This window comes from Rothia sp. HMSC071B01 (assembly GCF_001808945.1).
Lineage (GTDB): Bacteria > Actinomycetota > Actinomycetes > Actinomycetales > Micrococcaceae > Rothia.
This window is the reverse complement of the sequence record NZ_KV795071.1, coordinates 256,537-314,207: the sequence shown is the minus strand read 5'-3', so window position 1 is coordinate 314,207 and position 57,671 is coordinate 256,537. Positions and strand designations below refer to the sequence as shown.

Here is a 57,671-nt window from a genome sequence, read left to right as displayed (position 1 = left end):
CTCTATCAGTTAAAATAGATTGAACAACCGCGCCTATCGCGCATCGGTCGCACTATCGAATCGTGTTCTACGAACCGAATAGTCGAGCCAATGTGTAGTATTGAAAACCGCGTAGCCAACCTCGCAGAGGGAAGCCGCGCGAATCATAGACGCAGATTCTAGACCTCAACCCTAGAATCTCACCCCGAGAATCGGGTCTACACCGGAACGATATCGACCGCATTTGATAGGGCGCGGTGAAGCACTTAAAAGGGTTTAACGAAAAGGAGGGACCGTGCTAGAGCAGCAGGTAGCCGAAAATGCAGGCGAGGCCGCAACCACGCACGCACCCCAGGGCTTCGACCAGCCCCTGGATGGCTTCGACACCCTCTTCCCCGTAGCACCGCCTCCGCGCGGTGAACAGGGCGTACTCTTCACCGACCCTGTCTCTGTCGTCGAGGAAAACCTCGGCTACCGCGGCGCCGTCGCCTGCAAGGCAGCCGGCATCACCTACCGCCAGCTCGACTACTGGGCACGCACCGACCTGGTCGTACCCACCGTGCGTGGCGCCTCCGGATCCGGTACCCAGCGCCTCTACAGCTTCCGCGACGTGCTCGTGCTCAAGATTGTGAAGCGACTGCTCGACACCGGCGTGTCCCTGCAGCAGATTCGCACCTCCATCGAGCATCTGCGTACCCGCGGCATTGACGACCTCGCGAACATTACCCTCATGAGTGACGGCACCACCGTCTACGAATGCACCTCCCCGAGCGAGGTCATTGACCTGGTTCAGGCAGGTCAGGGCGTCTTCGGCATCGCTATCGGTCGCGTCTGGCGCGAAATCGAAATGAACCTCAACGGTCAGCCCGGCGAAGAAATGCACGAAAACTTCGAAGGCGACGAACTTGCCGCCCGCCGTGCCCGCCGCGCACAGGCATAAAACACAAAACGTGAATCAGCCCGCGCTCACTACCTATCGGGTAGCGAGCGCGGGCTGAAGCTTTAAATGCGAGGGAATATTCAATGCTCACTTGAGAAAAAACTCAAGATACACCCCTGTCAGAGCCAGAAGAAAAGCGAAGATTCGCTAAAATAAAGGGGCATTACACCTCACTCATAAAAGGGACCTGCATGCCCCGCATCGTCAGTATCAGCAGCCTCAAGGGTGGCGTTGGCAAAACGTCCATCACTTTGGGGCTCGCCTCCGCGGCATTACACAGCGGACTCTCCACACTCGTTATTGACCTCGACCCCCACGGCGACGCCAGCACCGGCCTGGCAGTGGATGAAACCATCCCCGACGTCGCCTCCCTGATCGCTAGTTCCAATGAGCGTGCCTTCGCGGAGGAAGCCGGTAGCTCCTCCTGGAACGCGCTCGTCGGCAAACCCACCCTGCTGACCAATAACCCCGTGACCACCGGTAGCGTGAAGGTGGCGCGAGGCTCGGCGCGCTCCACCCTCGTGGACCGTCAGGAAGCCGCGCCGTTCATCCGCCGCTTCAAGCGCATGGTGGAGGCGGCTGCGGACGCCTACGACGTCATCCTGATTGACTGCCCGCCGTTCCTCGGAACCCTGTCTTCAATGGGCTGGGCAGTGAGCGAGCGCATCCTTTCGGTCGCAGAGCCTTCCCTTTTCTCCGTGGCGGGCACCGAACGAACCCTGCGCGCCATCGTGCGCTTTCAGCAGGAAAGCGGCATCAGCATTGACGGTGCGGGAGTAGTTATCAACAAGATGCGCCCCAACGACAGCGAACACCGCTACCGACGCGACGAAATGCGCTCCCTTTTCGGCGATCTTGTCGCAGAGCCGGTGCTCGCTGAAAGCCCCGTGCTGCAACGCGCCCAGGGTGCGGCGTACCCGATTCATTTTTGGCCCGACGAAGAATCGGTTGATCCCGCCATTGACTTCACCCGTCTGCTGGCTGGGCTTATGGCAGACATCTAATCGCTGACCTCTTAGCGCAGACATATACGCGTCACTAATCCGCGGGCTCGAATAGTTCTCAACGCTTGAGTGCGTCTTCTCAAAGAACCGCTGTGTTCTCAGCGCTGTGGTTCTTTGGGACGGCGCACCTTTCGCATATCCGTCAACATTGACACCAGATAGTGGGAATAGCCGGTAGCCTCCACGCGTTATAGTGGCAGTAACAGAAATAACCCCGCTATCGAGGGGCATGCTGGGAACGAGCCCAGCCTCAACACCAACAACGAGAGGACCACATGAGCATCGAGAACGTAGAACGCATTGACGGCGTAGCACAATACGACCTCATCGTCATCGGCTCCGGATCCGGCAACACCCTCATCGGCCCCGAATGGGACGACAAGAAGGTCGCCCTCATCGACGGCGGCATCTTCGGCGGCACCTGCCTGAACGTTGGCTGCATCCCCACCAAGATGTACGTCTACCCGGCGACTATCGCGCAGAAGACCCGCGAGGTCAAGCACCTGGGTGTCGACGCACATGTAGACGCCGTGCACTGGGCACAGATTCGTGACCGCATCTTTGCCTCTCGCATTGACCAGATTGTTGAAGGCGGCCGCGAATGGCGTGCCGGTCTGCCCAACGTCGACTTCTACGACCAGTACGCGCGCTTCGTCGGCTCCCACACCGTCGAGCTGACCGACGGCACCCGACTGCAGAGCCGCCAGATTGTCGTTGCGGCAGGTTCGCGCGCCGTGCTGCCTCCCGTACCCGGTATCGACTCCTCCAAGGTCTACACCAACGACAACGTCATGCGCATGGATGAGCTGCCCGCCCGCATGGTCGTCATTGGCGGCGGTGTGATTGCGGCAGAATTCTCCCACGTTTTCTCCGCATTCGGCACCGAAGTAACCCAGCTGAACCGCTCCTCCCGCCTGCTGCGCGGTGTGGACGAAGAGGTTGTGGCACGTTTCGAAGAAGCCGCAAGCAAGCAGTGGAACATTGTCAAGAATGCGTCCCTCTCCGAAATCCGTGAGAACGCCGACGGCAGCGTGACCGTTGTAGCAAAGCACACCACTGAGAACGGTGAAGAACTGCTCGAAATCCCGGCAGACGCTGTGCTCGTAGCGACCGGGCGCCGCCCCAACACCGACACTCTCAACGCGAAGAACTACTTCGACGTGCAGGACGGCGGCCAGCTCAGCGTCGATAAGTACCAGCGTGTGCTCTACAACGGCGCACCCGTATCCGGCGTCTACGCCCTCGGCGACGTGTCCAGCCGCTACCAGCTCAAGCACGTGGCAAACCACGAGGCCCGCGTTGTGCAGCACAACCTCAGCCACCCCGAGGACCTGCGTGCCAGCGACCACCGCTACGTACCGGCTGCCGTCTTCAGCAACCCGCAGATTGCTGTGGTCGGCATGACCGAAGAGCAGGCGCGCCAGGCGGCTGAACGTGAAGGCTTTGAGATTACCGTCAAGGCACAGAACTTTGGCGACACCGCCTACGGCTGGGCAATGGAAGACAAGATTGGCCTGTGCAAGCTCATTGCCCGTAAGGACAACGGTGAGCTGCTCGGTGCACACCTGGTCGGTGAAGAGTCCTCCGTGCTCATCCAGCCGCTCCTGCAGGCAATGAGCTTCGGCATGGATGCGCGCACCCTCGCACGCGGCCAGTACTGGATTCACCCGGCACTGACCGAAATCGTTGAGAACGCGCTGCTCGGTCTGGAATTCGACGAGCCCGCAAACTAAGAACCCGCCATCTAACGACGGCTAGATAACGTCCGAAAATCGAGGTTTCTAGCGAACAAACAGAGAGGAGGGGATCGTACCTAAGCGGTACGACCCCCTCCTCTCGTTATTGGTGGCCAGAGCCGGTTATGCCTTGTCGCTGTCAGACTTCTGCGGGTTCTGCTCTGCAACAGTCTTCTTCTCAGTCTGCGCGGGCTTCTCAGCGGGAGCATTAGCGGAAGACTTCTCAGCCTTTTTTACCTCTTCAGCCTCCTCTTCCTGAGGCTTCTGCATCATCTCGGCGGTCTGTTCACGCAGCTCCTCAAACTTCTCAGCCGCCTGCTCACGCAGCTCGGCAAGACGCTCCGCCTGGTGGTCCGCGTACTCGTGCAGACGCTCTGCCGCCTGCTCACGCAGTTCAGCGAACTTCTCAGACTGCTCCGCCGCGTACTCCTGCAGGCGAGCCAAAGAATCCGACGTGCTATCGGAAACCTTGCCGTACATCTCATCCACGTAGGAGGAGAAGTCCTGCAGAATCTTCGCGCGGCGCAACTTCTGCGAAGGAGTCAGATAGCCGTCCGCCTCGGTCAGATCGCGGTTCATAATGCGGAACTCGCGAATACCCTCAGCGCGGGAAACCAACTGGTTCGCCTCGTCCACGAGCTTCTGAACTGCAGCACGAACCGCCGGGTGAACAGCAGCCTCCGGGATGGAGAGCGAACGCGGCAGACCCAAGTGCTCCAACTGCTCGGGCAGGGTATCCGGATCCAGGGTCACCAGAGCCGCAACGAACGGCTTCTCATCGCCTACCAGCATCGCCTGAGAAACCAGGGGAGAGGTACGAAGATGAGTCTCCGCAATACCCGGAATCACGTTCTTACCGCCGGCGGTGACAATGATTTCCTTCTTGCGGCCCACAATCTTCAGGTAGCCGCGCTCATCGAAATGAGCCAGGTCACCGGTACGGAACCAGCCGTCCTCAGTGAACGCCTGAGCGTCCTCTTCGGGGTTCTTGTAGTAGCTGCTAATCACGCCCACGCCACGAACCAGAAGCTCGCCGTCCTCAGCAATATAGCCTTCGGAACCGGGGATGAGCGGGCCAATCATGCCAATCTGGTACGGGTTGATGCGGCCAGCCGCAATCGGGGCGCAGGTCTCGGTCAGGCCGTAACCCTCAACCACCTGCACACCCACCGCGTGGAAGAAGTGCGCCAGGCGCTCGCCGAGGGGACCGCCGCCGGAGACCGCGTAGCGCAGCTCGCCGCCCAGAGCCGCACGCAGCTTCGAGTAGACCAGCTTGTCGTAGAGAGCGTACTGCGCCGCCAGCTTCAGCGGGACACGGCCCTCAACCTTCGCCTGTGACCAGCGCACCGCAATATCGGTGGAACGCTCAAAGAGCGACTTATTGAACTTGCCGCCCTTAGCCGCCTTCGCCATGGCGCCCTCGTACACCTTCTCAAAGACGCGGGGCACCACCAGCAGCATGGTCGGCTTGAAGCTATCCAAGTCAGCAGCCAGGTTCTTAATATTGGGGGAGTGACCGATGACCAGACCGGCATCCAGTGCCAGCACCTGAATCAGACGCGCCAGAACGTGCGCCAGCGGCAAGAAAAGAATGGAGGAGTTGCGGGAGTTCGCAATCTCGGGTTCGACCATTTTGGTGTTGACACTCAGGTTTAGGAAGTGGCCGTGAGTCAGCGCGCAACCCTTGGGGCGGCCGGTCGTGCCGGAGGTATACACAATGGTCGCGATGTCATCACAGCCGGCAGCGGAACGTACCTGCTCCAGCTGCTCATCGCTCACCTCGGACGCGCGAGCGCTGAGGGCATCAAGGTCGCCGTTCTCAATGACCCAGCGGTGCTTGAGCTGGCACGGTTCAGAAGTGGAAGCGGCGTATTCTTCAGCCTCAGCCACACGATTCAGGAGCTTCTCATCCTCGACGAAGATGGCGACAGCCTCAGAATGGGACAGCGCCCATGCAGCCTGGGCGGCAGCGTTCGTCTCATATACCGGCACGGAGACAGCACCGGCATACCAGATGGCGAAGTCAATGACGGTCCACTCGAAGCGGGTGCGGCTCATAATGCCCACACGGTCACCCGGGCGGATACCCGCAGCAATCATGCCCTTAGCCAGGTCGGTCACCATCTGGTGGAACTGCTGGGCTCGAACCGGCTGCCAGTTACCCGGCGACATCTGACGGCGGTACAGCACCGGGTTGGAGCTATCGGCTCGGTGGCGCTCAACAATGCTTGTCAGGTTCAGCGAGGGGTCGACAAGAACCTCAGCGGGAGTGGAGAAGACTTTCATAATGCGCCTTTCAAATCAGGGCGTAAGCTCGGGCGGTCCGGTGCCGCGGGCTGTCCTCGATTTCTCGAGGTGCCGTGATGGCTTTCTGAGTGTTCTGTCCACCGCGGCGGGTGATGCATTCGCCGGTGTGCAGCGGGCGGAACTGTCAGAATTTAGTGGTTTAGTGATGCGACAAAAGCTTGAACAGTAGAGAGAAGATACTCGGCGTCGTAGTCGAGCGTTGCCACATGGTAGCTGCGGGTCAGCCACCTAAATTCTACAGGAACTGAACAATGTTCGAGAAAATATTTATGGGAGCTATCCGACACAGTATGATCGCCCAGTGAACGCAAATACAGAACCGGCGACTTCAACTGCGGGATCAGAGCACGAGTCTCAGCACCCAAAAGATGTAGCTGATGCACTGCTGCCGTTGGAACGATAGAATACGCGCCCTCGCTCACACCCGGAACCGCAATATCAGACCCGATCGCCTTGAGCACCGGCAGAACCTTCGACACCTTACCGGCGTGACGCATCATCGGGTTCACATCCACCATGTAGGGGTTGATGAGTACCGTACCCGCCACCGGCAGGCGCGCCGACAGATGGGTCGCCACCGTGCCGCCCATCGACATACCAACGACCACCACACGCAGACCCTGATCGGCTAGGCGACGGTACCCCTGCTCGGCAGAAGCTAGCCACTGCTCATAGGTGCTATCGCGCAAATCTTTCCAATGAGTACCGTGACCGGTCAGCAACGGCATCTCCACCGCATACCCGAGCTCCATAAAATGCTGAGCCAACGGGCGCATGCTATGCGGTGAACCCGTAAAACCGTGCACCAGCAAAATACCCACAGAATGCTGCGCCGGGTCAGGACTAAAAGAAACGGGGGAGTGATCGAACGCTTCCTGGTCGCCCTCGAGGCGACGCGCCAGGGAGTCCTTAACATTTTGGGTTGCTAGAAGCCGGCGCTCGCGAGCCTTGCGGTGCATCCGCTTGAGCGGCTCCAACGAGTTATCAAAAATGCTCATGGTCCTCCTTAGCCAACCTGCGCGAATATGAACGCAGGTGCAGGCTCTATAGCGTACCCCGACCGGCTACCGCGGGCACAGCGCCGATGCTGGTATATCGCCTCCAGCGCACCCAATACACCGGTGCGCAGAAAAATCGTTCTCTTTTCTTTAATTATCGCGCGTTCTCTCGCGCCTCTCCAGACACGCTAGAATTGAGCCGGGAACATTCAGAGAGGAGACCCCATGCCTAACGCCGCCCTCTATTCAACGCTCAAGATTCTTGGCTCCCCCCTGCTGCAGGGACTGTACCACCATGACGTGGTGGGCCTTGAGAATCTGCCCGAGGGTCCCTACATTGTCGCAAGCAACCACCTGGCGTTCTGTGACTCCATTTTCATTCCTCTCGCTATGCCTCGCACCGTGAACTTCCTCGCCAAGAGCGACTACTTCACCACCCCCGGCGTGAAGGGCCGTGCCATGGCGGCGTTCTTCCGCGGCGTCGGCCAGCTTCCCATGGACCGCTCCGGCGGCCAGAAGAGCCAGGAATCCCTCAATGCCGGCGCGCAGGTCCTCAAGGACGGCGGCATCATCGGCATCTATCCCGAAGGCACCCGTAGCCCCGACGGACGCGGCTACCGCCCCAAGGTCGGTGTCGCCCGCCTCGCAGTTGAAGCAGGCGTGCCCGTAGTGCCCGTCGGACAGATCGGTACCGACCTGATTCAGCCCTCCGGCTCGAACCGTATCCGTCTGCGCCATGACGGCAAGCCCATCCAGGTGCGTACCATTATCGGCAAGCCCCTCACCTTCGAGGAATACACCGACGGCTCAGACCTGAGCCACCGCGTTCAGCGTGAAATCGCCGACCGTATTGGCTCCGAGATCCGTGCCCTCAGCGGCCAGGAATACGTGGACGTGTACGCCGACCGCGTCAAGAAGCTCATGGCTGATAAAAACATGAGCGCTGATGAGGCGGTCGCACACCTGCAACGCTAAACGTTGAGACAACACCCTGAGACAGCACCCCGGGTGCACACATACGACAGATACACACATGCGCCAGAGGGCGGGATGCGGTACGTGCCGCATCCCGCCCTTTCGTATGCCGTTCTGTCAGGGCGCTTTTCACCCCTCGTATCGCCGACACCGGGTGGCGCCATCTAAACATGTGAGATGTACCTGACTGCAGGGTTAGGTGTTGAAGCAAGCAAGAGTACAATTAGGTCTATTCAGCCTGAAGAATCGCAAGCCAGCACGCCGCACACGGCGCGCCGAGCACCCGAAACGGCGGCTGAATCAGAAAACGCACAAGACCATCCCAATGGAGTGAAGATGAGCAATCAAAACCTCAGCACCTCGCAGGCCCCCGACCACGGCCTGGACACCTGGCGTCAGCTGCACATTGACCAGCAGCCTACCTGGAGCGAGCACGAAGATTTTGAGAGCACCATCGCCGAGCTGAACTCGGTACCGCCGCTCGTTTTCGCCGGTGAGGTCGACGCCATGCGCCAGGCACTCGGTGAGGTTGCTGAAGGCCGCGCATTCCTCCTGCAGGGCGGCGACTGTGCAGAAACCTTCGCGGGTGCAACCGCCGACAAGATCTCCGGCCGCGTCAAGACCATCCTGCAGATGTCTGCAGTGCTCACCTACGGCGCCTCCATGCCCGTGGTGAAGATGGGTCGCATGGCGGGTCAGTTCTCCAAGCCGCGCTCCGCAGACATGGAAACCCGCGGCGACATCACCCTGCCCTCCTTCCGCGGCGAGACCGTCAACGGCTTCGACTTCACCCCCGAAGCACGCGTGCACGACCCCAAGCGCATGTTGCGCGGCTACCACACCAGCGCCTCCACCCTGAACCTGGTGCGCGCCTTCACCAAGGGCGGCTTCGCAGACCTGCGCGCCGTACACCAGTGGAACCGGGGCTTCACCTCCAACCCCGCCCACGAGCGTTACGAGAAGACCGCTAATGAAATCGGTCGCGCCCTCAAGTTCATGGAGGCCTGCGGCGTGAACTTCGAGGCCCTCAAGACCACCGACATGTACGTTGGCCACGAGGCCCTGGTTCTGGACTACGAGCGCGCCCTGACCCGCATCGATTCGCGCACCCAGCTGCCCTACGACACCTCCGCACACTTCCTGTGGATTGGTGAGCGCACCCGCGGCATCGATGACGCCCACGTGGACTTCCTCTCCAAGGTCCGCAACCCCATCGGCGTGAAGCTCGGCCCGACCACCACTACTGAGGACGCACTCGCGCTGATTGACAAGCTCGACCCGAACCGCGAGCCCGGCCGCCTGACCTTCATCACCCGCATGGGCGCAAAGAACATCCGCGAGAAGCTGCCCTCCATCGTCGAGGGCGTGCAGGCTGAAGGCGCGAAGGTCGTCTGGGTCACCGACCCGATGCACGGCAACACCATCTCCGTGCCCTCCGGCTACAAGACCCGCCGCTTCGACGACGTGCTCGACGAGGTTCGCGGCTTCTTCGAGGTGCACGAGGCTCTGGGCACCTTCCCCGGCGGTATTCACGTGGAGATGACCGGCGACGACGTAACCGAGTGCCTGGGCGGCTCCGACGCCATCGACGAGGCAGCACTGGCTGACCGCTACGAGTCCCTGTGCGACCCGCGCCTGAACCACTCGCAGTCCCTGGAAATCGCGTTCCTGGTCTCCGAGTACCTCAAGAACCGCGCATAAAACGCTCACGCTTTTCGCCGCGATAGGTGGCGGAGAGTAGCAGACGCGACAATGCCCGGGTCTTCACTCACACTGAGTGAAGACCCGGGCACGTGCGTTTAAGTAGCGCGCGGTACAAACGGGGAAAAGACGCTCAGGAAGGCGCGCTGCTAGAAGGTCAGGAACGCCTCAATATTACGCCACCACGCCGACTGCACCAGCGAAGTAGCAAGCCACCAGCCGGTAAAGCTCGCGCCCATACCCATCAGAATCAACGCCAGAGCCCAACCGCCCACCGCCATACCAGAGGGCGGAGTCCTAAACTGCTTAGCCGGAAGGCGAGGATCCTTCTGCGAAGACTGCTCGGAATCCTGGGAAGAAACGGTCTCCTCAGCCGGTGAAGCCTCAGTGGCGCTCGCCGACCCCTTAGACTTCGGGCGACGCGCACCCGAGGGGCTCAACGAACGTTCCGCCTGAATCGGGGCGTACTCGCCGTTAGCTGAGATGAACTCTTGCTCCGTCTGCGGGCCAATGCCAACGGACTGAGTCAGCGGGCCCTTCGCCGCGGCGGTACGGCGGCCCATGAACGAACCCAGACCATGCTTGCCGGATTTGCCCTTTGAGCCTTCCTTCTCCTGATCAGTGTCAGAATCGTCATTATCGGAGGCAGAACTCACCAGAGGCGGAATACCCTGGCGGTTCAGCACCGAGTCCTCAGCGTCAACGTCGGCAAGGTGCACACCCTGACCAGCCGCCGAAGCGTCGTACACGAGGCTGTCGGGGGAGTAGACATCGTAGACCAGCAGATCGCGGGCATCGCTAAAAGCACTAATCGGGGTGTTACGCACCATCTGCGCGGCGCCGCTACGCTCCGCAATATCGGCGACGGCCTCCCAAAGAGGAAGCTCCGGCTCCGGGCACGAGGGGGCACGCCAGGCGCGCTCAGCCTCACCCAGCGACTCAGAAATCTCCAGCAGAGCCGTAAACAGCTCGGTCGCATCCTCCGGGCGGGCGTGAGGCTGCTTGCGGGTACACCACGAAATCAGCCCCGCAATATCGCGGTCCGCACCCGGCGCCACATCGGTCAGCGCGGGCATCTCAATGTTGGCGTTGTGGTAGAGCACCTGCTGGTCATTCTCCAGACCCACAAAGGGCAGACGACCCGAAAGCATGCGGTACATCATCACACCGAGCGCAAAAATATCAGCCTGCGCGCCGACCTTCACCTTTGGATCCAGGACCTCCGGCGCAACGTAGGCGGGGGTGCCCATGGGTGCGCCCGCATCCACCTGATCGTCACGGCGGGAAAGACCAAAGTCCGTGAGCTTCACCTGACCGTTAGCGTCGAGAAGAATATTGCCCGGCTTAATATCGCCGTGCAGGTAGCGGTTCGCGTGCACCTCCGAGAGCGCCTCCACCACCGGAATGAGAATATCCAGAGCCTCACCCAGGGACAGGGCATTACGCACACGCAACAGCTGGCTCAGGGTGCAACCGTGCACATACTCCAAGACGATGTACATGACCATCTCGCCCGAAAAATATTCGGTACCCGAAGAAATCACACCCACCGTATGCCCGCCGCCGCCCACCTGGCGCATCGAACGCTCTTCACGGTGGAACTTCTGGCGGTTCGCCGCATCCTTCGCCAGGGTGGGGGAGAGGACCTTGAGCGCGACCGGGTTATTCGACCACAGGTCCAGCGCATAATAGACCTCGCTCATGCCGCCGCGGCCAATGAGCGAACCCACCTGGTAATGACCCTCAATAATGGCGCCACTGAGCCACTGCGAAGAACCGATAGCGGTATCCGGGGCAGCGGGGCGAGTGGCGGGAGGAATAGAAGTCTTTGAAGAAGAGGAAGCTTGGGGGTTCACGGGAGAAGTCCGGCGTGGGCTGGGAGTATTCATACGTTCCCTCATTTTAGCCCGCCCACCTGGACAGAAGCGATGCCAAAGGGAGCCGAGCAGGTGAACACTCAGCGAATTCTTAAGAAGTGCCGGTGGACCCGACTCCAACGCAAGAACAACGGGCAGGGCACAAGAACGAAAGATATATGGCAAGGCTCCAAAGCCTGCGGCGGGTCAAAAGTGGTAAATACGTGCCAGCTCTGGCACTCTTAAAAGGTGACTAACGAAAATATTGCTCAGACCTTCGCCCTCGTCGGCGATTGGGTAACTATCCCCGAAATTGCGCAGGCACTCGACCTGAAGGTGACCCGCGTTCACAACCTGATTTCTGACGGTACGCTCATCGCTCTGCGCGACCCGGAAACCAACGTGCGCAAGGTACCCGCACTGTTCATGAACGGTTCGCGAGTACTCGAATCCCTCAAGGGCACCCTCGCTGTCCTGAAGGATTCCGGCTTTAGCGATGAAGAAGCTATCGTGTGGCTGTACACCAATGATGATTCCCTGCCCGGTCGTCCCATCGACGCACTGATTGACGGTCGTAAGACTGAAATCCGTCGCCGTGCACAGGCACTGGCTTGGTAATCTGGCTTGGTGATATCGGCTCGGCACGATAGCTCAATACGTTGAGGCGGCATACTTCGGTATGCCGCCTCAACCTATTTAACGTTCTAACTGCGTTGAATCTCTACGCCTTGCGACGTAGCGCATCTACGCCTTACGACGCAGCGCGCGGCCCACAATATCGGTCAGCGCCGCATGCGCCAGCTCGTCCAGGTTCATCGCCTCCAGCGCCTCAAACACAGCCTGAGACTTCTGCTCAATCAGCTGCTCATGCTTGGCGAAAGCACCCGAAGAAACCATCAGCTCGCGGATGCGCTCCACCTGCTCATCGCTCAGCTCGGAATCACCCAAGCTATTGTGCAAAAGCGCCGCGTCCTTCTCATCGAGAGCAGCGGAGGTGAGCGCCACCAGCACGGTACGCTTACCCTCACGCAGGTCATCGCCGGCGGGCTTACCGGTCACCTCGGGCTGGCCGAAGACGCCCAGCTCGTCATCACGCAGCTGGAAGCCCTCGCCCAGCGGCAGGCCGAACGCGCGGTAACCGACAAGTACCGGGTGCTGCTCGCTCACGGCACCGGTGCCGTTCTCCAGCGCGGTAGCCTGCAGAGCCAGCGCACCACCAATCGTGAAGGGGTGCTCGCACGAGTACTTGGCGGACTTGAAACGAATCACGTTCAGGGCACGCTGCAGAGCCGCCTGAGCGTCCTCGGTTTCGAGAACCTCGGAGTAGACGTCCAGGTACTGACCCGCCAGAACCTCGGTGCGCATCCGGTCAAAAATAGTGCGCGCAGGGGCGCCATAGATTGCTCCCTCACCCAGGGACGCAAAAACCTCGGCAGACCACGCCAGGGTCAGATCGCCAGCAAGAATGCCGCCGGTCAGACCGTAGTTGAAAGCATCACCGCGCCAACTATTCTGCTCGTGCGCCGCCTCGAAACGCTTGTGCACGGAGGGAGCGCCGCGGCGGGTATCGGAGCGGTCGATAATATCGTCGTGAATCAGTGCGGAGGTCTGGAACAGCTCTACCGCCATGCCGGCCTTCACAATGGACCAGGATGCGCGGTTCTCGGTTACAGGTGCGCCGCCCGCACCACGCCAACCCCAGTAGCTCAGCAGGGCACGCAGGCGCTTGCCGCCGGTGGAGAGGGACTCAATAGCCTCAAGTAGAGGTAGAGTTTCGGCAGAAATGCCCTCGAGTAGCTCGCGCTGGCGGGCAAAAAACTCCGCCATGAGGGTGTCAAAAGCGTGCAGGTAGGCTCGCTGTTCTTCGGCAATGCGCTCAGCGAGGTGTACAGAATCCGCCTGGATATTCGGTGCCGCTACGGTGAGGCTCTCGGTCGCCTGGGGAGTGGGTGCTCCGGAAGGAGAAGGGGGAGTCATACTATCCTCGCTGATGGTCGCTGTGTACGGTCCTGATGCGGTGCGGTGTGCACTTCTTCTAGCTTAGTGGAGAAAAGCCCAAGAGAACGCATTTGCGAACACGTTTACGGTAAGTTGCCTCTATTTTTCGTAGAAATGTGCTATATTTTCGGTAGGTAGGCGTAGAAGCTATGAGAGGAGGCGACATGGGGCAGACGCGAACCGGCAAGAACAGCGGCGCAAGGAACGGCCGCGTCATTATGCACCTGGACATGGACGCCTTCTTCGTCAACGTCGAACTCCTCGAAAACCCCGCTCTGCGTGGCGAGCCCATTATCGTGGCGCCCCTGGGCCCCCGCTCGGTCGTCTGTTCAGCCTCCTACGAGGCGCGCGCCCACGGAGTACGCTCCGGCATGCCGCTCAGCCGCGCCCAAAACCTCAGCCCCAACGCCACCGTCCTGCCGCTGCGCGGCGACTACCGGCACTACTCCCGCGCCGTCATGGCAATCCTGAACGACCTGAGCCCCTACGTGGAACAGGTCAGCGTGGACGAAGCCTTCGTGGATCTGACCGGCGCCTACCTGCACGGCCAAGACCCCGTCGCCCTGGCACAGCGCGCTCGCGACCGCATCGCACAGGAGCTCTCCCTGCCCTCCTCGGCGGGGGTTGCTCCCAATAAGCTACTCGCCAAAATGGCATCCACCGGTAGCAAGCCGAACGGGCTGTGGGTTATTCCGCCCGAGCGCGTTCAAGAATTTCTTGACCCGAGAAAAGTCTCCGACCTGTGGGGAGTGGGCGCGAAAAGTACCGAGCAGCTCTCCCGATACGGTATTCACACCATCGCCCAGATGAGGTCCATGAGCCTGGACTGGCTCAAAGAACGCTTCGGCACTGCCCAGGGTGAGCACCTCTGGGCCATGGCGCGCGGTATTGACGAACGGCCCGTGGTTACCGAACGCGAAGAGAAAAGCATGGGTGGCGAGCACACCTTCGAGACGGATACGACCGATGCCCAGGAGGTTAGTGCTGCTATTCGGGAGCTGAGCCTCAAGCTGGGAAAGCGCTTGCGTGCCGCCGGGAAACTCGCCGGAGGGCTCAGCCTCAAAATCCGCTACAGCACCTTCGAAACGCACACCCGCGCTATTGCCCTGAACGTGCCCGTAGACTCCGGCATGCAGATTGCCTCCCTGGCGTTGGAAGCCCTGCGAGCCGATGAAATTCTGGTGGGGCAGGCGGCGCCCCGCGCCCTGCGACTCATCGGAGTGCGCGCCGAAAAGCTCGCCCGCGCAGAAGACGGAGTGCAACAAACTCTCTTCGACTCCATCGAGAGCGGGGCAAACTCACGCTCCGCACAAACTGGCTCTGCAAAAACTGCCTCCGCACAAACCGTCTCCGTACAATGGGGCGGCGGGGGAGCTGGTAATAGTCCGCAGAACGGTACTCGCACAGGGTCTGGTATTCACTTGGGATCTGGCGCGCGCCTCGTGAAAAGCGGCAGATGGTCCGAGGTGGAGCATGTCATGGACGCCATTCACCGCAAGTACAGCCGCGAAAGCCTCAAACCCGCCTCCGGGGTGGCTGGGCCGGAACAGAAAGCCGAGGAAAAGGCTGGACAAAAAGCCAAGTAAAAGACTGGGCAAAAGGCTGAGGAAGGGAACTATGCTGAGGGAAAGCTCCGCCGAAAGGATGGCACCCTCCACAGAAGACCTTAAGGCGCTTCTGCCTGAAAAGAATGCGCCAACCCCACCCGGCGCGGTACCATGGGAAGCATACGACGGGAAGAAGCGCTCACCGCGCCAGCTGATGCACTAGCTAACCTGGCTGATACCGACGTCATCTTGAGCAGAGACACCTCAAAGGAGAAAACGATGGCACTGTCCGAGCGTGAACAGAAGGTTCTGGACCAGCTTGAAGAACTCATGAGCAATGAGGATCCGCACTTTGCCTCCTCCATGTCTTCAACCGGCAATACTGCGCCGGTTTTTAGTGCTCGCCATTTGGCTCTCGGTATTCTCTTCGTTTTCATCGGCCTGGGCATCATTATTGGCGCGGTCGCATCTAACATGATTTGGCTGGGCGTATTCGGCTTCCTCTTCGCGGCCGGTGGCGTGTACTTCGCAACCACCAGCAAGAAGACCCCGGTGGATTCCTTCCTCGGCGGTAAGGCAGAAGGCGCAGCCCGTGTGCGTCAGCGCGAGCAGAAGGATCAGTCTTCCTTCATGAACCGCCTGGAGAACCGCTGGGACGAACGCAATAACGGCCAGTTCTAGTACTGCTTTGGTGCAATAGTTTTTCTCACGGCTAGTATTTCTCGTGGCTGAGCATCCGTACTCTCTAGGGTCTTAAGACTTCATCAAGACTTCACAGGCGGAAGGTAAGAATTCTTACCTTCCGCTTTTTCTATGCCCGAACCAGTGAGAGAAGGATGTTTTAGAGGCGGACGGATGGGGCACACTGACTGCTGCAACTGGCCCCGTCATTGACTCTGTACTTGAGTCAGGGCATAGCAAACATGATGAAGGCGGCCCGCTGAGCGGAAACGCCCGAAGCTGTGTAGAAGCTGTGCGGCAGCGTTAAAAATGCAGAAGAGAGCATAAAAACACTAAAAGATACTCTGCCGGGTGGGGTAGGTGGTGGAAAGTGGGGTAAAGTGGAGGGGAAAGCTGAAAGTCAGTCCTATCGCCGTGCCCTCAAACAGACGGCGGAGGCGTCGGCCCGGCACACCCCGCCACCGGCACCTACAGGATGTGTGGAGCAACCACGCTCCCGCAGGCTTCAGCACAACGGCACACATCAGGGGCACACATCGGGGAGGTGAAGTGAATGTTCTTAGGTACCTACTCACCACGAATGGACGCCAAAGGACGCATCATCCTTCCCGCCAAATTCCGTGAGGAACTCTCAGCAGGCCTCGTTCTGACCCGCGGTCAAGAACGATGCCTGTACGTTTTCCCCGCCGCAGAATTTGAACGCATCCACGAACGGATGCGCACCGCGCCCCTGCCCGGACGAGCCGCCCGAGACTTCCTGCGAGTCTTCCTCTCAGGAGCCTCAGACGAACTGCCCGACAAGCAGGGACGCATCACCATCCCGCCGATACTGCGCCAATACGCAGGACTGACCGACAACCTCGTCGTCATCGGATCCGGTACCCGCGCAGAAATCTGGGATGCAGCCGCCTGGGAGGAATACCTCGCCCGCACCGAAGCTGAATTCGCTGCCCTCGACGAGGACCCGTTCAGCCCGCTACTCTAGTCGGCACCCCGCCGGTGCGATGGCTACCGCCAGGCATCTCTCTACCACTACCGCACCACTCTTCCGTAAGCTTTCCCGCAGGACAAACTCTCACAGGAGCACCCATGAGCGTAGACCACGCCCCCGAAACCGGTACGACCGCATCCGGCGCTGCCGCCAAGGTCACCGGCGCATCCATTGAGAACCTCTCCCAGCGTGAAGCCAGCGAACGCCACGTGCCCGTCATGCTGGACCGCTGCATTAACCTGCTGGCACCCGGCATTGAACGCGCCGTTGAGGAGCGCGGCACCGCCTACGTTATTGATGGCACCCTCGGTATGGGTGGCCACTCCGAGGCGCTGCTCGAACGCTTCGAAAACCTTGTACTCATCGGTATTGACCGCGACCTGCAGGCGCACGCCATCGCCGGTGAGCGTCTGGCACGCTTCGGTGAGCGTTTCGTGCCCGTCCACGCCGTCTACGATGAGATTGACCGCGCCATGGAAGCTGCCGGCGTGCAGGGCATCGACGGCATCCTGATGGACCTGGGCGTCTCCTCCATGCAGCTGGACGAACGCACCCGCGGCTTCGCCTACTCCTACGACGCGCCCCTGGACATGCGCATGAACTCCGAAGATGAGCTCACCGCCCGTATTGTTGTCAACGAATACAGCGAAGACCAGCTGCGCCGCATTATCCGCAACTGGGGCGAAGAGAAGTTCGCATCGCGTATCGCCCGCGCCATCTGCACCGCCCGCGCCAACGCGCCCCTGGAAACCACCGGTGAGCTCGTACGCATTATTCAGAAGGCTGTGCCCGTCGCCGCGCAGCGCACCGGCGGCCACCCCGCCAAGCGCACCTTCCAGGCGTTGCGCATCGAAGTGAACCACGAGCTTGAAGCCCTCGAACGCGCCGTGCCGGCAGCCCTGGAGGCGCTCAACCTCGGCGGCCGATTTGTCGCCATGAGCTACCACAGCCTCGAAGACAAAATCGTCAAGAGGGCACTGACCGCGGAGGCAACCTCCAAGGCACCCAAGGGCTTCCCGGTAGAGCTTGAAGAACACAAGCCCACCGTAAAAATCATTACCCGCGGCGCCGAACCGCCTACCGACGAGGAAATCGAACAGAACTCCCGCGCCGCCAGCGCCAAGCTGCGCGCCGCCGAGAAGATCCGCATCCCCGCCAAGTAGAAGACAGAAAGCGAAGAAGAGTGAGCACCCAGCACGCATCCCCGCGCCCCACCCGCACCCAGGGCGCCCCGCGGAGTCGACGCGCCGGTTCCTCGCGCCCTGCCGCCGGCACCCCCAGCGCCGTTGGCTCTACCCGCGCATCCTCTACAGGTGGCTCCACCGGGGCGAGCCGCGCCTCCACCCGAGCTCACTCCGGTCGTACCCGCACCGCGCGTCTGGAGCCGGTCACCGCAGCCCAGCCGGTGGTTCGTCCCGCCAGCACCGCTGCATCTCACGGTGGTAAGCGCACCTCAACGAACGCGAGCCGTGTCCCCTCGAGCGTCCGTGCGGCAGCACGCACCGAAGAAGCACGCGAAACGAAGCCCAAGCAGCGTAACCCGCTGTCCACTGTGCGCCGCCGAGCCCGTAAGCTCAGCCCGCCCACCATGCTCGCTGTTTTTGCGGCAATTCCGCTGACCCTGATTTTTATTCTGCTGCTTAACGTGCTGATTGTGACCCGACAGTACGACATGGTGGATTTGCGCGCGCAGGAACAGCGCCTCGTGCAGGAGAACCAGGCGCTGCAGCAGGAGATTGGTTTCAAGGAAGCCCCGCAGGATTTGGCGATACGCGCCAGTACCCTGGGCATGTTTGTGAGCTCTTCGCAGGCGACCCTGAACCTGCAGACTTCCACGATTGAGGGCACCCCCGCCCCGGCTGCAAGCCCCACCGGTATTGAAGGATCCAAGCAGGAGAACCTGATTTCGCCGCCGGCAGCGGGTTCGGAAGAAAGCTACGCCAAGGGCATTGTGGATGCTGACAAGTCTGTTCAGCAGCGACACAGCCAGGCGAGCGCTACGGCAAAGGCATCTGCAAGCGCCTCGGCAAGCCCCGCGCAGCAGGCTAACCCCGCCCAGCAGGCCAACCCCGCTCAGCAGGCCAACCCCGCACCGGCGAATAGCGCCCCTGCTAGCCCGGCTGCTTCCGCCGCCCCGAGCGCCGCTCAGCAGTCCAGCCCTGCCGCTAGCCCCGCGGCAAGCCAGCCCGCACGATAAACAACATTGACCACAGGATGCGTAGCATCACCGATAGACTAGACCAGCGAAAGGACCACCGCATGAGCTCCGACGCGCGTAAGAACGCGAACGAATCGGCATCCGGTCAGCCGGACCTGACCCGCCGTGGCTTTGTCGCCGGCGCCGCTGCCACCTGTGCTCTGGGCGTCATTGGTGCGAATCTGTTTATCCGCCAGGGCTTTGATCCCGGTGCGGTGGCGAATGCGTCCCGTCAGAAGCGTTTGCGCTCCCAGGTGCTGCCTGCTGTGCGCGGCCAGATTCTGGATATCAACGGCAATGTCATGGCGCGTACTGTGCAGCGTTATAACCTGACCGCTGATCAGAGTGCCGTGGCGACCTTCAAGCGTTACAACGAGGACCGCACCCAGAAGATTGAGGTCACCCCCAACCAGCTGGTGTACGAGATGGTCGATATTCTCAAGACCGTTGACCCGGGCATTACCGACGAGTTCATCAAGTCCAAGCTGGACGGCACCTCCAAGTACTCGGTGATTAAGGCAAATATCACCCCGGAAATTTTCAATAAGATTGATGCCCTGGGTGCGCCCTTCATCTACGGTGAGGCGTTCTCTCAGCGCCTGTACCCCAACGGTAGTGTGGGCGGTTCCGTGGTCGGTAAGTACAACATTGTTGAAGAGGCAGACGGCAACGGTACGGGCGGTACGGTGTCCCGTAACTACTCCGTGGGCATTGAGCGTGTCTTTGAGAAGGAGCTTGCCGGTACCCCCGGTGAGCGCACCTACGAGATTAGCGCTGATGGCGTGCGTATCCCCGTAGCGAAGGAAGAGCAGCGCCTGGCGGTGGACGGTAAGAATATTCGCCTAACCATTAACCGTGATGTGCAGTATTTTGCGCAGCAGGTGGTGCGTGCCCGCGCCGAGGAGCTGAAAGCTGAATGGTGTACCGCCATTGTTATGGATGTGCGTGACGGCTCCATTTTGGCTCTTGCTGATTCCTCCACGATGGACCCGGGCGCGGCAACCATTGAGGACGCGGCGGACATGACCCCGCGCGCTATTTCGCAGAGCGTGGAGCCCGGTTCGACCGAGAAGATGCTAACTGCTTCGGCGCTGATTGAGCAGGGCCTGACCACCCCGACGAGCGTGTATGACGTGCCCGCGACCCTCACGATTGACGGCCAGACTTTCAAGGATGCGTTTGAGCACGGGGCGCAGCGGCGTACTTTCTCGGGCATTATTCATGACTCGATGAACACCGGTACGGTGCTGGTCGGTCAGAAGCTCAGCAAGGAAGAGCGCTACAACTGGTTGAAGAAGTACGGCGTCGGCGAGTTTACCGGCATTGAGTTGACCGGTGAGGAGCAGGGTATAATCGCTGATTGGCGTGATTGGGATGGCCGTCAGCAGTACACTGTGCTGTTCGGTCAGGGTGTTGCGCAGACTCCGCTGCAGACCGCCATGATTTTCCAGGCGCTGGGCAATAAGGGCGTTCGTCTGAAGCCGCGCATTGTGGACGCGATCATTGACGCCGACGGTACCGAACATAAGCGTGCCGTGGAGCCTGGCGAACGCATGGTCAGCGAGCAGACTGCCGCCTCCTGCCTGACTCTCATGGAGAATGTGGTGGAGCAAGGCCACGCCCGTCCGGCGAAGGTGACCGGCTACCGCGTGGGCGGTAAGACCGGTACTGCGGAAACTCCGAGTGAGAAGGGCGGCTACGACGGCAACACGACGTCCTTTATTGGTGTGGCGCCGATTGAGAACCCGCAGTTCTTGGTGGCGGTGACCATGCAGCGTCCTGAGGGTAGCGTGGGTGCGAACGGTACGACGGCTGAGTTCTCCAAGATTATGGAGAAGACCCTGCACACCTATAATGTGCCGCGTTCTACCGGTGAACCGGAGTTGATTCCGCTTTTTGCTGAGGATAGCCCCAATAAGACGAGCTAAAGGCGAGCGGGGGAGAGGTTCCCGGTAGCTGATTCGTGATGAAGAAGCCCCGGGACTGAACACCTGTCGAAGCCTAAAGACCGTAGAATATTGAATGACCCTGTGTGCCTTGAGCGCATTGACCATACAGAGCTCACCGCTTCGGACAGCGGAGAGGAAAGAAGGACGATGGATACCGCATCTCACGCACCCGGCCAGAACCTGCTGGGCGGCGACGCTCAGACTCTGCGCCCGAATGCTGTGCGCCCGGTGAGTTTGGCGCACCTTCGCGAATATCTGCAGGGATTGGGTGCTCAGGTGAGTGCCCAGCCGGCTAGTGGCGTTCAGGGTTCTGAATCCGGTGATTCTGTTGAGGTCACCGGTATCAGCATGGACTCCCGAGGCGTTCGCCCACAGGACCTGTACGTGGCTCTGCCCGGTGCGAAGGTGCACGGTGCGCAGTTTGCTGAGGCTGCGTTGAAGCTGGGTGCTTCCGCTATTTTGACGGATGCTGCCGGTGCGCAGCTGCTGGGTGAGGCGCCGGTGCCTGTCCTGGTGACTGAGAACCTGCGCGAGTATGTTGGTCCGTTGGCTGCGCTGATTTATGGTTCGGCTTCGTTCCCCGCCACCCACCGTTACGCGGTGACCGGTACGAACGGTAAGACCACCTCCACCTACATGCTGGAGTCGGTGTTCCGCACCGGCCTGGGTGTGAAGACCGGTCTGATTGGCACTATTCAGATTCTGATTGATGGTGTGTCGGTTCCTTCGAAGATGACCACCCCGGAGTCTCCTCACGTGCATTCTCTGCTGACGATTATGGGTCAGCATCAGGTGCGTTGCGCGGCGATGGAGGTGTCTTCGCACGCGATTGATTACCACCGTGTGGACGGCGTGAAGTACGCGGTTGCTGGCTTCACGAACCTGACCCAAGACCACCTGGACCTGCACGGCACCATGGAGCATTACTTTGAGTCGAAGGCGCAGCTGTTCACTCCTGAGCGTGCTGAGCTTGCGGTGATTACTGCTGATGACGAGTGGGGCGAGAAGATGTTCTCCGCTGCTTGCGAGCAGATGGGTGCGCAGCAGGTTTACCGTCTGGTGACTGCTCGCGGTGCCGGTCTGGCTGAGGTGCCCGCAGAGTTTGGTGCCCGCGACTGGGCTGTGGTGAAGGTTCAGCGTGAGGGCCTGGGCCACCGCTTCCACGTGGCTAATGGTGCCGGTGAGAGCGTTGAATGCTACACCGGTCTACCCGCTGACTTTAACGTTTCGAATGCCGCGCTGGCGGCGCTCATGGCGTACCTGGACACTGACTCCGCTGAGCGTGAGCGCCTGCTGCCCGAGCTGGCGTCCGGTTCGGCTCTGACTCCGGTGGTTCCGGGTCGTATGCAGCTGATTTCTTTGGCTCCGCACGCGATTGTGGACTTTGCACACAACCCGGACGGTCTGACCCGCGCCCTGGAGGCAATGGACCGCCCCGGCGACGGTAAGGTCATGATTGTTTTCGGCGCGACCGGTGAGCGTGACCAGCTGAAGCGCCCGATTATGGGTGCGATTGCGGCACAGTACGCAGATATTGTGGTTGTGACTGATGACGACCCGCACGGTGAGGCGCCTGAGCCGATTCGTGCCGCCGTTGAGGAGGGCGCGCAGAAGGCTGAGAACCGCCGAGCCACCCAGATCCTGAATATTTCTCCGCGTGCCGCCGCTATTGATGCGGCAATTGCCCTGGCGGGCGAGCACGACGCCATCCTGATTGCTGGCCGCGGCCACGAAACCGAACAGGATGTTGACGGCGTGGATATCGCCCTGGACGACCGCGTTGAAACCGCCCGTGCCCTGCGTGCGCACGGTTTCGAGATTCTGCCTGATTACCAGCGCATGCTCGATGAAAGTGACTCTAAGACCGCTGAAGGTATGGTGAAGAATGATTAAGCTCAGCGCCGCCCAGATTATTGAGGCAACCGGCGGCACCGCTATCGGCCTGGAGGGCCGTGAGGAGCAGGTGTACGCAGACTTCGCCACCACCGACTCCCGCGAGGTGCAGACCGGTACCCTGTTCATGGCGAAGCCCGGCGCGGTCACTGACGGCCACAGGTTCATCCCCATGGCGTTTGAGAGGGGCGCGACCCTGGCGCTGGTCGAGCGTGAAGTACTCGACGAGCAGGGCGTGCCCTACCCGAGCATCCAGGTGCCCGATGTGGTGCTGGCGATGGGCGATTTGGCGCGCTATTCCATTGAGCAGATGCGCGCTCAGGGTGAGCTGACCGTTATCGGTATTACCGGTTCTGCCGGTAAGACCACCACCAAGGACCTTCTTGCCGCCATTTTCACCCCGGAGGGCCCGACCGTTGCCCCGGTCGGCTCCTACAACAGTGAGGTGGGCGTGCCCCTGACCGTTTTCCGTGCGGATGAGTCTACCCGCTACCTGGTCATTGAGATGGGTGCCGACCATGTGGGCAACATTGAGTACCTGGCGAATATTGCGCACCCTGATCACGGCGCAATCCTGAAGGTTGGTACCGCGCACGCTGGCGAGTTCGGCGGCGTGGACAATATTGAGCGTACTAAGGGTGAGCTGGCTGAGGGCGTTCAGCCGACCGGTTCCCTGGCTCTGAACGCTGACGATGAGCGCGTGCTGCGCATGGCTTCGCGTTCGGTTGCACCCATTACCTACTTTGGCGTGGGCGAGAAGACCGACGCGAACGGCCAGCCCTACGAACGCTACGTGGCGGCGCTGAACCTGCGCACCACCGACGCAGGCTGCCCCGAGTTCACTCTGCGCCTGCCCGACGGTAGCGAGTACGAGATCTCCTCGCAGCTGATCGGTGAGCACCACGTGCACAACCTGCTGGCTGCTGCGACAATCGCCTACAACAGCGGTATTTCGGGTGAGAAGATTGCTCGCGCGCTCAACAAGGCGGCGGCGGCTTCGAAGTGGCGTATGGCGCGCACCGACCGCGCTGACGGCGTGACCGTCATTAACGACGCCTACAACGCGAACCCCGAGTCGATGGCTGCGGCACTGCGCACCCTGGCGCAGCTGGGTCGCACCGTCGACCCGGCGACCGGTCAGCCGCACCGCACCTGGGCTGTTCTGGGTGCCATGCTGGAGCTCGGTGACGCCTCCGTGGAGGAGCACGACCGCATCGGTCGCCTCGTGGTGCGCATGAACATTTCCAAGCTGATTGCTGTGGGCGACGAGACGAAGCCCACCTACAATGCGGCTCACCTGGAAGGCTCCTGGGGTAATGAGGCGACCTGGGTGAAGACCCCGGAAGAGGCAGAGCAGATTCTGCGCGCCGAGGTTCGCCCCGGCGACATTGTGCTCTTCAAGTCCTCAAACGGCGCGAAGCTGGGCATTCTGGGTGACCAGGTTGCTTTCGCCGAGTACACCTTCGGCGCTGAAGAAGAGCAGGCACCGACCTGGCTTTCTGCCGGTGACTTTGTTGAAACCACCGATTTGAGCGACCACCTTGCCGCTCACCTGGACGGTGCCGCTAACGGCGACCGTACTTCGACCGAACAGACCACGAACGAAGGGTAGCGCTTTATGATTACCGTGCTGATTGCTGGAATCTTCGGATTCCTCATCTCCCTCACCGCGCTGCCGGTGTTCATCAAGAAGATGAAGTCCCTGAAGCTTGGCCAGCTCATCCGTGAGGAAGGCCCGGCGGCCCACCAGTACAAGGCGGGTACCCCCACCATGGCGGGTCTGATTTTCATCCCCGCGGCGATTCTCGCCTACTTCTTGACCCTTGCGGTGAGCGCCCTGTTCTTCGGTACCGCGCCGGTGCCGACCGCTACCGCGTGGCTGACCATCGCCTTCACCCTGGGCATGCTCGGTGTGGGCGCGGCGGACGACATCATGAAGTTCCGCAATAAGGGCAACGAGGGTCTGACCGAGAAGCAGAAGACCATTGGTCTTCTGGGCGTGACCCTGCCCTTTGCGTACCTGGCGTTCCAGTTCCCGAATGAGTCGGGTGCTCGTCCGGCGTCGACCGCTATCTCTTTCGTACGTGACCTGCCCATTGACCTGTTCGCGGCGGGCGCGGTCTTCGGCTCCATCCTGCTGGTTGGTTGGATTACCCTCATCTCCCTGTCCGGTACGAACGCGGTGAACTTCACCGATGGTCTGGACGGCCTGGCTGGTGGCATCATGATGACCATCTTCTCCGGCTACCTGACCATCAGCATCTGGCAGTACGTGCACGCCTGCTCCGCTGGCGCTGGCACCGCCTGCTACGATGTGCGCGACCCCGGTTCGCTGGCGCTGATTGCCGCATCCCTGGTGGGTTCGCTGGCTGGCTTCCTCTGGTGGAATGTGTCGAAGGCGCAGATTTTTATGGGCGACTCCGGCTCCCTGGCACTTGGTGGCGCAATGGTTGCTTTCGCGCTGTTCACCCGCACCGAACTGCTTCTGCTGGTCATCGCTCTGATCCCCGTGCTGGAAGTATTCTCTGTGATTGTGCAGAAGTTCGTGTTCAAGACCAGCCGTAAGCGTTCGGTCGCAGCAGGGGAGAAGCCCCTGCACGCGCACCGCTACTTCCGTATGACCCCCTTCCACCACCACATGGAGAAGGTCGGCGTCAACGGCAAGTACTCAATTGATAAGCGAGGCATTGCCCCCGGTACCGTCAGCAGCGGCGAAGTGAACTCCGTGTTCCGCCTCTGGGTTGTTAATGCCCTCTGCGTGCTCGTCGCCCTGGCGCTGTTCTTCGGTGACTGGTTCTCGCAGACTTCTGGAGTGATTCACTAATGTCAACTATTGAACAGCCGGATACAGCTCGCATTGAAGCGAACGCCGCCGCTATTGCGGTGAACCCGGTGTACGAGAACGAGCGCCTCGCGGAGCTGACTCACTGGGGTGCGCCCTGGGCTAACCTGCGCGTGGTCGTGGTGGGCATGGGCACCAGCGGCGACGCTGTGACCGATGTGCTCGCCCAGCTGGGTGCGAAGATTGTTGTCATCGACGGGGCTGATACCCCGGAGAAGCGTGAACGCATCGATCTGTACACTAACGCCTACGGTAACGTTGAGGGCCTGTTTGGTCCCGAGCACATGCGTGCACTGCCCCCGGTGGACGGTCAGGAACCCGAGCTTGTGGTGACCTCCCCGGGTGTGCGTCCCGACCACCCGGTCATGCTGGACGCTTATGAGCGTCGCATCCAGATTTGGGGCGATGTGGAGCTGGCGTGGCGCCTGAATGAGCGCAGCGACCGCCCGACCCCCAAGTGGCTGTGCCTGACCGGTACGAACGGTAAGACCACCACCGTGGGCATGGTTGATTCCATCCTGAAGGCTGCCGGTAAGAAGTCTATTCAGGTGGGTAACGTGGGTATGCCCATCGTGTACGCCATTGCCGACGATGAGCCCTATGAGTTCTTCGCGGTGGAGCTGTCCAGCTTCCAGCTGCACTGGACCCATTCGATGTCCCCGTACGCTTCGGTGGTTCTGAACATTGCTGAGGACCACGTGGACTGGCACGGTTCGTTCGAGCGTTACAAGGCTGATAAGGCTCGCGTGTACGAGCACACTCAGGTTGCCTGCATCTTCAACACCGACCATGTGGACACCCTGCGCATGGTTGAGAACGCGGACGTTATTGAGGGCGCTCGCGCGATTGGCTTCAGCTCCACTGAGATGCCCGCCGTGTCGATGCTCGGCCTGGCTGAGGACATTATGGTGGACCGCGCCTTCTTGAAGAACCGTTACAACGAGGCGTATGAGCTGGCGGTTCTGGAGGATTTGGCTCCGGCTCCCGGTAAGATGCCTGCGAAGCACACCGTGGAGAACGCTCTGGCGGCTGCGGCGCTGTGCCGTGCGGCTGATATTGACCCGAAGGCTGTGGGCGCGGGCCTGCGTTCCTTCAAGACCGGTGCGCACCGCAACCAGCTGGTGGGTTATGCGAACGACATCATGTGGGTGAACGATTCGAAGGCTACGAATCCTCACGCCGCGAATGCGTCGATGAGCGGTTACCCCTCGCTGGTGTGGATTGCCGGTGGTCTGTCGAAGGGCGTTGAGTACGATGAGCTGATTGCTGCTCACGCTCAGCGCCTGAAGGCTGTACTGATTATCGGTACTGATACTGCGGCGTTGAAGTCGGCGTTGGCTAACCACGCTCCGCAGGTTCCGACCTACAATATGACCGCCGCTGTGGCTGATTCTTCGGACGGCATTGCCGTGATGAACGCGGCCGTTGCGAAGGCTGCTGAGCTGGCGCATCCGGGCGATACCGTGCTGATGGCTCCCGCGTCTGCGTCGATGGACCAGTTCAAGAATTATGCGGTGCGCGGTGATGCGTTTGCGAACGCTGTTGCCGCCCAGCTGGCAGACTCTTAGGACGCTACCTGCAGGGGGCGTCTCGGGTGACCGGGGTGCTTTTTGCGGGTTCTTCTTGGGGGTGGGATGGTAATGGTGTCCCACCCCTGAACCTTTTTCGTGTAGTCGCCACGACGAATCCGTGGCAGTTGAGGCCTATAGGAGGGCATGTGAGTACCAGCGCATCTTCGGAGCGTTCGGCTTCTTCGGCGCGTTCGACCGCGAGTGGTCGTTGGGCGTCTTTGCGAGCCGGTTGGGAGGATTTCTCTGCGCCGTTCCGTGCTCGTGCCGATAGGCTGTACCGTCGTGGTTTGAAGGCTGACCTGTGGGATGTGCCGGTGATGCTGCTGATCACCACCTTGGGTCTGGCTATTTTTGGCTGCATTATGGTGCTGTCGGCCTCGAGCGTCACCATGATTTCTCAGGGCCAGTCGCCGTTCTCGCAGGTTTCGTCGCAGGTCATGTTCTTGGTTCTTGGCGTGATTGCGATGGCGGGTATTACGCGCATCCCGGTGGGTGTCTACCACAAGAAGTTTGTGGTGAACGCGATGCTGATTGCCGCGTTGGTCATGCAGCTTGCTGTGGTGGTCGTTGGCGTTGAGGTGAACGGTAACCGTAACTGGTTGAAATTCCCCGGCGGCGTGCAGATTCAGCCGTCGGAGTTTTCGAAGCTGGCGATTATTATGTGGCTGGCATGGGTGTACAGCCGCCACGGCGATATTTCTCGCAGTATTTGGCGTACTCTGTTCCCCTCGATTTATGGTGTGGGTGCCCTGGTGCTGCTGATTATGCTCGGCGGTGATATGGGTACCGCCATGGTGTACGGCTTCATCTTTGTGGGCATGATGTGGCTGGCGGGCGCTTCTCGTAGCTCGCTGCTGAAGATTGGCGGCGCGTTTGCGGCGTTGGCGCTGGTGGGCGTTCTCAGTAGCGCGAACCGTGTGGCTCGTATTTTCGGTGTTTGGGGCTCGTGCACGAACGCTAACTGTGACCAGGCGAATTCTGGTGAGGTGGCGCTGACGACCGGCGGCTTCTTGGGTGTTGGCCTGGGTCAGTCGCGTCAGAAGTACAACTACTTGGCTGAGGCGCATAACGACTATATTTTCGCCATTATTGGTGAGGAGCTGGGCCTGCTGGGTACGCTGGCGGTTCTGCTGCTGTATGCGGGCCTGGTGTATTGTGCGGTGCGTATTATGCTGCGCACTACTGACCCGCTGGTGCGTTTGGCTACGGGCGGCATCATGATTTGGCTGACTTCTCAGGCGATTATCAATATGGGCATGGTGTCCCGTATTTTGCCGGTGATTGGTGTGCCTCTGCCGTTTGTCTCCTATGGTGGTTCGTCGCTGTTGTCTTCGTTGTTTGCGGCGGGTTTGTTGTTGGCGTTTGCGCGGCAGACTCCGTTGCGTGGCGCGACGGCACCGTCGAATATTGAGACTCAGAGCGTGCGTGAGGTTCGTCGTGCGAATGCTGATTGGCAGCGTCGTACGCCGTTGCAGATTGTGCTGAATCAGGAGGAGGCAGCTCGTGCGGCTGCCGGTGGTCACCTGATGAAGGAACATAATCCTTTGAAGGTTGTTTTCGGTCCGGAGAGTACGTTGCGCCGCTGGTTGGGTTTTGCGCCGGATCAGCAGCGTGAGTTGTCTCGTATAGCTCGTGAGCAGCGGAAGGAGCAGGAGCGCCAGGCTCGGGAGCAGGCTCGTCGCGAGGAGGAACAGGCTCGCCGGGAGGCGGCGCAGGCTCGAGAAGAGGCTCGTCGTGCTCGTGAGGAGGCACGTCTGGCTCGTGAGGAAGCTGCCCGTGTGAAGGCGGAGCAGAAGGCTGAAGCTCAGAAACAGAAGGCCTCGCAGAAACCTGCCCCGCAGAAGCCTGCACCGAAGAAGGCAGCTCCGCAGAAGGCTCCCGCTCAGCCTCGTACCGGTCAGCAGACTCGTATTGCCCAGAAGAGTACTGCCTCTACTCGAGCGGCACAGGGTAAGCCTGCTCAGCCCCGTACCGCTCAGCAGCCTACTGCTCAGAAACCTGCTGCTCAGAAGCGAGTGCAGCAGGCTCGTGGTGCTCAGCCCCGTAGCGCACAGCACCGTCCGTCGGGTTCGCTACCTGCGGGTCTGCAGCCGCTGCATCCTGAGGACCGTCAGCGTCGTGCCCAGCGACAGGGCAATCCTCGACAGGGTAATCCTCGACAGGGCGCTCAACGTCAGGTAGCGCCGCGACAGGGCACCCAGGCAAAGGGTATTCAGGCCAAGGGCGCTCCGAAGAACAGCGCTCAGCAGGCGCAGCGTCCGGCTCAGGGCGCGGCTCGGAACTCGGATCAGCGCGGCACCCGTAAGCAGGGCTAAACCCCGCGGAACCCGCTCCGTGAAGCCTGCATATCGGGGGCTGACATTCGGGGGAGTGAGCTGCGGTTCGTGCCTCTACCCGTGATGAATATGTGCTGAATATAAGATAAAGCCCTCGCTGTTGAGTTGTAGCTCAATGGCGGGGGCGCTCTTTTGAACAGGTGCGATAGCGTAAAATGATGCTGTACCGATGTGTTGGGAGAAAGACCTATGACGAAGAAGGCGCCCTCTATAGTCTTCGCCGGTGGTGGCACCGCCGGTCATATTAATCCGATGCTCGCGATTGCGCGTGCGATTCGTGACCTTGAGCCGAACGCTAAGATCCTGATGCTGGGCACCGCCGACAAGATGGAAGCCGAGCTGGTTCCGGCAGCTGGTTTCGATATTGAGTTCATCCCTCGTGCGGCGTTCCCTCGTAGCATTAACCGTGCCGCTTTCGCTTTCCCCGCTAAGTTCTTTGGTGGCCTGTCTAAGACCCGCCGCATCCTCAAGGATGTAGATGCGGATGTGGTCGTTGGCGTGGGTGGCTATGTGTGCCCGCCGGCGTATTTGTCTGCGTTGAGCGCTAAGATTCCCGTGGTGATTCATGAGGCGAATGCGAAGCCCGGTTTGGCGAACCGCCTGGGTGGTACGTTCGCGAAGTTCACCGGCGTGGCGTTCCCCAATACTCCGTTCCCGCGCGCAACCCTGGTGGGTATGCCGATGAAGGATGAGATTGCCTACCTGAACCGCGAGGCGCACCGTTCGAAGGCTCGCCGTAACCTGGGCCTGGACCCGCAGAAGCCGACCGTGATTGTGACCGGTGGTTCGCTGGGTGCGCAGAGCCTGAATAATGCGGTGGCGGCGTGCCGTGACCACTTTGCGGAGTGGGACTTCCAGATTCTGCATATTACCGGTAAAGGTAAGACTGTTCTGGATGAGAATGGTGAGCCGCTGAGCGCGCCGAATTATCGTCAGATTGAGTTCAGCAACGGCATGCAGGATGTGTACGCTGCCGCTGATCTTCTGCTGGTGCGTTCGGGTGCGGCGACCGTCAGTGAGGTTGCTGCGGTGGGTGTTCCCGCGATTTTTGTGCCGCTTCCTATTGGTAATGGTGAGCAGGCTCTGAATGCTCGTTCTCTGGTGGAGGCGTCTGCGGCTCTGCTGGTGAAGGATGCAGAGGTCACCGGTGAGTGGTTCGCCCGTGAGATTCCGGCTCTTATGGCGAACCCGGAGGAGCTGGAGCGCATGGGCGCTGCGGCGTATGAACTTGGTATCCGTGACGCGGCGCGCGTTATGGCTGAAGCAGTATTGAAGGCAGCTGAGAAGTAATGACTGAATTGATGAATCTTGAGATGGTGTTGCCGGCACCGCTGAACCCGCCGTTCCCTGAGCGTGCGAAGATGAGCGAGTTGGGCCGTGTGCACTTCATCGGTATTGGTGGCGCGGGTATGAGCGCTATTGCCGCTCTGATGCTGCAGGCTGGTGTGACGGTGAGTGGTTCTGATCGTGCGGAGTCGGCTGCTGTTGAGTCTTTGCGTGCTGCGGGTGCTCGTGTGGGTGTTCCTCAGCAGGCTGAGAACATTGTGGACGTTGATACCGTGGTGATTTCTACTGCGATTCGTGAGGATAATCCGGAGCTTGTTGCCGCTCGTGCGCAGGGTCTGCGTGTGCTGCATCGTTCTGAGGCGCTTGCCGCTGTGATGGGTGAGTCTCAGGTGGTTGCTGTTGCCGGTACTCACGGTAAGAGCACGACCAGCTCCATGATTTCTGTGATGTTTGATCAGCTGGGTGCGCAGCCGTCGTTCGCGGTGGGTACTGTAATTGCTGGTCGCGGCATGAACGCTCACCTGGGTGCTCAGGGCCCGGAGTCGATTTTTGTGGCTGAGGCTGATGAATCGGACGGCTCGTTTGTGCGTTACCGCCCGGCTATTGCTGTGGTGACGAACGTTGAGCCGGACCACCTGGATTTCTATGAGACCGATGAGCGTGTCTTTGAGGCGTTCAACCGTTTTGTGGGTTCGCTGTCTCCTAACGGTGTTGTGGTGACCTGCGCTGATGATGCGGGTGCGGCTGATTTGGCGGCTCGTTCTCGTGCGGCGGGTGTGCCCGTGGTGACCTACGGTGAGTCTGAGGATGCTGACCTGCGCATTAGCGAGATTACCAGTGCGGGTTCTTCCTCTTCTTCGCATCTGTCCTGGTCTTTTGAGTGCCGCGGTGTGCGTTATGAAGGCGAGCAGGATCTTGCTCTGAAGGTGCCCGGTATTCATAACCAGCTGAACGCTTCGGCTGCTTTTGCCTCGGCGTTGATTTCTGGTTACGAGGCTGCTGATATTGCTCGTGCACTGGCTGAGTTTGTGGGCGCTGACCGCCGCTTCACTCTGCGTGGTGAGGTTGCTGGCGTGAAGGTCTTTGATGATTATGCGCACCACCCGACCGAGGTCTTCCGTGCCCTGGAGACCGGCCGTACCGTGGCTGATGGCCACAACCTGTACGTGATTTTCCAGCCGCATCTGTTCTCTCGTACTCGCGAGTTCGCGAAGGAGTTCGCGCAGGCTCTGTCGATGGCTGACCGTGCTCATGTTCTGGATATTTACCCGGCTCGTGAGCTGCCGATTGAGGGTGTGACCAGTGAGCTGATTACCGGTGCTGGTTTCTCTGAGGTTCGTTACGCTACCGCTGAGGACGCTATTGAGGATATTGTGACGTGCGCTCAGGATGGCGATATTGTGATGACCGTTGGCGCTGGCGATGTGACCGCTTTGGGTGCGCGTCTGCTGGAGTCCCTGGAAATCCGTCACGGTGGCGAGTCGAAGAAGTCGGAGGCTTAGGCTGTGCCGATGAGTTCTGGTCTCTCTTCGGAGGGGCATTCCTCCTCGCGCGCGCCGAAGGCTCCGCGTTCGCGTGCTCGTTTGCGCGCCCAGCAGGTAGCTGAGAATGCGCAGGTTGAGGCTAAGAAATCTAAGCCTGTGCAGGCTGAATCTGCGCAGTCTCAGCTGACTCAGCCGCAGGCCACCCAGCCTCAGGTTGTGAAGAGCGCAGAAGCTACTGGGACTGCAAAGCCCTCGGAAGCTATGAAGTCTGCGGACGCCGTGAAGCCTGTCGAGGCTGCATCCTCGGAGGCTTCTGCCCAGTCTGCCGCTACTCAGCCTTCGAGCTCTGTTCGCCACATGCCGCGTAAGCCGGTGGTGCATAAGTCGCACAGCCAGAACGGTGCTGATTCTTCGGCGTCCAAGAGCGCTGCGGCGGTTCATTCTTCGGCGCAGTCTTTGAAGGATTCGGTGCGTTCTGCGCTGATGACCGGTCGTACCGTGTCTGAGGTTGAGCACGCGCCTGAGCTGTTTGATGTTGAGGCGTTTGAGGATTCTTCGTCGAAGACTTCATCCGCCAAGGGCGCCTCTGCTCAGACTGTATCCTCGCAGTCGGTGAAGAGCGCAGAAAAGGAAGTAGCCGATCAGAAGGCTGCTCAGAAGAGTTCTGACAAGAAGTCTTCTGCCGATTCTGCTGAATCTCGCGAAGAGTCTGCCGCTCAGAACGCTGAAGAAAGCGCCGATAAGGCGGGGGAGAAGGCCGTTGAAGAGCCTCGCCCCGCGAGCCGTTTTGGTCGTTGGCGTGCCGAGCGTGAGCAGCAGCGTGCAGCGGAAATTGAGAAGGAGCGCGAGCGTGCGAGCCGTCAGGCTCACCGTGAGCGTCTGCGTCAGGATCCGGGTCTGGACGGTCTGCGTGCTGAGGAGCGCCCCCGTAAGGAGCGTGCGCCTCTGACTCGTGCCCGTAAGCTGCTGTACACCGTCTCGGCACTGGCTATTATCGCGGTGCTGTATGTGGTGCTGGTCTTCTTCTCGCCCCTGTTGGCGACTCAGAAGATTACGGTGCGCGGCGCGTCCCTGCTGGAAACCACCCAGGTGGAGCAGAAGCTTGAGCCTCTGCGCGGTGTTCCGCTCACTCGCATCGATGAGAAGAAGGTGCGTGAGCTGCTCGGGCAGGATAATGTGATTCGTAGCGTGCAGGTGGAGAGCCGTCCGCCGCATGAGCTGGTGGTGACTCTGAAGGAGCGTACCGCGGTTGCGGTTGTGAAGCAGGGCGATACGTACCATACTGTTGATAGCGATGGTGTGAGCCTTCTGGAGTCGGCAACTCAGCCCGATACGTCGGTGCCGCTGGTTCGTTTCAGCGGTGATGACCCGCAGACTTCGGCTGAGTTCCACACTATTTCTACCGCGCTTTCGGCAATGCCCTCTGAACTTCTAGCTCAGGTTAAGGAAGCCAGCGCTACGTCAACCTCAAGTATCACTCTAACCTTGAGGGATAATACTACGGTGCAGTGGGGAACCGCTGAAGAGAGCGAGTTGAAGGCTAAGGTCCTGCTCTCCCTGCGCCAGGCTATTGCCAAGCGTGCTCAGGAGGAGAAATCTTCCGAGGCACAGACGCAGAAGGTGACCGTCTATGACGTGTCTGCCCCGCGCGTACCGGTGACCCGTTAGGGGAACCATTCAGGCGCTTTATCCTCCCTTTTTGTGTGAAATCCGCAAAAAGAGGGGGTAATTGCGCTGTGTGACTAGGAACCGACAAAAACAGTTTGGTATCCTAGCAGATAAAGTCATTCTTTAGAGGAAACCTTCAGGCTTAGATTAAGCTGCGGGTCTTCCGAAGCTGGAACACGGAACAATCGAGGAATACATGGACGCTGGAACTCCCCAGAACTACTTGGCAGTCATCAAGGTCGTTGGTATCGGCGGCGGTGGCGTCAACGCAGTCAACCGCATGATTGAGGTTGGTCTGCGCGGCGTTGAGTTCATTGCTATCAACACTGACGCTCAGGCTCTGCTGATGTCCGATGCAGACGTTAAGCTGGACGTTGGTCGTGAGCTGACCCGCGGTCTTGGCGCGGGCGCAAACCCCGAGGTTGGCCGTCAGGCAGCCGAGGATCACGCGCAGGAAATTGAGGAAGTCCTCAAGGGCGCAGACATGGTCTTTGTGACCGCAGGTGAGGGCGGTGGCACCGGTACCGGTGGCGCACCCGTCGTGGCACGTATTGCCCGCTCCCTCGGCGCTCTGACCATTGGTGTGGTGACCCGCCCCTTCACCTTCGAAGGCCGTCGCCGCTCCAACCAGGCTGAGACCGGTATCGCTGCTCTGCGCGATGAAGTTGATACCCTGATCGTTATTCCGAACGACCGACTGCTGTCGATTTCGGATCGCAACGTCTCCATGCTGGACGCATTCAAGTCCGCTGACCAGGTTCTGCTCTCCGGTGTGCAGGGCATTACCGACCTGATCACCACCCCCGGCCTGATCAACCTTGACTTCGCTGACGTTAAGTCCGTCATGCAGGGTGCAGGTTCGGCTCTGATGGGTATCGGCTCGGCATCCGGTGAGGACCGTGCTGTGAAGGCAGCTGAGCTGGCTATCGCATCGCCGCTGCTGGAAGCATCCATCGACGGTGCACACGGCGTTCTGCTGTCCATTCAGGGTGGCTCCGACCTGGGTCTGTTCGAGATCAACGAGGCTGCACGCCTGGTTCAGGAAGTTGCTCACCCCGACGCAAACATCATCTTCGGTGCTGTTATTGACGACGCACTGGGCGATGAGGCTCGCGTGACCGTGATTGCTGCTGGCTTCGACGCAGTAAACCCGGAGACCAACTCCAACGCTTCCACTGCTGCAGCTACCCAGGCTCAGCGCACCCAGGCATCCTTCGGCGGTTCCACCGCTCCGGCTGCTAACGGCTACGGCTACAACGCACCCGCTGCTGCTCCGGCTTCCACCGGCGCTGCTGGCTTCGACGTTGACCTTCCCCCGGTTGTAGAGGAAGCTCCGGCTCGCCGCGACACCCTGGATGTCCCTGACTTCCTGAAGTAGTCTGCCCGGCTGTGAACGCATAGGCGTTGCACGGCTGAGAGTCTTATGAAGCTATAGGGGAGCTGAGAAACACGCACATTGTGCTGTTCTCGGCTCCCCTTTGCTATACCCGCCGTTATACCTGCTGACATCTGATGAAGGAATAGAAGATGAGCGATAACCCCAAAACTTCGCTGCTTGCCTCTGCCGATACCCGCACCCTGGGCCCCTGGCGTGTGCGGGTGGGCTTTACCTCCCGCGCGGCGGGCAACCTGGGCCTGCACGTGGACGATGAGCTCGGCGGCGGCATGGACGCCTCCCTGGTGCGCACCCTCAACCACCGTGCCGCCCTGGAGGAGGCGCTGGGTACCGACCCGTTCTTCTACCTGAACCAGGTGCACGGTGTGCAGATTGCCTACCCGGAAGACTACGCGGTGGAATCCTACGCGCCCGGTGCACCCGAGGAGCGTACCGCTGAGCGTGCCCGCGCGGTGCTGGAGAGCTCCCCGGTCGCCGATGCGGCGATTAGCAGTGAGGGCGTGCCCCTGGCGATTATGGTGGCGGACTGCATTCCCGTGGTGCTGGTGGGTGAGCGGGTCGCGAACTGGCAACCAATCCTGGCGGTGGCTCACGCTGGCCGCCGCGGCCTGCTTGATGGCGTGCTTCAGCAGACTGTGCAGCGGATGCGTCAGCTCGGCGCGGAGAAAATTACCGCCTGGCTGGGTCCGAGCATTTGCGGTAGCTGCTACGAGGTGCCCGAGGAGATGCGCACTGAGTCCACCGAACTGATTCCGCAGGTGCATTCGGTGACCAGCCAGCAGACCCCCGGCCTGGATCTGCCCGCCGGTGCCCGCGCCGTGCTGGAGGAGGCGGGCGTGCAGGTGAGCATGGACTGTGCGCAGTGCACGTTTGAGGAGCCCGAGGTGTATTCGCATCGCGGGTTCACGAACCGCGGTGAGAAGCCGGGCCGTATCGCGGGTCTGGTGTGGATTGAGAAGGCGCCAGAGCCCGCCGCCTAGAGCTGCTAAAGATAGAAAGCCGCTGAAGGAGAGAAGATGTCTGAAATGAACGTAGAAGAGAACCTGCAGTACACTCCCGAACGTGCCGAGCAGCTGCTACAGAACTACCGCCGCGTGCTTGAGCGTATCCGTACCGCGGAGCAGGACCACAGCGCCGTGCGTACCGAGGAGAGCGCCCCGGTGCAGCTGGTGACGGTCACGAAGTTCTTCCCCGCCTCCGACGCGGCGGCACTGCTGGATGGGGGAGTGACCCTCTTCGGTGAGAACCGCGACCAGGAGGCGAGCGCGAAGGCTCGCGAGCTTGCCGCATACTGTGCTCAGCGTGAGGTGCAGCCCCCGCACTGGGCGTTTATTGGCCAGTTGCAGACGAACAAGGCGAAGTCTGTGGTCAAGTACGCCTCCAGCGTGCATTCGGTGGACCGCCCCTCCCTGGCGGACGCGCTGGCGAAGGCGTACGCGAACCAGCTCTCCCGCTTTGAGGCGGGGGAGGCGCCCGCACCCGCGGCGGCGGAGCAGGGCGCGCTGACCTGCCTGGTGCAGGTGTCCCTGGCGGAGGTTGCGACGGCTGGCCACGCCGCTGAGGGCGCGCGCGGCGGTACGAGCGCCTCCGAGTTGCTGGAGCTGGTGGAGCGCATCGAGAATCACGAGCATCTGCGTTGTGGCGGTGTGATGGCGGTGGCGCCGCTGGGCATGAACCCGGATGCGGCGTTTGAGAAGCTCTACGGTTTGGCGTCGCTGGTGCGTGAGCAGGTGCCGCACGCGACCGAGATTTCCGCCGGCATGAGCGGGGATTTGGAGGCGGCGGTGCGTTGGGGTTCGACCTGCGTGCGCGTGGGTAGCGACATCATGGGTAAGCGTCCGGCGCTCTAGGCCCTTTAGCCGTTAGTCTTTTCAGCTGATGGGTCTGCTGGCGGCGGCATAATCATCGGTGCCCTTGACCGCCCGTGCGGGGTGGGCGCTGGTAATATATACATGCCGGTGCATGGCGTACCGTCACGCACACACCTTCTGACGAAGCACCACGGCAGCCCCTGTACACCACCAACGTGAAAGAACAGCGAGAGAATCATGGCGAAGCAAAGCCGTCTGGCGGGTTTCCTCGGCCTGGAACGATACCAGGGCGCTGAGACGACGCCGGAAGAATCCCCGCAGGCTGTGCAGGCTGACTCCTACCGGGAGACAAACGCCTCCGCAGGGCAGGCTGCTACAGCACAGAAGACCGACAGCGCCAACAGGCTCTCAGCACTGCCCGGCTCGGCACAGTACAGCGATGCCGAGTCGCAGAGCGAAACCTACCACCAGCAGGACGAACCCGCCTATACTGAACAGGAAGAGTACCTGCAGGCTGATAGCTACGATGACGGTACAGAAACCGAGTATCTGGACGCAGAAGAATCTGCCGACGGACGAGCAACCGTAGATGCAGCGGCATACGCCACCGCTCATACACCTGAAACCACAGCTGATCTGGCAGAAACCGAGCAGACTTGGGACGATGCCAGCGCAGACAATTGGGAGGACACCCCGGTGCCGAATACCGAATACACCGAGCAGTACGCCGATACGTACTCCAACGACGGCTACTACGAACAGGGCTACGAGCCCGAAGAAACCAACGGATACACCTACGGTTACGAGGAAGAAGAGGACGAATTGCGTCGCATCACCACTATCCACCCCCGCTCCTACAATGACGCAAAGATCATTGGTGAGGCATTCCGCGAGAACATTCCCGTGATTATGAACGTGGAAGAAATGCCTGACGCAGACGCAAAGCGCCTGGTGGACTTCGCATCCGGTCTGGCATTCGCACTGGAGGGCCGCATTGAGCGCGTCACCGCTAAGGTGTTCCTGCTGACCCCCTCCAACCTGGAGGTTCTGGGTGTGGCTAACTCCGAGGTTCCCGCCGGCTTTGAGACCGACGGCGAATTCCCCTTCGACCAGGGCTAAGGACTGATAGATGGGTTATATTTTCGCCCTCATAACGATCGTTATCTACGTTCTCTACATTGCGATGCTGCTGCGCATGCTCTTTGACTGGGTGCGCATGTTCGCTCCCGAGTGGCGACCCAAGGGCATTGTGTTGCTCTTCGCCAGCGGCGTGTACGCGGTGACTGACTGGCCGATGAACCAGCTGCGCCGCCTGATCCCGCCGGTTCGTGTGGGTAACGTTGCGTTGGACACCGGCTTCCTGATTCTGATTGTTCTGTTGTCTTTGCTGCTGAGCATCATGATGCGGATGACCGCGGCCTTCTCGTAAGCGCCTGCCCGCTAAGAGACGACAGCTGACGAGCACAAACGATAGACCCCCGCCTGCCTGACCCGTTCACGGGTTGAGTGCAGAGCGGGGGTTTTCTGCGCCTGCGTTCTTGTGCTTAGGCTCTGCCTGGGTTCTGTGCTTAGGGTCTGCCTGGGGAGCGTCAAAATGTCTTCTCGAAAACCTTCTCAAAATGCACCGCAGGGCAGAAAACATAAGGGTGGTAGCGGGGACTAGGGCGGATATTAGACGTGGTGAATCCCACCCTTGCGCAGAGCGAATATTTTACGGTTCAACCGACGTATAACCGGGCACAGAAACTAAAGAATAGTAGAATTGGTGCCAACGACTGCATAGCGGAATAGCCATGCCCTGACCCATCGGGACCCTGAATTATTGGGGATCACGACCTATCTGGCTGGTGAATCCGCGGCACCCAACTTCATCACCAAACACCGTAGGGATACCCAGAGGAGAAGCCCATGGCAATCACCCCCGAAGACCTGATCACTAAGAGCTTCAAGATTGTAACCGAAGAGTCCGGTTACGACCGCAACGAGGTCGATGACTTCCTGGACGAGCTCGTTGTCGAACTGCGCGCACTCTACTCCGATCGTGATGCCCTGGAGCGTCAGGTTGAGCAGCTCTCTGCAAACGCACCCGATTCCCCGGCAGCGGCTGTAGCACCCGCACAGTCCTCGGCGGCATCGGCTGCACCTCAGGACGCGGCGGCACTGCTCGCTATGGCTCAGAAGGTCCACGACGACTACGTGGCGCAGGGCGAGAAGGCTAAGGCTGAACTGCTCGAAGAGGCAGAGAGGAAGGCAGACGCTATGGTGAGCGAAGCTCAGCAGCAGCGCGAAGAGGTTCTCTCTCGCCTCACCGACGAGAAGGAAGAGCTGGAGATCGCTGTTGAGGCTCTGCGCGGCTTCGAGAGCCGCTACCGCTCCAAGCTGCTGCAGCACCTGGACGCACAGGTTCAGGAGCTGAAGAACCTCAAGTCCATCGAGGCTTCCGCATAAATCAGCTAACGACGCTTTGAGGCGTATGCCGCCCGGATTCTTTCTCTTCCACCGCTATTCACCGGGGAAGATCGAGAGAACCGGGCGGTATTCTCATGCCCGCCCGGCACGGCCTAAGAACCCAGGGCGCGAAGCGGGGGAGAGCACCCGCCACATCACCACCGAATACTCGATGCACTACCCCGATTTGCTAAGCTAGAGGGGCACTATCGAACGCGAGCGCGACCCGCCTCCGCACCATAGGGCCTCCGCGCCGTAGGCGCAACAACCGGCACAGACCGTCGCAACCGGCACAGACTAGAGGAGAGCTATGACCAACACCCCCAAGACTGCTGAATCCTCAGTCGCACAGGCTAGCGATAACGCTGCCGAAAACACCACCGAAGAAGCTACTGGACGCCGCGTGCGCATCCTTTCGGCTCGCTCCGCGGGGATTCTCGCGCTCGTGCTCGCCGCCGTCGTGTTCGCTATCGACCAGGGCACCAAATACCTGGTCGTTACCCAGATGCAGTTGGGGGAGCGCATCACCGTCATTGACGGGCTACTGTGGTGGTACTCGATTCGTAACTCCGGCGCCGCATTCAGCATGGGTGAGAACGTCACCTGGGTCTTCACCCTCGTCATGGTTGCCGCCGCGGCCGTGGTGTTCTACCTGCTGCGCCGCACCCGCGCTCTGTCCTGGACCCTCGCGCTGGGCGGACTGCTCGGCGGTATCTGCGGCAACCTTTTCGACCGTCTCTTCCGCGAGCCCGGCTTCGGTTCCGGCCACGTGGTTGACTTTATTTCCGTACCGAACTTCGCGATTTTCAATATTGCAGACTCCGCAATCTGCGTGTGCATGGCGTTCATCGTGCTGCTGAACTTCAAGGGCCTGAACCTCAACGGCACCCGCGTGCAGGCGCCCGCTGACGAAACCCCTGCTGGCGACAAGAACGCAGCAGAGAAGAGCTCCAAGTAGCTCCCCGCCCCGGCTACATTGCCGACACACGCGCCTGCAGACGTTTTCACTCAGAGAATTTTTTACGCAGAGACGTTTTCAAGCAGCGAACTTTTCATACAGCCCCCTCTCACACTGACCCCTCCCACACAGACAACCTAAGCAAACACCACCCGAAGGAGAGCCGCATGAGCGAAACCACCAACGCCGCCGAAGATACGGCACGCATCCGCGCCGAATTCACCGTTGAAGGCGCGCTCGCCGGTATGCGCCTGGACGCCGCACTCGCCGGTGCCCTCGACGCGCCGCGCACCCGCACCTCCGGGTGGATTTGTGACGGCCACGTGACCGTGACCAACAACGGCAAGACCGTGAAAATCGGCAAGTCCTACAAGCTTTCCGCAGGGGACGAGGTCGTCGTGGACGCACCCGCACCGCGCGATCTGGCGGACATCCGCCCCGAGAAGGTGGACGGCTTCCGCATCGTGCACCTGGACGAGGACATCGTTGTGGTGGACAAGCCCGCAGGCGTGGCGGCACACCCCTCACCCGGCTGGCACGGCCCCACCGTCATCTCCGCGCTCATGGGCGAGGGCATTTCGGTTGCCACCTCCGGCGCGGCAGAGCGCCAGGGCATTGTGCACCGCCTGGACGTGGGCACCAGCGGCCTGATGGTCGTAGCCCGCAGCGAACGCGCCTACACCGAACTCAAGCGAGCCTTCAAGGAACGCACCGTGGACAAGGTCTACCACACCCTCGTGCAGGGCCTGCCCGACCCGCTGCGCGGCACCATTGACGCACCCATCGGCCGCCACCCCGGCAACGAATGGAAGTTCGCCGTGGTCGAAGACGGCCGCAACTCCATCACCCACTACGATGTGCTCGAAGCCTTCGGCCCCGCATCCCTGGTAGAGGTGCACCTAGAAACCGGACGCACCCACCAGATTCGTGTGCACTTCTCCGCGCTGCGCCACCCCTGCTGCGGCGACCTGACCTACGGCGCCGACCCGCGCTTTAGTGCCGAACTGGGTCTGACCCGCCAGTGGCTGCACGCGCACCGCCTAGGCTTCGACCACCCCGGTACCGGAGAGCGCGTGACCTTCACCAGCGAGTACCCGCTCGACCTGTCCTACGCGCTGACCGCTCTGCGCGAGGGTAAGGTTCAGCTCGGCTAGACAGCTCGGTTCGGCTAGACAGCTCGGTTCGGCTAGACAGCCCAGCTAGGTAGAGCCACCCGCGGGCTGCCGCACACAGCTTCACATTCACCGCCTATCCTCCAGCCCACACCTCCAGGAGATTCCCGTGGCAACCAAAGAATTTACGCACCTGCACGTGCACACCGAGTACTCCATGCTCGACGGTGCCGCGCGCCTGGGTGACCTATTCACCCACGCTAAAGAACTCGGCATGAAGTCCATGGCGACCAGTGACCACGGCTTCCTCTTTGGTGCCTTCGACTTCTGGCGCCAGGCTAAAGCGCACGACATCAAGCCCATCATTGGTGTGGAGGCGTACCTGACCCCCGGCACGCACCGCACCGACCGTTCGCGTGTGCGCTGGGGCGACGGCTCCCGCGACGACGTCTCCGGTGGTGGCGCCTACACCCACATGACCATGTGGGCTGAAACCACCGAGGGCATGCACAACCTGTTCCGTGCCTCCTCGATTGCGTCGCTGGAAGGTCAGCTGTACAAGCCGCGTATGGACCGCGAGGTGCTGCAGACCTACTCGAAGGGCCTGATTGCCACCACCGGCTGCCCTTCCGGTGAGGTTCAGACGCGCCTGCGTCTGGGGCAGTTTGACGAGGCGGTCCAGGCGGCGAGCGAATTCCGCGATATTTTCGGCAAAGATAACTTCTACTGCGAGGTCATGGACCACGGCCTGGACATTGAACGCAACGTCCAGGAGGATCTGCACCGCCTCGCCAAGAAGCTGAACCTGCCCTTCGTCGCCACCAACGACCTGCACTACACCCGCCAGGAAGACCACACCGCCCACGCGGCGCTGCTGTGCGTGCAGTCCGGCTCGACCCTCACCGATCCCAAGCGCTTCAAGTTCGACGCGGATAACTTCTACCTGCGCTCGGCAGAAGAAATGTACGCTCTGTTCGGTGACATTCCCGGCGCGTGCGAGAACACCCTCGAAATCGCTGAACGCTGCAACGTGGAGTTCAACACCAAGGCGAACTACATGCCGAACTTCCCCGTGCCCGAGGGTGAAAACGAGGAATCTTGGTTCGTGAAGGAGGTCGAGAAGGGCCTGCACTACCGCTTCCCGGACGGCGTGCCCGACAAGGTGCGTAAGCAGGCTGAGTACGAGGTGGGGGTTATTACCTCCATGGGCTTCCCCGGCTACTTCCTCGTGGTCGCCGACTTTATCAACTGGGCTAAGCGCAACGGTATTCGCGTGGGCCCCGGCCGTGGCTCCGGTGCAGGCTCCATGGTCGCGTACGCGATGCGTATTACCGACCTGAACCCGCTCGACCACGACCTGATCTTCGAGCGATTCCTCAACCCCGACCGCGTCTCCATGCCCGACTTCGATGTGGACTTTGACGATCGTCGCCGCGGCGAAGTCATCGACTACGTGACCGAAAAGTACGGTGAAGAGAAGGTCGCGCAGATCGTCACCTTCGGCACCATTAAGGCGAAGCAGGCGCTCAAGGACGCCTCCCGTGTGATGGACCAGCCATACTCGGTCGGCGAGCGCCTCACCAAGGCGATGCCGCCGGACGTCATGGGTAAGAACATCGCCCTGGCGAACGTGTACAACGAAGAGGATAAGCGTTACGCCGAGGCGGCAGATTTGCGCGCCCTCATTGAGGACCCGGTCGATAAGATTTACGGCCAGGTGTTCGAGACAGCGAAGGGCCTGGAGGGTCTGAAGCGTCAGTGGGGTGTGCACGCTGCGGGCGTGATTATGTCCAGCAAGGACCTCGTGGACGTCATCCCCGTGATGCGCCGCGAGGCGGACGGCCAGGTCATCACCCAGTTCGATTACCCCACCTGTGAGGGCCTGGGCCTGATCAAGATGGACTTCCTGGGTCTGCGTAACCTCACCATCATCTCCGATGCGGTGGAGAACATTAAGGTCAACCGAGGCATCGACCTGGACCTGGAATCCCTGTCTTTGGACGATCCGGAATCGTACCGTCTGCTGGCGCGCGGTGACACCCTCGGCGTGTTCCAGCTCGATGGCGGCCCGATGCGCTCGCTGCTCAAGCTCATGGAGCCTGAGGAATTCGAACACATTTCGGCAGTGTTGGCGCTGTACCGTCCGGGCCCGATGGGCGCGAACTCGCACACCAACTACGCTCTGCGTAAGAACGGTAAGCAGGAGATTGAGCCGATTCACCCCGAGCTGGAAGAGCCGCTGAAGGATATTCTGGACACCACCTACGGCCTGATTGTGTATCAGGAGCAGGTTATGGCGATTGCTCAGAAGGTCGCGAACTACACTCTGGGTGAGGCAGACTTGCTGCGCCGTGCGATGGGTAAGAAGAAGAAGGCGGAGCTGGATAAGCAGTACGCTACCTTCCACGACGGCATGATTTCTAACGGCTACTCTGAGGGCGCTATTAAGGCGCTCTGGGATATTCTGCTGCCGTTCTCTGACTACGCGTTCAACAAGGCGCACACGGCTGCGTACGGTCTGGTGTCCTACTGGACGGCGTACCTGAAGGCGCATTACCCGCAGGAGTACATGGCTGCACTGCTGACCAGCGTGGGCGATAACAAGGACAAGCTCGCGCTGTACCTGAACGAATGTCGCGCCATGGGCATTACCGTGCTCGCGCCGGATGTGAACGAGTCCACCCTGACCTTCGCCCCTGTCGGTGACGATATCCGCTTCGGTATGGGCGCGATCCGTAACGTGGGCGCGAACGTGGTCGAAGGCATGATTGCCGCCCGCGAGGAGAAGGGCCGCTACGAGTCCTTCAATGACTTCCTGAAGAAGGTGCCGCTGCAGGTGTGCAATAAGCGCACCATCGAGTCGCTCATTAAGGCGGGCGCTTTCGACGACCTGGGCCACACCCGCCGTTCGCTGTCCCTCATTCACGAGGCGGCAGTGGACGCAGCCGTGGCAGTCAAACGTAAGGAAGCGGCGGGTCAGTTCGACCTCTTCGGCTCCCTCGGCATGGATGACGCCCTGGGTGATGAGCTGACCGTGACCATCCCCGACGTGCCCGAGTGGGACCGCCGTGAGAAGCTGAACTTTGAGCGTGACATGCTGGGCCTGTACGTTTCGGACCACCCGCTGCGTGGCCTGGAGCGTGCGCTCTCGGATGCCGCAAGCCATTCGGTACACGACATCATCGGTGAAGACTCGCACGTGCGTGACGGCGAAACCGTCACCATTGCGGGCATGCTCACCGGCGTTTCGCGCCGTATCGCCAAGTCCAGCGGTAACCAGTACGCCTCCGTGGAGCTGGAAGACCCCTCGGGCGCAACCATTACGGTCATGTTCTTCTCCCGCGCCTACGAGACGATGGGCGCCGCCCTGGCGGACGACCTCATCTGCTCGATTCGTGGCCGCGTGCAGCGCCGTGACGACGGCAGCGTAAACATGAGCGCGCAGGAACTGCAGATCCTGGAAATCAGCGATGACGGCCGCGCCGCACCCATCACCATCGTGGTACCCGAGTACCTGGTGACCGAGGCGAACCTGAAGGAGCTGAAGGAGACCCTGCGCGACCACAAGGGAACCGCGGATGTGCGCATGCTCGTGCGTACCCGCGATAAGGAGCAGCTGGTGCTGCTGGACCCGAGTGTGCGCGTGGAACCGAACCCGAGCCTCTTCGGTGAAATCAAGACGATTTTCGGTCCGAGCTGCATTCGACGCTAACAACACGCCCCGCTGAGGGGAATGACAGGGTGGATTCTGCATAGCAGAGTCCACCCTGAGCGTATATTCACTCACAACATACGGTGTACCCGCTGTATATCACGGTAGAATAGGTATAAATATTCTTGAGCGCTGTATACGCGGGCGCCCCTAACGCCCAGCCAAGGAGAAACGAATGTACTGCCCCTATTGCAAGCACACCGACTCGCGCGTGGTGGATTCCCGCACCACCGATGACGGCGCCGCAATTCGCCGCCGCCGCCAGTGCACCTCCTGCGCTCGCCGCTTCACGACCGTTGAAACCACCACCATTTCGGTGATTAAGCGTTCGGGCGTGACCGAGCCCTTCGACCGTTCGAAGATTGCCGCCGGCGTGCGTAAGGCATGCCAGGGTCGCCCCGTGGGTGAGGACGATTTGGCGAAGCTCGCCCAGGAGGTTGAGGAGCTGATTCGTGCCCGCGGTCTGGCGGAGATTAACGCGCACGAGGTGGGTCTGACCATCCTGGAGCCGCTGTCGAAGCTGGACGCGGTCGCCTACCTGCGTTTTGCGAGCGTGTACCAGGCCTTTGAGAACCTTGAAGACTTTGAGGAGGCGATTGCGCGTCTGCGTGAGGACCGCATCGCCCAGTAACTAGCTAGCACAGTAACTGACTAGCACAGCCACTAGCTAACCCAGTAGCTAATGAGCTCGGCCGCCGCTACATGAGCGGCGGCATACAGAAGGGACCGCCTTCCGAATGATTCGGAAGGCGGTCCCTTCGTACGTATGTGAAGCGCTATCCGAGGCGGATAGCAGGAAGCAAGCCCTTACGCTTCGCCGCGGCGCTGACGCTCCGGCAGCATGCCGCCAGCCCACAGTGCCGCACCCACAATACCCGCGTTGTTACGCAGGGCAGCCATGACCATGGGGGTACGAATCTGATCCTCAAAGTAGGGCATGAACTTCTCCGGGTTCTTGGAGATGCCGCCGCCAATGATGAACAGGTCGGGGGAGAAGAGCATCTGTACGTGCTCGAAGTAGCGGTACAGGCGCTTGCCGTACTTCTTCCAGGACAGCTCGTGCACCTCGCGGGCACGAGCGGAAGCCTGAGACTCGGCGTTGTGGCCGTCAATCTCCAGGTGACCCAGCTCGGTGTTCGGAATCAGCACGCCGTTGTTGATGAGGGCGGAGCCGATACCGGTGCCCAGGGTGATGACAGCGATCAGACCGTCACGGTTACGGCCCTGACCGTAGGTTGCCTCAGCCAGACCGGCTGCGTCAGCGTCGTTGAGGCCGTAGACAGTGCGGCCACCCAGAGCCTCGCTCATGACCTGCTCCAGGTCGGTGTTAATCCAGGAGTCGTCCACGTTCGCTGCGGAGAAGACCATGCCGTTCTTCACCACTGCGGGGAAGTCAATGCCGACAGCCGACTCGGGGTCCGGCGCCAGGTCGCGGCCCTGCAGCTCATCAACTACGCGGCGTACAACCTCAGCCACAGCGGCGGGGGTTGCGGGCTTGGGGGTGTCGATGCGGAAGCGGTCGGACACGAGGTTACCGGTGCGCAGGTCGACGATGCCGCCCTTAATGCCGGTGCCTCCAATGTCCACACCAATCTGCAGGTCCTTGGGGGTGGGTTCGGGCAGGTCGTTGATGAGGCCGGGCTCAGCGTAGTTAGCCATGATTTCCTTTCTTTCCTTCGCCTGAGCGGAGGAACATATCTGCGCTATCGAGTGATAATGAATAGATGGTCCGGCAGGTTAGCCGTAAAACTTAGATGCCTAAGACAATAACTTAGGGCAGGGTGAGGATGTCCGCGCCGTCAGCGGTCACCACGAGGGTGTGCTCGAACTGCGCGGTGCGCTTGCGGTCGCGGGTGACCACGGTCCAGTCGTCGTCCCACAGGTCCCATTCGATCGTGCCGAGGGTCAGCATGGGCTCGATCGTGAAAATCATGCCCTCGCGAATCTCGGTGTCGTAGGCGGGTGCCGCATCGTAGTGGGGGATGATGAGGCCCGAGTGGAACTCACGGCCCACGCCGTGGCCGGTGTAGTCGCGAACCACGCCGTAACCGAAGCGAGCCGCATACTTCTCAATGACGCGACCAATCACGTTGATCTGGCGGCCAGGCTTCACAGCCTTAATCGCGCGGTTGAGGGACTCCTCAGTGCGCTCAACGAGCAGGCGGGACTCTTCGTCCACGTTGCCGACGAGCAGGGTCTTGTTGGTGTCGCCGTGCATGCCGTCCAGGTATGCGGTGACGTCTAGGTTGAGGATGTCGCCGTCTTCCAGCACGGTGGAGTCCGGGATACCGTGGCAGATGACCTCGTTCAGGGAGGTGCACACGGACTTGGGGTAGCCGCGGTAATCCACGGTGGAGGGGTACGCGCCGTGGTCACAAATGTACTCGTGGACCAGCACGTCAATCTCGTCGGTGGTGGTGCCGGGCACGCAAATCTTGGATGCTTCAACGATGGCGCCTGCCGCGATCTTGCCGGCTGCGCGAACCCGCTCAACTTCCTCGGGGGTGTACATGTTCGAGTCGTTACCCTCGTTGGCGGTGGGCTTACCCACGTACTCGGGGCGAACAATGTGCGAGGGGACCGGGCGCATGGGGGTGACGCGTCCGGGGGTCAGGCAACCGACGGGTGCTCGACCGGGCTCTGCGGGAAGATTATGCGAAGTATTCGTTTTGGTTGAAGACATAGTTTCATCTTACCGGGCGCGGGCGGGTTGTGTCCCTTGCGGGGGCGCTAAAAAGCGGCGGATACATAAGCCGTACCTTTTTCCCAGATTGTGAATAAAATTTCATGCACCCTAGCGGTAAAACTGCGCGGAACGGAAGACAGAGGCGGAAGACCCTGGAGGGGGAGCGCCGTGAGAAGCTCTGCCCGCCTCGTTGCCACGAACCTATGTGCGTGAGAAGCTAGAAACACCAGCCCCTCACCGTCGAAGGAGAACCCATGAGTGAGAAGAAAAACCGCCTGAGCGAAGCCATCGAATCGGCGGTCGAAAAGACCCTGAACTCCGCGACCGAAGCCACCAGCCCGCATCCCGAAGAGTACTGGTACAACCTCAAAACCGGCGAGGTTGAGCGCGGCCAGCAGAGCGCCGTCACCTCCCTGTGGGGCCCCTTCAAAACCTACGAGGAGGCGGCACACGCCATGGACCGCGCCCGCGAACGCAACGACGCCTGGGAAAAGGACGGCGGCCTGCTCTAAAGCCTTGCTCTAAAGCCCAGCGAACGTTCTGCACGTATGCCTCTAATAGAGGCGTCTAACAGAGGCAGAAAAATAGATACAGCAAGACCCCCGCGCCCGGAGCACCGGATACGGGGGTCTTTCTTCTCAAGCTTTCTTCTAAACCTAAAGCCTATTCAAAGCTGTGCTCAGCCGCCGGGAACTCACCCGAACGAACCTGCTCACGATAAGCACGCGCAGCGTCCTCCATGATTTGGCCGACCTGCGCAAACTGCTTCACAAAACGCGGCACGCGACCGGCACGAACACCCATCATGTCCTGCCACACCAGCACCTGACCGGTCGTCACATTCGAGGCACCAATACCGATGGTCGGCACAGCGCCCACAGTCTCATCCACCAGCTGCGCGGTCTGGGAGGTCACCATCTCCATGAGCACGCAGAACGCGCCGGCCTCAGCCAGCGCCACCGCATCCTCACGGACACGCTCAGACGCATCGCCGCGGCCCTGCACACGGAAACCACCCAGGGCATGCTCCGACTGCGGGGTGAAACCAACATGCGCCACCACCGGAATACCGGTACGCACCAGGGCACGAACCCACTCAGCCATCGAAGCATCCGCCTCAATCTTGACCGCGTGTGCACCGCCCTCCTTCATCAGGCGAACAGCGCTCGCCACCGCCTGCTGCGGGGACTGCTCATAAGAACCAAACGGCAGATCGGCAACCACCATGGCGCGGGATGCACCGCGAGAAACCGCCGCAACCAGCGGAATCATCTCATCCAGGGTAATGGTCAGGGTCGATTCGTAACCGAGCACCACATTCGCCGCAGAATCGCCAACCAGCAGCATGTCGATGCCGGCACGGTCAAAAATCTGCGCCGTCAGGGCGTCGTAGCAGGTCAGCATGGAGAACTTCTGCCCGGTCGCCTTAGCCTGCGCCAGGTGAACGGTACGAACCTTCTTGACGGTGTCCAGGTCAAAAGGCTTCGATGCAGAAGCAGTCGCGGGAGCAGCCGCGGAGGTAGCGGCAGGTTGTGCCGCGTAGGGCGAAGAGATCTCGGAAGAACGCTCAGTAGTCATGCTGACTATTCTAACCCTGCACGGCTCCAACCTGGCGTACCGCTCACCACGAGGGAACAACTATGCCTAGTTCCAGATGAGGTTAATGTAGTAGGTCGGGAACGACGCAGCGGCGTTCTTATTCATCAGCTCCGGAATAGCGGAAGAAGCATCACTAAACTCACGCGGCAAATCGCGCTGAATGAGCGCCTGCTGCACCAGCGCATCCCAATACAGCTGCGTAATCGAGTAGGTGCAGACTTCCTTCACGACGTCCTCCGCGTAGGACTCCCACGCCGTCCTCGCCGCATCAGCCGTCTTTGTTGCATCATCAGCGCCGAAGAAACCCTCGTAGCCCTGAGCTAGACCCGTATCGCAGGCGCTCACCGCGTTCTTCGCGTACTGCAACCAGTAGCTGCGGCTCAACTCATCGGTAGTGTTGAACGTAAACGCCTCATAGTCTGCCTTCAGCAGGGCGTAAGACGCCTGAATAGAACCGGCAAGCGGGGCGTGCGAAGAGAAGACAATAACGTCCAGAAGAGCGGCAATGTACTCCATCTGCGCCTTCTCGTACGCAATACCGGACGGCTGAACCGGGCCAGAATGCATCTGCACCAGCGCCTCCACCGCGTTCAGGAAACGCTCAATGTCGGCGGTCGCCTTCACCATCAGATTCAGCAGACGCCGAACACACTGATAATCCTCAGAGATCTGCGAGAACACGCCAAAGGACAGGATGCCACGCTCAGAAGCAGCCGCCGCCAGAATCTGGCTCGTCAACCGCTGGCTCTCCGCCTCCGCCTTCGCCACAGTCACCAGCAGGGCACCGCAATACGCCAGGGCGCGGCCATCCACCAGCTGGGGCTGCTGCCGATGCAACGGCAAAAGACGCTCATGAATCTGACGGAAAATAGCGCTCTGCGCCAGAGCCTTCTTGCCCAGCTCCTCAGTCTTCAACAGCACAGTATCCGCCGAGAAATCACGGGGCACGAAACGGCGCGCATTCGGCGCAGTAAATGGTGAATAGGGGCGGCCCATCACCGGATGCAACAGCGACATCGTGGTAAACAGCGAAAAACGAGCCGCAACCGGGTACAGCGAATCCGGGTAATTCGGTGCATCCGGCGCGTTGACACGCTCCGTGCACAGAGTCAGCCAGGTCTGCTCCACCGCCCGATTAGAAGCAATGCCAACGCCCATACCCAGGATGCTCTCACCGAACGCCTCCGACGGAAGCTTGCCGGGGTTCATAGCACGCGCCTGCATGAGCGCCACAGCCAGCTCCACCGTATAGTTCGTGCGGCGCTTCTTACCCGCCTCGTCAAGATTCTGGAACGGACGCACGCCCGCAATCTTCTGACCGCGCGCCAGCGTATGCAGCTCCTTGCTCATCGCGAACTGCTGCGGGTTACGCTGCATCATCTTCGACACCTCGTACGCGCTCTTACGGTTCAGCTTCTCACGGCGCTGAGCGCCCTCAGCCGACAGCGCATCATACTTGCCGCGGCTTGCGTGAACATACCAGGAACGAATTACCTGAAGCGGCAAGAAGAAGAAAGTGTACTTCCACGACCAACTAAAAATAATGACCGGAATAGCCGCGCTCGACCCCAAACGGCCCGTGTAACCGGTCCAGATGAACTCCACAAACGCACCAACCAGCGCCCACAACGCCACGGTGCGAGTCCTAAACGCCACACGGGAGGGGCGGTCCAGCAGGTAGGTCGCACCACCGGTCTTGTTATTCTTCATGACTGTCGGGCCAAAGACCGCAACCGCAAAAAGGCAGACCAGATACAACACCAAGAAAACAATGGGGGCGGCAATAAGTAGTAGCCACTCTAAACCGGTAGGATCAGCGGCAACGATGCTGGTCGCCAGCGGAAGCTGCGCCAATGGAAACTGCTCCGACGGAAACTGCACAGTCGAGGGAAGAATGGAATGTAGCATACTCCCATTATCGCAAGGCGACCCCGCTCCCCGCCCCGAGAACCGTCATATGCTAGGTATCTGAACCTGCTTGGCATCTGAGTAAAACCCACACCGCAGAAAAAGTGGGGGAGCGCCCCTCCTCGCATCGCCCAGAATCTGAGCTACCGCGGCGCAGAAAAAGAGAATTTACACAAACGAAACTTCCCACCCGCCCGCCACACAGCAGAACCCGATAGGCTAGATAACAACAGGACATACGCCGGGGCAAGGAGGCGCCAGCACCGCTGGCACGCAACACTGCGGAACCCCCTGGAATCCTCTGGAATCCCATGGGACATGCAGGGCTTTCCGCAGCAGGGTCTTCCACACCTCGGCAGCAAATTTAGCGCGCCTCCGCCACCCACAGACGGGTACCACGCGGATGCGCGCCCGCACCGAGAGGGCAACTCATGGACCGTCAACAGGAATTCGTACTGCGCACCATCGAAGAGCGCGACATCCGCTTCATCCGCCTCTGGTTCACCGACGTGGTCGGCACCCTCAAATCCGTCGCGCTCGCGCCCGCCGAGGTAGAAAGCGCCTTCGACGAGGGCCTGGGCTTCGATGGTTCCTCGATTGAGGGTTTCTCCCGCATCTACGAATCCGACATGCTGCTGCAGCCGGACCCCTCCACCTTCCAGATTCTGCCCTGGCGCGGTGAAGAAGACATCACCTCCCGCATGTTCTGTGACGTACTCACCCCCGACGGTGAAATCAGCGCATCCGACACCCGCGGCGTGCTCAAGCGCGTACTCAACAAAGCTGCGGAGATGGGCTTCACCTGCTACACCTCGCCCGAAATTGAGTTCTATCTGCTCGAATCCTCCAAGCTCGGCGCCGACGGATTCCCCGTGCCCGTGGACTACGAATCCTACTTCGACCACACCCCCGGCGGCATCGTGCAGGACTTCCGCCGCAAGGCAGTGACCATGCTCGAAGAAGTTGGCATCTCCGTCGAATTCAGCCACCACGAAACCGGCCCCGGCCAGAATGAAATCGACCTGCGCCACGCCGACGCCCTGCAGACCGCCGACAACGTCATGACCTTCCGCACCGTCATCAAGGAAGTCGCCTACTCGCTCGGCATGTACGCAACCTTCATGCCCAAGCCCTTCACCAAGTACGCCGGCAGCGGCATGCACACCCACTTCTCCCTCTTCGAAGGCGACACCAACGCATTCTTCGAAGCCGGCGCCGAATACCAGCTGTCCAAGACCGCGCGCCACTTCATCGCCGGTGTGCTCAAGCACGCCCCCGAATTCACCGCGGTCACCAACCAGTTCATCAACTCCTACAAGCGCCTCTGGGGCGGCGGCGAGGCACCCTCCTACGTCTCCTGGGGCCACAACAACCGCTCCGCCCTCGTGCGTGTGCCTCTGTACAAGCCGAACAAGATGCAGTCCGCCCGCATCGAGTACCGCGGCCTGGACTCAGCATCGAACCCGTACCTCGCCTACGCGGTGATTCTCGCCGCCGGTCTGAAGGGTATCGAAAACGAGTACCCGCTCATGCCCGCCGTGACCGAAGACCTCGCCGCCATGACCAACGCCGAACGCCGCGCCATGGGCTACAACCCGCTGCCCGCGTCCCTGCGTGAAGCCATCAATATCACCGAAGAATCCGAGTTCATGGCGGAGGTTCTGGGCGAGCAGGTCTTCGAGCAGTTCCTGCGCAATAAGCGCGCCGACTGGGACCAGTACCAGGCTCAGGTGACCCCCTACGAGCTCAAGCACAACCTCGGAATCCTCTAACGGCTGGATCCTCTCACCTCCTCACAGGATGAGTGAGCGCTGACAGCCTCAGGGCGGTACCCGCTACCGGTAACACGCCGGCGGGTACCGCCCACAGGTGTATCAGCATCGCTTTTTATCCCGCCGAAATTTATACTCTCTACCCACAGTTCTCACGCTATGACTGACAGCTCTCACTACCCGGTCACCGGGCTCATCCGCATTGTTGACCCCGCCAAAGAACCCAAACCGCTGACCGACATCGCCCCCGATGCGCTCGACGACGAACAGCGCGCCGAAGCCGAACGCAAAGCACAGCTGCGCCTGCACACCCGCATGATTGCCACCGGCTTCCACGACCCGTCCAAGGCAGAACGCTGGCTCAACGCACCCGAACTGAAGCACGTCTCGCAGGATGCGCTCTTTGCCGGGCTGCGCCTCGCACCCTCACCGGATATTGCCCTGCCCGCCCTCGTGCGTCTCATCGAGAAGCACCCGGCGGTCGCCGAACGCGCCAACCGCGGCGACAAAGAATTCGGCATGTACCGACTGCTCGGCGCATCCCAGGCGATTGGCGATTTTCTCTACCGCCGCCCCGAGCTCATCGATCCGCTCTTCGACACGCAGGTGTACCCGGCTGAGAGCGCGCTGATTCGCTCCCAGCACCCGGCGTCAATCCTGCCGGAAACCGACGGGGAATTCCTGACCCCCATCGCACCGCTGGATACCCCCTACCGCCGCGATATCCTCACCGCCCTCGGCGCCGACCCCCACGCGGAGCGTCCGCGCGCTGCCGCCGAACAGACCGGCAAAGACGGCTACGTGACCCTGCGCGTTGCCTACCGCGCCGCCCTGGCGCGCATCGCCCTGCTCGACGTGTGCTGTGAAGACCCGGTCGAAATGATGCCCACCATCGGTCGTCACCTCGCCGATTTGGCAGCCGCCGCGCTGGAGGGCGCGCTCGCTATTGCGCGCACCGAAGTAGCGGAGGGACTGGGGCCCGGTCTGGCGGCTCCTCGCCGAGGCGAAGCCGTAGACGCCCTGGACTTGGCGATTATCGGTATGGGTAAGTGCGGTGCCCGCGAGCTGAACTACATCTCTGACGTTGACGTAGTGTACGTGGTTGCGCCCGTGGAACCCGCCGCCGCTGGCGGCGCGCCCAACGCCGGGGCAGAGGGGGAGAGTGCCCCGCTCAAGCTCACCGAGAACGAATGTTCCACCATCGGCACGGAGCTCGTGCACGCCCTCACCCGCGCCATCATGGGCCCCGCACCCGAACCCGCCCTCTGGGAAGTCGATGCGAACCTACGCCCCGAGGGTAAGGACGGCCCGCTCGTTCGCACCGTCGAATCCTACGTTCAGTACTACAAGCGCTGGGCGGAAAACTGGGAGTTCCAGGCGCTGCTCAAAGCGCGCCCCATCGCCGGTTCGGCGCAGCTGGGCGCCCGCTACGCCCGCGCAATCGACCCCTTCGTGTGGGAGTCCGCCGCCCGTGAATCCTTCGTGGAATCCGTGCAGGCGATGCGCGCCCGAGTGACCGACAACATTCCTTCGCACCAGGTGGACCGCCAGATTAAGCTGGGCCCGGGCGGCCTGCGCGATATTGAGTTCACCGTGCAGTTATTGCAGCTCGTGCACGGTCGAACCGACCCCGCCGTGCGCACCAAGTCCACCGTGGATTCCCTGGCTGCACTGACCGCCGTCAGCTACATTAGCCGCACCGATGCTGAGGCGTTCAGCCGCGACTACAAGAAGCTACGCGTGCTGGAGCACCGCATCCAGCTGCAGCAGCTGCGCCGCACCCACCTGATGCCCGAGAAGGACGCCGAACAGCGCGCCCTCGCCCGCTCGATCCTTTCCCCGGAACGCAACGGCACGCTCTCTGCCGAGCAGATGCTCAAGGCATGGCAGAAAATTAAACGGAACGTCCGTTCACTGCACGAACGAATCTTCTTCCGCCCGCTGCTCGCCGCCGTCTCCACGCTCAGCCGCGACGAAGTGGTGCTCAGCGAACAGGCGGCACAGGACCGTCTTGCCGCCCTCGGCTACCGCGACCCGCGTGGCGCCATGCGCCACATCAAGGCACTCACCACGGGACTTTCCCGCAGTGCAGACATTCAGCGACACCTCATGCCCGTGCTACTGGGCTGGTTCGCCCGCGGCGTGGACGCGGACGCCGGCCTGCTCGGATTCCGCATCGTCTCCGAATCGCTCGGCAGCACCAGCTGGTACCTGCGCATGCTCCGCGACTCACCCGCAGCCGCCGAACGCCTCAGTCAGCTACTCTCCAGCTCGCGCCCCATGACCGACCTGCTTGAGGACGCCTCCGCCTCCATCGCCTGGCTGGACAAGGTCGCCGACCTCAAACCACTGGGGGAAGAAGCGCTCGCCTCCGAAATTTCCTCCCTGCTGGCACGCCACGCGGACGCCGCCGAGGCGATGCGCGCCGTGCGCTACCTGCGCCGCCGCGAAACCCTGCGCACCGCCATGGGCTGGACCCTGGGCATCGTCGACATTGAGGACACCTGCGCCGGTCTTGCCGCCATCGACGAGTGCACAATCGGTGCGGCGCTGCAAATTGCCCTGCGTGAACTCCAAACGGCACCGGAAGGCGCCGAACCCGCCGAAGCTGAGGAGACAGCGGGGGAGAAGCTACTCACCCGCATCGCCGTCATCGGCATGGGCCGCCTCGGCGGCGCCGAGAACGGCTTCGGCTCCGACGCGGACGTCATGTTCGTCCACGAACCCCTCGACGGGGCCGACGAAGACGCCGCACAGGAACAGGCGGCACGCATCGTCAACCGCACCCTGGCGCTCCTCAAGCAGCCAGTCAAGCCCGCCATTCGCGCCGAACGGCCCCTCGACGTGGACGCCGACCTGCGCCCCGAAGGCAAGCAGGGCGCTATCGTGCGCTCGCTGGACTCCTACCGCTCCTACTACGAACGCTGGGCGGAAACCTGGGAGTTCCAGGCGCTCACCCGCGCCCGCCCCATCGCCGGCGACGAAGAGCTCGGCGAGGCTTTCGTGGAGCTCATCGACCCGTACCGCTACCCGGCAAATTTCGCGCCCGAACAGGTGCAGCAGATTCGCCGCATGAAAGCGCGCGTTGAAAACGAACGCATGCCGCACGGCGCCGACCGCACCCGCCAGCTCAAGCTCGGCCGCGGCGGCCTCTCCGACGTGGAATGGCTGGTCCAGCTCGTACAGCTACGCCACGCGCACGCCGTGCCGGGGTTGCGCACCACCTCCACGCTGAAGGCGCTAAACGCCGCGGTTGAGGCGGGGCTGGTCGAGGCCGCGGACGCTGAAATCCTCAGTGGCGCCTGGCTGCTCGCCACGAAGATCCGCGGCGGCAACGTACTGCGCGGCGTGCGCCAATCCGACACCCTACCCTCGGGACGCGCCGACCTGGAAGCAATCGCCCGCTGGTGCGGATACCCGGCCGGCAGTGCCCGCGCCCTCGAAGAGGACTATCTGCGCCAAACTCGCAACGCCCGCAAAGTCTACGAGCGCCTCTTCTTCGAAGAACTATAAAAAGATTCCAGAAAAACATGAGCCCGGCATTTTTGTCGGTGCGGATTTCATAGGGGAGGGGCGGGGAACCAGGTTCCCCGCCCCTCCTTTTCGTGTCCTTGCGAAAAATTTTGTGGACGTTCTGCAGACATCGTGGCGGACAATGTGTGCCCGCCGCCGCCCTCACGGGAACAGTAACCACCCCAAAACCCCGAAAATGTGACCGGCACCATGAAAATAAATTTTGCTCGCACACCTCAAAAACGAGCCCAAATACCCCGTTCTGCCCCGGAAACACGCGGAACACAAGGTGATCCGCAAAGGATTTGGCAAACACTCAAAAACCCCGTATAGTATTTACCTGTCAGCACGACGGAGCGAAAAACTCCAACGGAATGATTCAAATTGAATACGCTGATATGCGGTTGTAGCTCAGTTGGTAGAGCACCACCTTGCCAAGGTGGATGTCGCGAGTTCAAGTCTCGTCAACCGCTCGTAAGGACTCCAAGAGTTCGAACGCGTTCCCTCGTGGAGCGTATGCGGTGAGGTGGTCGAGTGGTTAGGCAGCGGCCTGCAAAGCCGTGTACGCGGGTTCGAATCCCGTCCTCACCTCGCAACAAAACAACTGTTTTGTGAGCGCGATTGGCGCAGCGGTAGCGCGCTTCCCTGACACGGAAGAGGTCACTGGTTCGATCCCAGTATCGCGCACAAATGAAGCCCTGATTCTTCGGAATCAGGGCTTTTGTGTTTAACTTTTTAGTTTTGGTTTAGGAGGGATGGTGCCCTCCTTGTTCCTACAGGGGACCCGCCCTCGCTTCGCTTCGGGCACCCTGATGT

General features: G+C 60.9%; 40 protein-coding genes, 3 tRNA genes and 1 pseudogene. 36 read left to right on the top strand and 8 right to left on the bottom strand.

What is annotated here, in order from left to right:
* Positions 1-274: 274 nt before the first annotated feature.
* The 3 genes from HMPREF2527_RS04730 (at position 275) to HMPREF2527_RS04720 (ending at position 3,656) form a co-directional block, all read left to right on the top strand.
* Positions 275-919 carry a MerR family transcriptional regulator gene (locus HMPREF2527_RS04730; RefSeq protein WP_005507725.1) on the top strand — a complete coding sequence of 215 codons (645 nt, stop codon included), beginning with the start codon at positions 275-277 and terminating at the stop codon, positions 917-919.
* A gap of 191 nt (positions 920-1,110) precedes the next feature.
* On the top strand, positions 1,111-1,923 hold the full coding sequence (locus tag HMPREF2527_RS04725; RefSeq protein ID WP_049345252.1) for a ParA family protein: 813 nt from the start codon (positions 1,111-1,113) through the stop codon (positions 1,921-1,923).
* A 275-nt stretch (positions 1,924-2,198) separates the two neighbouring features.
* Positions 2,199-3,656, top strand: a complete 1,458-nt coding sequence (locus HMPREF2527_RS04720; protein ID WP_070506770.1) for a mycothione reductase — start codon at positions 2,199-2,201, stop codon at positions 3,654-3,656.
* A 126-nt stretch (positions 3,657-3,782) separates the two neighbouring features.
* On the opposite strand, the gene HMPREF2527_RS04715 is transcribed toward HMPREF2527_RS04720, so the two are convergent.
* The gene (locus tag HMPREF2527_RS04715; RefSeq protein WP_049356198.1) at positions 3,783-5,945 is read right to left on the bottom strand and encodes an AMP-dependent synthetase/ligase; all 2,163 of its coding nucleotides are present in this window, start codon (positions 5,943-5,945) and stop codon (positions 3,783-3,785) included.
* Between the two features lie 152 nt (positions 5,946-6,097).
* Positions 6,098-6,964, bottom strand: coding sequence for an alpha/beta hydrolase (locus HMPREF2527_RS04710; RefSeq protein ID WP_049359865.1), 867 nt, complete (start codon positions 6,962-6,964; stop codon positions 6,098-6,100).
* 225 nt (positions 6,965-7,189) lie between these two features.
* Here HMPREF2527_RS04710 and HMPREF2527_RS04705 point away from each other — a divergent pair, with 225 nt between their 5' ends.
* The gene (locus HMPREF2527_RS04705) at positions 7,190-7,939 is read left to right on the top strand and encodes a lysophospholipid acyltransferase family protein (protein ID WP_070506767.1); all 750 of its coding nucleotides are present in this window, start codon (positions 7,190-7,192) and stop codon (positions 7,937-7,939) included.
* A 336-nt stretch (positions 7,940-8,275) separates the two neighbouring features.
* On the top strand, positions 8,276-9,640 hold the full coding sequence (locus HMPREF2527_RS04700; protein ID WP_070506765.1) for a class II 3-deoxy-7-phosphoheptulonate synthase: 1,365 nt from the start codon (positions 8,276-8,278) through the stop codon (positions 9,638-9,640).
* A gap of 149 nt (positions 9,641-9,789) precedes the next feature.
* On the opposite strand, the gene HMPREF2527_RS04695 is transcribed toward HMPREF2527_RS04700, so the two are convergent.
* Positions 9,790-11,496, bottom strand: a complete 1,707-nt coding sequence (locus tag HMPREF2527_RS04695; RefSeq protein WP_246824777.1) for a serine/threonine protein kinase — start codon at positions 11,494-11,496, stop codon at positions 9,790-9,792.
* A 249-nt stretch (positions 11,497-11,745) separates the two neighbouring features.
* On the opposite strand from HMPREF2527_RS04695, the gene HMPREF2527_RS04690 reads away from it, so the two are divergent.
* Positions 11,746-12,114 (top strand): Rv2175c family DNA-binding protein, encoded by a 369-nt coding sequence (locus tag HMPREF2527_RS04690; protein WP_070506761.1) that lies wholly within the window; start codon positions 11,746-11,748, stop codon positions 12,112-12,114.
* A 126-nt stretch (positions 12,115-12,240) separates the two neighbouring features.
* On the opposite strand, the gene HMPREF2527_RS04685 is transcribed toward HMPREF2527_RS04690, so the two are convergent.
* Positions 12,241-13,473, bottom strand: a complete 1,233-nt coding sequence (locus HMPREF2527_RS04685) for a polyprenyl synthetase family protein (protein ID WP_070506758.1) — start codon at positions 13,471-13,473, stop codon at positions 12,241-12,243.
* Positions 13,474-13,658: 185 nt separating this feature from the next.
* On the opposite strand from HMPREF2527_RS04685, the gene dinB reads away from it, so the two are divergent.
* The 24 genes and pseudogenes from dinB to nrdR all read left to right on the top strand — a co-directional run bounded on the left by dinB (position 13,659) and on the right by nrdR (position 46,008).
* On the top strand, positions 13,659-15,080 hold the full coding sequence (gene dinB, locus HMPREF2527_RS04680) for a DNA polymerase IV (protein WP_070506756.1): 1,422 nt from the start codon (positions 13,659-13,661) through the stop codon (positions 15,078-15,080).
* Positions 15,081-15,320: 240 nt separating this feature from the next.
* Complete coding sequence (locus HMPREF2527_RS04675) at positions 15,321-15,722, top strand: DUF3040 domain-containing protein (protein WP_070506753.1); 402 nt, start codon at positions 15,321-15,323, stop codon at positions 15,720-15,722.
* 553 nt (positions 15,723-16,275) lie between these two features.
* Complete coding sequence (gene mraZ, locus HMPREF2527_RS04670) at positions 16,276-16,707, top strand: division/cell wall cluster transcriptional repressor MraZ (protein WP_005506565.1); 432 nt, start codon at positions 16,276-16,278, stop codon at positions 16,705-16,707.
* Between the two features lie 104 nt (positions 16,708-16,811).
* A complete protein-coding gene (gene rsmH / locus HMPREF2527_RS04665) occupies positions 16,812-17,876 on the top strand; it encodes a 16S rRNA (cytosine(1402)-N(4))-methyltransferase RsmH (RefSeq protein ID WP_070506751.1) in 1,065 nt (354 codons plus the stop codon).
* A gap of 20 nt (positions 17,877-17,896) precedes the next feature.
* Positions 17,897-18,910 (top strand): cell division protein FtsL, encoded by a 1,014-nt coding sequence (locus tag HMPREF2527_RS04660; RefSeq protein WP_070506748.1) that lies wholly within the window; start codon positions 17,897-17,899, stop codon positions 18,908-18,910.
* 62 nt (positions 18,911-18,972) lie between these two features.
* A complete protein-coding gene (locus tag HMPREF2527_RS04655; protein WP_070506746.1) occupies positions 18,973-20,838 on the top strand; it encodes a peptidoglycan D,D-transpeptidase FtsI family protein in 1,866 nt (621 codons plus the stop codon).
* A 168-nt stretch (positions 20,839-21,006) separates the two neighbouring features.
* A complete protein-coding gene (locus tag HMPREF2527_RS04650) occupies positions 21,007-22,752 on the top strand; it encodes a Mur ligase family protein (protein ID WP_070506743.1) in 1,746 nt (581 codons plus the stop codon).
* A complete protein-coding gene (murF, locus tag HMPREF2527_RS04645; RefSeq protein ID WP_070506741.1) occupies positions 22,745-24,364 on the top strand; it encodes a UDP-N-acetylmuramoyl-tripeptide--D-alanyl-D-alanine ligase in 1,620 nt (539 codons plus the stop codon). The genes HMPREF2527_RS04650 and murF overlap by 8 nt, the downstream gene beginning before the upstream one ends.
* A 6-nt stretch (positions 24,365-24,370) precedes the next feature.
* Positions 24,371-25,576, top strand: coding sequence for a phospho-N-acetylmuramoyl-pentapeptide-transferase (mraY, locus tag HMPREF2527_RS04640; protein WP_070506738.1), 1,206 nt, complete (start codon positions 24,371-24,373; stop codon positions 25,574-25,576).
* On the top strand, positions 25,576-27,162 hold the full coding sequence (gene murD, locus HMPREF2527_RS04635; RefSeq protein ID WP_070506736.1) for a UDP-N-acetylmuramoyl-L-alanine--D-glutamate ligase: 1,587 nt from the start codon (positions 25,576-25,578) through the stop codon (positions 27,160-27,162). The genes mraY and murD overlap by 1 nt, the downstream gene beginning before the upstream one ends.
* Before the next feature lie 149 nt (positions 27,163-27,311).
* Complete coding sequence (locus HMPREF2527_RS04630; protein WP_070506734.1) at positions 27,312-29,480, top strand: FtsW/RodA/SpoVE family cell cycle protein; 2,169 nt, start codon at positions 27,312-27,314, stop codon at positions 29,478-29,480.
* Positions 29,481-29,690: 210 nt separating this feature from the next.
* Positions 29,691-30,791 carry an undecaprenyldiphospho-muramoylpentapeptide beta-N-acetylglucosaminyltransferase gene (gene murG, locus HMPREF2527_RS04625; protein WP_070506731.1) on the top strand — a complete coding sequence of 367 codons (1,101 nt, stop codon included), beginning with the start codon at positions 29,691-29,693 and terminating at the stop codon, positions 30,789-30,791.
* Positions 30,791-32,290, top strand: a complete 1,500-nt coding sequence (gene murC, locus HMPREF2527_RS04620; protein WP_070506729.1) for a UDP-N-acetylmuramate--L-alanine ligase — start codon at positions 30,791-30,793, stop codon at positions 32,288-32,290. Before murG ends, murC begins: the two co-directional genes overlap by 1 nt.
* 9 nt (positions 32,291-32,299) lie before the next feature.
* Positions 32,300-33,940 carry a cell division protein FtsQ/DivIB gene (locus HMPREF2527_RS04615; protein WP_246824776.1) on the top strand — a complete coding sequence of 547 codons (1,641 nt, stop codon included), beginning with the start codon at positions 32,300-32,302 and terminating at the stop codon, positions 33,938-33,940.
* A gap of 196 nt (positions 33,941-34,136) precedes the next feature.
* On the top strand, positions 34,137-35,318 hold the full coding sequence (gene ftsZ / locus HMPREF2527_RS04610) for a cell division protein FtsZ (RefSeq protein ID WP_005506541.1): 1,182 nt from the start codon (positions 34,137-34,139) through the stop codon (positions 35,316-35,318).
* A gap of 149 nt (positions 35,319-35,467) precedes the next feature.
* Positions 35,468-36,316: a purine nucleoside phosphorylase YfiH/LACC1 family protein gene (locus tag HMPREF2527_RS04605; RefSeq protein WP_070506725.1), complete on the top strand. Its 849-nt coding sequence runs from the start codon at positions 35,468-35,470 to the stop codon at positions 36,314-36,316.
* 36 nt (positions 36,317-36,352) lie between these two features.
* Positions 36,353-37,186 (top strand): YggS family pyridoxal phosphate-dependent enzyme, encoded by an 834-nt coding sequence (locus tag HMPREF2527_RS04600; RefSeq protein WP_070506722.1) that lies wholly within the window; start codon positions 36,353-36,355, stop codon positions 37,184-37,186.
* Between the two features lie 768 nt (positions 37,187-37,954).
* Positions 37,955-38,266: pseudogene (locus HMPREF2527_RS09890) on the top strand (cell division protein SepF); the annotation flags it as partial.
* 10 nt (positions 38,267-38,276) lie between these two features.
* Positions 38,277-38,576: a YggT family protein gene (locus HMPREF2527_RS04590; protein WP_070506718.1), complete on the top strand. Its 300-nt coding sequence runs from the start codon at positions 38,277-38,279 to the stop codon at positions 38,574-38,576.
* Positions 38,577-39,055: 479 nt separating this feature from the next.
* A complete protein-coding gene (locus HMPREF2527_RS04585) occupies positions 39,056-39,595 on the top strand; it encodes a DivIVA domain-containing protein (RefSeq protein ID WP_049340716.1) in 540 nt (179 codons plus the stop codon).
* A 310-nt stretch (positions 39,596-39,905) separates the two neighbouring features.
* Positions 39,906-40,553 (top strand): signal peptidase II, encoded by a 648-nt coding sequence (gene lspA, locus HMPREF2527_RS04580; protein ID WP_141744445.1) that lies wholly within the window; start codon positions 39,906-39,908, stop codon positions 40,551-40,553.
* A 167-nt stretch (positions 40,554-40,720) separates the two neighbouring features.
* The gene (locus HMPREF2527_RS04575; RefSeq protein WP_070506715.1) at positions 40,721-41,707 is read left to right on the top strand and encodes an RluA family pseudouridine synthase; all 987 of its coding nucleotides are present in this window, start codon (positions 40,721-40,723) and stop codon (positions 41,705-41,707) included.
* Between the two features lie 127 nt (positions 41,708-41,834).
* Complete coding sequence (gene dnaE / locus HMPREF2527_RS04570) at positions 41,835-45,377, top strand: DNA polymerase III subunit alpha (RefSeq protein ID WP_070506713.1); 3,543 nt, start codon at positions 41,835-41,837, stop codon at positions 45,375-45,377.
* A gap of 175 nt (positions 45,378-45,552) precedes the next feature.
* Positions 45,553-46,008, top strand: coding sequence for a transcriptional regulator NrdR (gene nrdR, locus HMPREF2527_RS04565; RefSeq protein WP_005506525.1), 456 nt, complete (start codon positions 45,553-45,555; stop codon positions 46,006-46,008).
* A gap of 176 nt (positions 46,009-46,184) precedes the next feature.
* Here the strand turns inward: nrdR and ppgK are convergent, their stop codons facing one another.
* The gene (ppgK, locus tag HMPREF2527_RS04560) at positions 46,185-47,036 is read right to left on the bottom strand and encodes a polyphosphate--glucose phosphotransferase (protein WP_070506710.1); all 852 of its coding nucleotides are present in this window, start codon (positions 47,034-47,036) and stop codon (positions 46,185-46,187) included.
* 112 nt (positions 47,037-47,148) lie between these two features.
* Positions 47,149-48,060, bottom strand: coding sequence for a type I methionyl aminopeptidase (gene map / locus HMPREF2527_RS04555; protein ID WP_070506708.1), 912 nt, complete (start codon positions 48,058-48,060; stop codon positions 47,149-47,151).
* 257 nt (positions 48,061-48,317) lie between these two features.
* On the opposite strand from map, the gene HMPREF2527_RS04550 reads away from it, so the two are divergent.
* Entirely contained in the window at positions 48,318-48,575 is a 258-nt protein-coding gene (locus tag HMPREF2527_RS04550; protein ID WP_080975013.1) for a hypothetical protein, read from the top strand.
* Between the two features lie 151 nt (positions 48,576-48,726).
* Here the strand turns inward: HMPREF2527_RS04550 and panB are convergent, their stop codons facing one another.
* Complete coding sequence (gene panB, locus HMPREF2527_RS04545) at positions 48,727-49,641, bottom strand: 3-methyl-2-oxobutanoate hydroxymethyltransferase (RefSeq protein ID WP_070506705.1); 915 nt, start codon at positions 49,639-49,641, stop codon at positions 48,727-48,729.
* A gap of 66 nt (positions 49,642-49,707) precedes the next feature.
* Positions 49,708-51,570 carry a geranylgeranyl pyrophosphate synthase gene (locus tag HMPREF2527_RS04540; protein WP_070506702.1) on the bottom strand — a complete coding sequence of 621 codons (1,863 nt, stop codon included), beginning with the start codon at positions 51,568-51,570 and terminating at the stop codon, positions 49,708-49,710.
* A 431-nt stretch (positions 51,571-52,001) separates the two neighbouring features.
* On the opposite strand from HMPREF2527_RS04540, the gene glnA reads away from it, so the two are divergent.
* From glnA to HMPREF2527_RS04515, 5 genes are all read left to right on the top strand, one after another.
* Positions 52,002-53,342 carry a type I glutamate--ammonia ligase gene (gene glnA / locus HMPREF2527_RS04535; protein WP_049340701.1) on the top strand — a complete coding sequence of 447 codons (1,341 nt, stop codon included), beginning with the start codon at positions 52,002-52,004 and terminating at the stop codon, positions 53,340-53,342.
* A 159-nt stretch (positions 53,343-53,501) separates the two neighbouring features.
* Complete coding sequence (locus HMPREF2527_RS04530) at positions 53,502-56,855, top strand: bifunctional [glutamine synthetase] adenylyltransferase/[glutamine synthetase]-adenylyl-L-tyrosine phosphorylase (protein WP_210390369.1); 3,354 nt, start codon at positions 53,502-53,504, stop codon at positions 56,853-56,855.
* A 400-nt stretch (positions 56,856-57,255) separates the two neighbouring features.
* Positions 57,256-57,328 (top strand) — tRNA-Gly (locus HMPREF2527_RS04525).
* A 47-nt stretch (positions 57,329-57,375) separates the two neighbouring features.
* Positions 57,376-57,446 (top strand) — tRNA-Cys (locus tag HMPREF2527_RS04520).
* A 24-nt stretch (positions 57,447-57,470) separates the two neighbouring features.
* Positions 57,471-57,542: transfer RNA gene (locus HMPREF2527_RS04515), tRNA-Val, on the top strand.
* Positions 57,543-57,671 lie beyond the last annotated feature (129 nt).

Bases quoted from the DNA above. Each gene is read 5' to 3' on its own strand.
- HMPREF2527_RS04715 (WP_049356198.1), bottom strand. From the start codon at position 5,945: ATGAAAGTCTTCTCCACTCCCGCTGAGGTTCTTGTCGACCCCTCGCTG.
- HMPREF2527_RS04650 (WP_070506743.1), top strand. From the start codon at position 21,007: ATGGATACCGCATCTCACGCACCCGGCCAGAACCTGCTGGGCGGCGAC.
- HMPREF2527_RS04585 (WP_049340716.1), top strand. From the start codon at position 39,056: ATGGCAATCACCCCCGAAGACCTGATCACTAAGAGCTTCAAGATTGTA.
- HMPREF2527_RS04600 (WP_070506722.1), top strand. From the start codon at position 36,353: ATGTCTGAAATGAACGTAGAAGAGAACCTGCAGTACACTCCCGAACGT.
- HMPREF2527_RS04550 (WP_080975013.1), top strand. From the start codon at position 48,318: ATGAGTGAGAAGAAAAACCGCCTGAGCGAAGCCATCGAATCGGCGGTC.
- HMPREF2527_RS04685 (WP_070506758.1), bottom strand. From the start codon at position 13,473: ATGACTCCCCCTTCTCCTTCCGGAGCACCCACTCCCCAGGCGACCGAG.
- HMPREF2527_RS04615 (WP_246824776.1), top strand. From the start codon at position 32,300: ATGAGTTCTGGTCTCTCTTCGGAGGGGCATTCCTCCTCGCGCGCGCCG.
- dinB (WP_070506756.1), top strand. From the start codon at position 13,659: ATGGGGCAGACGCGAACCGGCAAGAACAGCGGCGCAAGGAACGGCCGC.
- HMPREF2527_RS04720 (WP_070506770.1), top strand. From the start codon at position 2,199: ATGAGCATCGAGAACGTAGAACGCATTGACGGCGTAGCACAATACGAC.
- murC (WP_070506729.1), top strand. From the start codon at position 30,791: ATGACTGAATTGATGAATCTTGAGATGGTGTTGCCGGCACCGCTGAAC.
- ppgK (WP_070506710.1), bottom strand. From the start codon at position 47,036: ATGGCTAACTACGCTGAGCCCGGCCTCATCAACGACCTGCCCGAACCC.
- HMPREF2527_RS04575 (WP_070506715.1), top strand. From the start codon at position 40,721: ATGAGCGAAACCACCAACGCCGCCGAAGATACGGCACGCATCCGCGCC.
- rsmH (WP_070506751.1), top strand. From the start codon at position 16,812: ATGAGCGTAGACCACGCCCCCGAAACCGGTACGACCGCATCCGGCGCT.
- panB (WP_070506705.1), bottom strand. From the start codon at position 49,641: ATGACTACTGAGCGTTCTTCCGAGATCTCTTCGCCCTACGCGGCACAA.
- mraY (WP_070506738.1), top strand. From the start codon at position 24,371: ATGATTACCGTGCTGATTGCTGGAATCTTCGGATTCCTCATCTCCCTC.
- HMPREF2527_RS04705 (WP_070506767.1), top strand. From the start codon at position 7,190: ATGCCTAACGCCGCCCTCTATTCAACGCTCAAGATTCTTGGCTCCCCC.
- HMPREF2527_RS04725 (WP_049345252.1), top strand. From the start codon at position 1,111: ATGCCCCGCATCGTCAGTATCAGCAGCCTCAAGGGTGGCGTTGGCAAA.
- murD (WP_070506736.1), top strand. From the start codon at position 25,576: ATGTCAACTATTGAACAGCCGGATACAGCTCGCATTGAAGCGAACGCC.
- murG (WP_070506731.1), top strand. From the start codon at position 29,691: ATGACGAAGAAGGCGCCCTCTATAGTCTTCGCCGGTGGTGGCACCGCC.
- mraZ (WP_005506565.1), top strand. From the start codon at position 16,276: ATGTTCTTAGGTACCTACTCACCACGAATGGACGCCAAAGGACGCATC.
- nrdR (WP_005506525.1), top strand. From the start codon at position 45,553: ATGTACTGCCCCTATTGCAAGCACACCGACTCGCGCGTGGTGGATTCC.
- map (WP_070506708.1), bottom strand. From the start codon at position 48,060: ATGTCTTCAACCAAAACGAATACTTCGCATAATCTTCCCGCAGAGCCC.
- HMPREF2527_RS04530 (WP_210390369.1), top strand. From the start codon at position 53,502: ATGACTGACAGCTCTCACTACCCGGTCACCGGGCTCATCCGCATTGTT.
- HMPREF2527_RS04540 (WP_070506702.1), bottom strand. From the start codon at position 51,570: ATGCTACATTCCATTCTTCCCTCGACTGTGCAGTTTCCGTCGGAGCAG.
- glnA (WP_049340701.1), top strand. From the start codon at position 52,002: ATGGACCGTCAACAGGAATTCGTACTGCGCACCATCGAAGAGCGCGAC.
- HMPREF2527_RS04700 (WP_070506765.1), top strand. From the start codon at position 8,276: ATGAGCAATCAAAACCTCAGCACCTCGCAGGCCCCCGACCACGGCCTG.
- HMPREF2527_RS04590 (WP_070506718.1), top strand. From the start codon at position 38,277: ATGGGTTATATTTTCGCCCTCATAACGATCGTTATCTACGTTCTCTAC.
- murF (WP_070506741.1), top strand. From the start codon at position 22,745: ATGATTAAGCTCAGCGCCGCCCAGATTATTGAGGCAACCGGCGGCACC.
- HMPREF2527_RS04655 (WP_070506746.1), top strand. From the start codon at position 18,973: ATGAGCTCCGACGCGCGTAAGAACGCGAACGAATCGGCATCCGGTCAG.
- HMPREF2527_RS04710 (WP_049359865.1), bottom strand. From the start codon at position 6,964: ATGAGCATTTTTGATAACTCGTTGGAGCCGCTCAAGCGGATGCACCGC.
- HMPREF2527_RS04605 (WP_070506725.1), top strand. From the start codon at position 35,468: ATGAGCGATAACCCCAAAACTTCGCTGCTTGCCTCTGCCGATACCCGC.
- HMPREF2527_RS04675 (WP_070506753.1), top strand. From the start codon at position 15,321: ATGGCACTGTCCGAGCGTGAACAGAAGGTTCTGGACCAGCTTGAAGAA.
- lspA (WP_141744445.1), top strand. From the start codon at position 39,906: ATGACCAACACCCCCAAGACTGCTGAATCCTCAGTCGCACAGGCTAGC.
- ftsZ (WP_005506541.1), top strand. From the start codon at position 34,137: ATGGACGCTGGAACTCCCCAGAACTACTTGGCAGTCATCAAGGTCGTT.